At 73.7% G+C, this 55,445-nt stretch carries 53 protein-coding genes, 1 tRNA gene and 1 riboswitch (1 of these 55 running past the window's edge); of the genes, 19 read left to right on the top strand and 35 right to left on the bottom strand.

The genetic code is table 11. The features are described 5' to 3' along the window. On the bottom strand, positions 1-140 hold the beginning of the coding sequence (gene clpS / locus ACFUK0_RS17130; protein ID WP_380250839.1) for an ATP-dependent Clp protease adapter ClpS. 154 nt of this gene lie to the left of the window's left edge; the window shows 140 of its 294 coding nt (coding positions 1-140); the start codon lies at positions 138-140; the stop codon falls past the left edge of the window. Between the two features lie 264 nt (positions 141-404). On the opposite strand from clpS, the gene ACFUK0_RS17125 reads away from it, so the two are divergent. After that, the gene (locus ACFUK0_RS17125) at positions 405-1,718 is read left to right on the top strand and encodes a nicotinate phosphoribosyltransferase (protein ID WP_380250837.1); all 1,314 of its coding nucleotides are present in this window, start codon (positions 405-407) and stop codon (positions 1,716-1,718) included. 173 nt (positions 1,719-1,891) lie between these two features. Next, the gene (locus ACFUK0_RS17120; RefSeq protein ID WP_380250835.1) at positions 1,892-2,479 is read left to right on the top strand and encodes an isochorismatase family protein; all 588 of its coding nucleotides are present in this window, start codon (positions 1,892-1,894) and stop codon (positions 2,477-2,479) included. A 207-nt stretch (positions 2,480-2,686) separates the two neighbouring features. On the opposite strand, the gene ACFUK0_RS17115 is transcribed toward ACFUK0_RS17120, so the two are convergent. Then, entirely contained in the window at positions 2,687-3,715 is a 1,029-nt protein-coding gene (locus ACFUK0_RS17115) for a hypothetical protein (protein ID WP_380250833.1), read from the bottom strand. Positions 3,716-4,038: 323 nt separating this feature from the next. Between ACFUK0_RS17115 and ACFUK0_RS17110 the strand changes: the two genes are divergently transcribed. After that, positions 4,039-4,782 carry a hypothetical protein gene (locus ACFUK0_RS17110; RefSeq protein ID WP_380250831.1) on the top strand — a complete coding sequence of 248 codons (744 nt, stop codon included), beginning with the start codon at positions 4,039-4,041 and terminating at the stop codon, positions 4,780-4,782. Between the two features lie 53 nt (positions 4,783-4,835). Here the strand turns inward: ACFUK0_RS17110 and ACFUK0_RS17105 are convergent, their stop codons facing one another. Further along, positions 4,836-5,870, bottom strand: a complete 1,035-nt coding sequence (locus ACFUK0_RS17105) for a cation diffusion facilitator family transporter (protein WP_380250829.1) — start codon at positions 5,868-5,870, stop codon at positions 4,836-4,838. Between the two features lie 273 nt (positions 5,871-6,143). Here ACFUK0_RS17105 and ACFUK0_RS17100 point away from each other — a divergent pair, with 273 nt between their 5' ends. Both ACFUK0_RS17100 and ACFUK0_RS17095 read left to right on the top strand, forming a co-directional pair. Continuing rightward, positions 6,144-6,623, top strand: a complete 480-nt coding sequence (locus ACFUK0_RS17100) for an RNA polymerase sigma factor (protein WP_380250827.1) — start codon at positions 6,144-6,146, stop codon at positions 6,621-6,623. 103 nt (positions 6,624-6,726) lie between these two features. Further along, positions 6,727-7,854: a DUF2332 domain-containing protein gene (locus ACFUK0_RS17095; RefSeq protein WP_380250825.1), complete on the top strand. Its 1,128-nt coding sequence runs from the start codon at positions 6,727-6,729 to the stop codon at positions 7,852-7,854. A gap of 458 nt (positions 7,855-8,312) precedes the next feature. Here ACFUK0_RS17095 and ACFUK0_RS17090 read toward each other — a convergent pair whose 3' ends face one another. Together ACFUK0_RS17090 and ACFUK0_RS17085 are read right to left on the bottom strand one after the other, a co-directional pair. Beyond that, positions 8,313-8,945, bottom strand: a complete 633-nt coding sequence (locus tag ACFUK0_RS17090) for a DinB family protein (RefSeq protein ID WP_380250823.1) — start codon at positions 8,943-8,945, stop codon at positions 8,313-8,315. Between the two features lie 89 nt (positions 8,946-9,034). After that, positions 9,035-9,472, bottom strand: coding sequence for a winged helix-turn-helix transcriptional regulator (locus ACFUK0_RS17085; RefSeq protein WP_380250821.1), 438 nt, complete (start codon positions 9,470-9,472; stop codon positions 9,035-9,037). Positions 9,473-9,652: 180 nt separating this feature from the next. On the opposite strand from ACFUK0_RS17085, the gene ACFUK0_RS17080 reads away from it, so the two are divergent. The 4 genes from ACFUK0_RS17080 (at position 9,653) to ACFUK0_RS17065 (ending at position 12,877) form a co-directional block, all read left to right on the top strand. Then, a complete protein-coding gene (locus ACFUK0_RS17080) occupies positions 9,653-10,312 on the top strand; it encodes an NAD(P)-dependent oxidoreductase (protein WP_380250819.1) in 660 nt (219 codons plus the stop codon). Positions 10,313-10,349: 37 nt separating this feature from the next. Beyond that, a complete protein-coding gene (locus tag ACFUK0_RS17075; RefSeq protein ID WP_380250817.1) occupies positions 10,350-10,601 on the top strand; it encodes a hypothetical protein in 252 nt (83 codons plus the stop codon). Positions 10,602-10,630: 29 nt separating this feature from the next. Then, the gene (locus ACFUK0_RS17070) at positions 10,631-11,119 is read left to right on the top strand and encodes a GNAT family N-acetyltransferase (RefSeq protein WP_380250815.1); all 489 of its coding nucleotides are present in this window, start codon (positions 10,631-10,633) and stop codon (positions 11,117-11,119) included. Positions 11,120-11,371: 252 nt separating this feature from the next. After that, positions 11,372-12,877 (top strand): glycoside hydrolase family 6 protein, encoded by a 1,506-nt coding sequence (locus ACFUK0_RS17065; RefSeq protein ID WP_380250813.1) that lies wholly within the window; start codon positions 11,372-11,374, stop codon positions 12,875-12,877. A gap of 85 nt (positions 12,878-12,962) precedes the next feature. On the opposite strand, the gene ACFUK0_RS17060 is transcribed toward ACFUK0_RS17065, so the two are convergent. The 6 genes from ACFUK0_RS17060 to ACFUK0_RS17035 all read right to left on the bottom strand — a co-directional run bounded on the left by ACFUK0_RS17060 (position 12,963) and on the right by ACFUK0_RS17035 (position 18,184). After that, positions 12,963-13,394 carry an HIT family protein gene (locus ACFUK0_RS17060; RefSeq protein ID WP_380250811.1) on the bottom strand — a complete coding sequence of 144 codons (432 nt, stop codon included), beginning with the start codon at positions 13,392-13,394 and terminating at the stop codon, positions 12,963-12,965. A 49-nt stretch (positions 13,395-13,443) separates the two neighbouring features. Further along, the gene (locus ACFUK0_RS17055; protein ID WP_380250809.1) at positions 13,444-13,662 is read right to left on the bottom strand and encodes a hypothetical protein; all 219 of its coding nucleotides are present in this window, start codon (positions 13,660-13,662) and stop codon (positions 13,444-13,446) included. Positions 13,663-13,749: 87 nt separating this feature from the next. Further along, positions 13,750-15,180 carry a type VII secretion-associated serine protease mycosin gene (gene mycP, locus ACFUK0_RS17050; RefSeq protein ID WP_380250807.1) on the bottom strand — a complete coding sequence of 477 codons (1,431 nt, stop codon included), beginning with the start codon at positions 15,178-15,180 and terminating at the stop codon, positions 13,750-13,752. A gap of 102 nt (positions 15,181-15,282) precedes the next feature. Next, entirely contained in the window at positions 15,283-16,734 is a 1,452-nt protein-coding gene (locus ACFUK0_RS17045; RefSeq protein WP_380250805.1) for a WXG100 family type VII secretion target, read from the bottom strand. Between the two features lie 70 nt (positions 16,735-16,804). Beyond that, complete coding sequence (locus tag ACFUK0_RS17040) at positions 16,805-17,302, bottom strand: hypothetical protein (protein ID WP_380250803.1); 498 nt, start codon at positions 17,300-17,302, stop codon at positions 16,805-16,807. A 186-nt stretch (positions 17,303-17,488) separates the two neighbouring features. After that, positions 17,489-18,184, bottom strand: coding sequence for an endonuclease V (locus ACFUK0_RS17035; RefSeq protein WP_380250801.1), 696 nt, complete (start codon positions 18,182-18,184; stop codon positions 17,489-17,491). Positions 18,185-18,446: 262 nt separating this feature from the next. Here ACFUK0_RS17035 and ACFUK0_RS17030 point away from each other — a divergent pair, with 262 nt between their 5' ends. After that, positions 18,447-18,722 (top strand): hypothetical protein, encoded by a 276-nt coding sequence (locus tag ACFUK0_RS17030; protein ID WP_380250799.1) that lies wholly within the window; start codon positions 18,447-18,449, stop codon positions 18,720-18,722. 89 nt (positions 18,723-18,811) lie between these two features. On the opposite strand, the gene ACFUK0_RS17025 is transcribed toward ACFUK0_RS17030, so the two are convergent. Both ACFUK0_RS17025 and ACFUK0_RS17020 read right to left on the bottom strand, forming a co-directional pair. Beyond that, the gene (locus ACFUK0_RS17025) at positions 18,812-19,570 is read right to left on the bottom strand and encodes an RDD family protein (protein ID WP_380250797.1); all 759 of its coding nucleotides are present in this window, start codon (positions 19,568-19,570) and stop codon (positions 18,812-18,814) included. An 83-nt stretch (positions 19,571-19,653) separates the two neighbouring features. After that, complete coding sequence (locus tag ACFUK0_RS17020) at positions 19,654-21,336, bottom strand: RDD family protein (protein WP_380250795.1); 1,683 nt, start codon at positions 21,334-21,336, stop codon at positions 19,654-19,656. A 368-nt stretch (positions 21,337-21,704) separates the two neighbouring features. On the opposite strand from ACFUK0_RS17020, the gene ACFUK0_RS17015 reads away from it, so the two are divergent. After that, the gene (locus ACFUK0_RS17015) at positions 21,705-22,148 is read left to right on the top strand and encodes an SsgA family sporulation/cell division regulator (RefSeq protein ID WP_380250793.1); all 444 of its coding nucleotides are present in this window, start codon (positions 21,705-21,707) and stop codon (positions 22,146-22,148) included. A 146-nt stretch (positions 22,149-22,294) separates the two neighbouring features. On the opposite strand, the gene ACFUK0_RS17010 is transcribed toward ACFUK0_RS17015, so the two are convergent. The 4 genes from ACFUK0_RS17010 to ACFUK0_RS16995 form a co-directional block, all read right to left on the bottom strand. Then, positions 22,295-23,725, bottom strand: a complete 1,431-nt coding sequence (locus tag ACFUK0_RS17010; RefSeq protein ID WP_380250791.1) for a glycosyltransferase 87 family protein — start codon at positions 23,723-23,725, stop codon at positions 22,295-22,297. A gap of 204 nt (positions 23,726-23,929) precedes the next feature. Continuing rightward, on the bottom strand, positions 23,930-25,525 hold the full coding sequence (locus tag ACFUK0_RS17005) for a cellulose binding domain-containing protein (RefSeq protein ID WP_380250789.1): 1,596 nt from the start codon (positions 25,523-25,525) through the stop codon (positions 23,930-23,932). Positions 25,526-25,770: 245 nt separating this feature from the next. Continuing rightward, on the bottom strand, positions 25,771-27,264 hold the full coding sequence (locus ACFUK0_RS17000; RefSeq protein WP_380250855.1) for a sensor histidine kinase: 1,494 nt from the start codon (positions 27,262-27,264) through the stop codon (positions 25,771-25,773). Positions 27,265-27,344: 80 nt separating this feature from the next. Next, the gene (locus ACFUK0_RS16995; RefSeq protein ID WP_380250787.1) at positions 27,345-28,064 is read right to left on the bottom strand and encodes a response regulator transcription factor; all 720 of its coding nucleotides are present in this window, start codon (positions 28,062-28,064) and stop codon (positions 27,345-27,347) included. Positions 28,065-28,232: 168 nt separating this feature from the next. On the opposite strand from ACFUK0_RS16995, the gene ACFUK0_RS16990 reads away from it, so the two are divergent. After that, entirely contained in the window at positions 28,233-28,781 is a 549-nt protein-coding gene (locus ACFUK0_RS16990; protein ID WP_380250785.1) for a hypothetical protein, read from the top strand. Between the two features lie 12 nt (positions 28,782-28,793). On the opposite strand, the gene ACFUK0_RS16985 is transcribed toward ACFUK0_RS16990, so the two are convergent. Beyond that, a complete protein-coding gene (locus ACFUK0_RS16985) occupies positions 28,794-29,411 on the bottom strand; it encodes a VOC family protein (RefSeq protein WP_380250783.1) in 618 nt (205 codons plus the stop codon). A gap of 197 nt (positions 29,412-29,608) precedes the next feature. On the opposite strand from ACFUK0_RS16985, the gene ACFUK0_RS16980 reads away from it, so the two are divergent. Then, positions 29,609-30,100 carry an Lrp/AsnC family transcriptional regulator gene (locus ACFUK0_RS16980; protein WP_380250781.1) on the top strand — a complete coding sequence of 164 codons (492 nt, stop codon included), beginning with the start codon at positions 29,609-29,611 and terminating at the stop codon, positions 30,098-30,100. 227 nt (positions 30,101-30,327) lie between these two features. Further along, positions 30,328-31,107 carry an IclR family transcriptional regulator gene (locus ACFUK0_RS16975; protein WP_380250779.1) on the top strand — a complete coding sequence of 260 codons (780 nt, stop codon included), beginning with the start codon at positions 30,328-30,330 and terminating at the stop codon, positions 31,105-31,107. Positions 31,108-31,231: 124 nt separating this feature from the next. On the opposite strand, the gene ACFUK0_RS16970 is transcribed toward ACFUK0_RS16975, so the two are convergent. From ACFUK0_RS16970 to ACFUK0_RS16955, 4 genes are all read right to left on the bottom strand, one after another. After that, positions 31,232-32,008 carry a S16 family serine protease gene (locus tag ACFUK0_RS16970; protein WP_380250853.1) on the bottom strand — a complete coding sequence of 259 codons (777 nt, stop codon included), beginning with the start codon at positions 32,006-32,008 and terminating at the stop codon, positions 31,232-31,234. A gap of 88 nt (positions 32,009-32,096) precedes the next feature. Beyond that, positions 32,097-32,747, bottom strand: a complete 651-nt coding sequence (locus ACFUK0_RS16965; RefSeq protein ID WP_073923031.1) for an IclR family transcriptional regulator — start codon at positions 32,745-32,747, stop codon at positions 32,097-32,099. Positions 32,748-33,207: 460 nt separating this feature from the next. After that, positions 33,208-33,891, bottom strand: coding sequence for a response regulator (locus ACFUK0_RS16960; protein ID WP_380250777.1), 684 nt, complete (start codon positions 33,889-33,891; stop codon positions 33,208-33,210). Between the two features lie 212 nt (positions 33,892-34,103). Then, positions 34,104-35,003 carry a sensor histidine kinase gene (locus ACFUK0_RS16955; protein ID WP_380250775.1) on the bottom strand — a complete coding sequence of 300 codons (900 nt, stop codon included), beginning with the start codon at positions 35,001-35,003 and terminating at the stop codon, positions 34,104-34,106. Between the two features lie 169 nt (positions 35,004-35,172). Between ACFUK0_RS16955 and ACFUK0_RS16950 the strand changes: the two genes are divergently transcribed. After that, positions 35,173-35,613 carry an SsgA family sporulation/cell division regulator gene (locus ACFUK0_RS16950; protein WP_380250773.1) on the top strand — a complete coding sequence of 147 codons (441 nt, stop codon included), beginning with the start codon at positions 35,173-35,175 and terminating at the stop codon, positions 35,611-35,613. Between the two features lie 9 nt (positions 35,614-35,622). On the opposite strand, the gene ACFUK0_RS16945 is transcribed toward ACFUK0_RS16950, so the two are convergent. The 3 genes from ACFUK0_RS16945 to ACFUK0_RS16935 all read right to left on the bottom strand — a co-directional run bounded on the left by ACFUK0_RS16945 (position 35,623) and on the right by ACFUK0_RS16935 (position 38,240). Then, entirely contained in the window at positions 35,623-37,464 is a 1,842-nt protein-coding gene (locus ACFUK0_RS16945; RefSeq protein WP_380250851.1) for a DEAD/DEAH box helicase, read from the bottom strand. Positions 37,465-37,623: 159 nt separating this feature from the next. Continuing rightward, positions 37,624-38,010, bottom strand: coding sequence for a type II toxin-antitoxin system death-on-curing family toxin (locus ACFUK0_RS16940; RefSeq protein WP_380250849.1), 387 nt, complete (start codon positions 38,008-38,010; stop codon positions 37,624-37,626). 26 nt (positions 38,011-38,036) lie between these two features. Beyond that, positions 38,037-38,240, bottom strand: a complete 204-nt coding sequence (locus tag ACFUK0_RS16935; protein ID WP_380250771.1) for an Arc family DNA-binding protein — start codon at positions 38,238-38,240, stop codon at positions 38,037-38,039. A 181-nt stretch (positions 38,241-38,421) separates the two neighbouring features. Here ACFUK0_RS16935 and ACFUK0_RS16930 point away from each other — a divergent pair, with 181 nt between their 5' ends. Further along, positions 38,422-38,883 (top strand): SsgA family sporulation/cell division regulator, encoded by a 462-nt coding sequence (locus ACFUK0_RS16930; RefSeq protein WP_380250769.1) that lies wholly within the window; start codon positions 38,422-38,424, stop codon positions 38,881-38,883. Positions 38,884-39,008: 125 nt separating this feature from the next. On the opposite strand, the gene ACFUK0_RS16925 is transcribed toward ACFUK0_RS16930, so the two are convergent. Both ACFUK0_RS16925 and ACFUK0_RS16920 read right to left on the bottom strand, forming a co-directional pair. Then, entirely contained in the window at positions 39,009-39,644 is a 636-nt protein-coding gene (locus ACFUK0_RS16925; protein ID WP_380250767.1) for a class F sortase, read from the bottom strand. A gap of 193 nt (positions 39,645-39,837) precedes the next feature. Then, complete coding sequence (locus ACFUK0_RS16920) at positions 39,838-42,360, bottom strand: phosphatidylglycerol lysyltransferase domain-containing protein (protein ID WP_380250765.1); 2,523 nt, start codon at positions 42,358-42,360, stop codon at positions 39,838-39,840. Positions 42,361-42,654: 294 nt separating this feature from the next. Between ACFUK0_RS16920 and ACFUK0_RS16915 the strand changes: the two genes are divergently transcribed. Further along, positions 42,655-43,941, top strand: coding sequence for a hypothetical protein (locus ACFUK0_RS16915; RefSeq protein ID WP_380250763.1), 1,287 nt, complete (start codon positions 42,655-42,657; stop codon positions 43,939-43,941). 4 nt (positions 43,942-43,945) lie between these two features. Here ACFUK0_RS16915 and ACFUK0_RS16910 read toward each other — a convergent pair whose 3' ends face one another. Together ACFUK0_RS16910 and ACFUK0_RS16905 are read right to left on the bottom strand one after the other, a co-directional pair. After that, on the bottom strand, positions 43,946-45,391 hold the full coding sequence (locus ACFUK0_RS16910; RefSeq protein ID WP_380250761.1) for an MFS transporter: 1,446 nt from the start codon (positions 45,389-45,391) through the stop codon (positions 43,946-43,948). A 97-nt stretch (positions 45,392-45,488) separates the two neighbouring features. Then, on the bottom strand, positions 45,489-45,803 hold the full coding sequence (locus ACFUK0_RS16905) for a DMT family transporter (RefSeq protein WP_380250759.1): 315 nt from the start codon (positions 45,801-45,803) through the stop codon (positions 45,489-45,491). Positions 45,804-45,849: 46 nt separating this feature from the next. Then, a riboswitch (guanidine-III (ykkC-III) riboswitch) is annotated at positions 45,850-45,909 on the bottom strand. Positions 45,910-46,159: 250 nt separating this feature from the next. On the opposite strand from ACFUK0_RS16905, the gene ACFUK0_RS16900 reads away from it, so the two are divergent. After that, positions 46,160-46,234: transfer RNA gene (locus tag ACFUK0_RS16900), tRNA-Cys, on the top strand. A 113-nt stretch (positions 46,235-46,347) separates the two neighbouring features. Here ACFUK0_RS16900 and ACFUK0_RS16895 read toward each other — a convergent pair. The 6 genes from ACFUK0_RS16895 to ACFUK0_RS16870 form a co-directional block, all read right to left on the bottom strand. Further along, the gene (locus ACFUK0_RS16895) at positions 46,348-48,690 is read right to left on the bottom strand and encodes a xanthine dehydrogenase family protein molybdopterin-binding subunit (protein WP_380250757.1); all 2,343 of its coding nucleotides are present in this window, start codon (positions 48,688-48,690) and stop codon (positions 46,348-46,350) included. Beyond that, on the bottom strand, positions 48,687-49,979 hold the full coding sequence (locus ACFUK0_RS16890; protein ID WP_380250755.1) for a 2Fe-2S iron-sulfur cluster-binding protein: 1,293 nt from the start codon (positions 49,977-49,979) through the stop codon (positions 48,687-48,689). The genes ACFUK0_RS16895 and ACFUK0_RS16890 overlap by 4 nt, the downstream gene beginning before the upstream one ends. Further along, entirely contained in the window at positions 49,976-50,842 is an 867-nt protein-coding gene (locus ACFUK0_RS16885; protein ID WP_380250847.1) for an FAD binding domain-containing protein, read from the bottom strand. Before ACFUK0_RS16885 ends, ACFUK0_RS16890 begins: the two co-directional genes overlap by 4 nt. A 277-nt stretch (positions 50,843-51,119) precedes the next feature. Further along, complete coding sequence (locus ACFUK0_RS16880; RefSeq protein WP_380250753.1) at positions 51,120-52,736, bottom strand: beta-N-acetylhexosaminidase; 1,617 nt, start codon at positions 52,734-52,736, stop codon at positions 51,120-51,122. 74 nt (positions 52,737-52,810) lie between these two features. Further along, positions 52,811-53,098, bottom strand: a complete 288-nt coding sequence (locus tag ACFUK0_RS16875; RefSeq protein WP_380250751.1) for a DUF3039 domain-containing protein — start codon at positions 53,096-53,098, stop codon at positions 52,811-52,813. 74 nt (positions 53,099-53,172) lie between these two features. After that, a complete protein-coding gene (locus tag ACFUK0_RS16870) occupies positions 53,173-53,757 on the bottom strand; it encodes a YqgE/AlgH family protein (protein WP_380250749.1) in 585 nt (194 codons plus the stop codon). A gap of 292 nt (positions 53,758-54,049) precedes the next feature. Here ACFUK0_RS16870 and murA point away from each other — a divergent pair, with 292 nt between their 5' ends. Further along, entirely contained in the window at positions 54,050-55,405 is a 1,356-nt protein-coding gene (murA, locus tag ACFUK0_RS16865; protein WP_380250747.1) for a UDP-N-acetylglucosamine 1-carboxyvinyltransferase, read from the top strand. Positions 55,406-55,445: the final 40 nt, after the last annotated feature.

Below are 55,445 nucleotides of genomic sequence, written 5' to 3'. Positions count from 1 at the left end.
TAGGCCTGGAAGACGTACTGGACGTAGCTCATCAGGTTGACCGGGTCGTTGTGGACGATCGTCACCCACGGTGTGTCCGGCTCCGCCACCGGCAGGCCTTCGACCTCCGGGCGCTCGATCTCGACGGGCGCGACACTCACCGCTGGTTCTCCTCCTGGTACGCGTTCCGGATGCTCCCTCGTCTCCCCATGCTGCCATCCGGGGGACCCGTGGGCGATTCCGCCCCGCGATCCTCACAGATCGGCGCAGAAGCCGCAGAACGTGGGTAAACACCTGAATCCGCCCCGCCGGAGACCTCGCGCGGACACCCGTGCGGACGCCGTCCGGACCGCCCGCGAGAACACCCGAAGAACACCGGAAGAGAAATCGTCACTTTGACGCTAAGTGGTAGTAGCATCATCCTCATGGACGCCACTTCTCGCGCGGCCGGCTCGACCGCGCTGCTCACCGACCGCTATGAGCTCACCATGCTGCAGGCCGCCCTGCGCAGCGGAGCAGCCCACCGCCGCTCCGTGTTCGAGGTGTTCACCCGCCGCCTGCCGAACGGCCGGCGCTACGGCGTCACGGCGGGCACCGGCCGGGTGCTGGACGCGGTGGAGAACTTCCGCTTCACCACCCCGCAGCTCGACTGGCTGTCCGCCCAGGGCGTGGTCGACGAGGAGACCCTGGAGTTCCTGGCCGGCTACCGGTTCCGCGGCGACATCCACGGGTACCCGGAGGGCGAGGTCTACTTCCCCGGCTCGCCGGTGCTCACCGTCGAGGGCAGCTTCGCCGAGGCGGTGATCCTGGAGACCCTGATCCTGTCGATCCTCAACTTCGACTCCGCCATCGCCGCCGCCGCCTCCCGGATGACCTCCGCCGCGGGCACCCGCCCGTGCATCGAGATGGGCGCCCGCCGCGCCCACGAGAGCGCCGCCGTGGCCGCCGCCCGCGCGGCCTACGTGGCCGGGTTCTCCGCCACCTCGGACCTGGAGGCCGGCTTCACCTACGGCATCCCCACCACCGGCACCGCCGCGCACGCCTTCACCCTGCTGCACGACAGCGAGCGCGACGCCTTCACCGCACAGATCGCCTCGATGGGCCGCGGCACCACGCTGCTGGTCGACACGTACGACCTCCAGGAGGCCGTCCGCACCGCCGTGGAGGTGGCCGGCCCCGAGCTCGGCGCCGTCCGGATCGACTCCGGCGACCTGACGCTGCTCGCCCACCGGGTCCGCCGTCAGCTGGACGACCTGGGCGCGCACAAGACCAAGATCATCGTCACCTCGGACCTCGACGAGTACGCCATCGCCGCGCTGGCCGCCGCCCCGGTCGACGGCTACGGCGTCGGCACCAGCCTGGTCACCGGCAGCGGCCACCCGACCTGCGCGATGGTCTACAAGCTCGTGGCCCGGGAGAGCACCCCCGGCGGCCCGCTGATCCCGGTGGCCAAGCGGTCCGCCGGGGCCAAGAGCAGCGTCGGCGGCCGCAAGTGGGCGGCCCGCCGGCCGGACGCCGACGGCGTCGCCGAGGCCGAGGTCGTCGGCACCGGCCCCGTCCCCGAGGAGCTGGCCGGGCACCTGCTCCAGGTGCCGCTCGTCGTGGCCGGCGAGAGCGTCGGGCGCGAGCCGCTGGCCGCCGCCCGGGAGCGCCACATCCGGTCCCGGGCCGCGCTGCCGCTGTCCGCCACCCAGCTCTCCAAGGGCGAGCCGGTGCTGACGACCGAACGGACGGCCTGACGACGCCCGGGAGGCGGCGCGGAGCCACGGCGTCCGCGCCCACAGCACTTCCGCCCGCGCACGTCTCTCCCTAGAGTTGCCACCAGCCGGCCACACGGCAGCGGCACTGCCCCACTCCGGCCGCCACCACCTCCATCACCTCTCCACTTCTTTCACCACCGAGGAAGCAAGCCATGCACCGGGCACTGATCGTCGTCGACGTGCAGAACGACTTCTGCGAGGGCGGCAGCCTGGCCGTCGCCGGGGGCGCCGAAGTGGCCGCCGCGATCACCGACCTGATCGCCGAGTCCGCCCCCGCCTACCACCACATCGTGGCCACCAGGGACCACCACATCGACCCGGGCGAGCACTTCTCCGCCGAACCGGACTACGTCACCAGCTGGCCCGTGCACTGCGTGGCCGGCACCGAGGGCGTCGGCTTCCACCCCAACTTCGCCCCCTCCGTCACCTCCGGCGCCATCGAGGCGGTCTTCGACAAGGGCGCCTACTCGGCGGCCTACAGCGGGTTCGAGGGCTTCGACGAGAACAACCGGGGCGCGACGGAGTGGCTGCGCGAGCGCCAGGTCACCGAGGTGGACGTGGTGGGTATCGCCACCGACCACTGCGTCCGGGCGACCGCGCTGGACGCCGTGCGCGCGGGCTTCGCCACCCGCGTCCTGCTGGACCTGACGGCCGGCGTCTCCCCGCAGACCACGGCGGCGGCGCTGGAGGAGCTCCGGGCGGCCGGGGTCACCCTCGTCGGCTCGCCGGTCGTCGGATAGCCGGACGGCGGGTAGCCGGCTGTCGGGTAGCCGGTGATCGGACGGACGGTGGGTAGCCGGCTGTCGGGCGGACGGCGGGTAACCGGTGATCGGACGGCCGGTAGCCGGCCGTCGGGCGGACGGTGATCGGGCGGACGGCGGACGGGCGGTGGCCGGCGATCGGACAGCCGGCCGTCGGGCGGCCGACCGCCGGGGCCGGGGCCGCGCTCACCGCTCGGTGGCGACCAGCTCCACCAGGTCCGTCCCGCCCAGGGCGAGGGCCTCGCGCAGTTCGGCACCGACCGTCTCGGGTTCGGCCGCGAGGCGCCGGCCCGAGAGCTGCACCACCCGGACACCCACGTACTCCAGCCGGTGCCTGCCCCCGCGCGCCCAGGCCGACTCCCCGGCGCTGACGCAGCGCAGCTCGGCGTCGACCTCCACCGCGACCCCGGCCTGCGGCCAGTACAGGTCCGGCACGGCGATGTAGGTGCCGCCGCGCATCCGCAGCTCGGGGCCGGCCAACGGGGCGGGCAGCTGCAGTTCACCGAGCAGCAGGCCGAGCCGTTCGATCGTCGACTCGCGCTCGGCGGCGAGCAGTTCGTCCAGTGCGGCCCGGATCAGGAGGTCGCCGAGCAGGTCGGCCTCGATCAGCTCGGCGAGCAGCTCCGCCACCGTGCAGCGGCCCTGCGGCAGGGCGACCGCCTCCCGCAGGACGGCGCGGACCAGGTGCGGACCGGCCGCGCCCACCGCGAACTCCCCCGCGTCCGTCCACTCCCGCAGCGCGTCGGCCACCGCCCGGGCGACCGGGGCGCAGGCCAGGCCGTGCACCGAGTGCGACTCCAACTCCCGCGCCGTGCGGCGGATCCGCACCTCGCCCGCGTCCTTCAGCCGACGCTGGCGGGGCACCAGCACCTCGACGCCGGTGAGGGCGGGCAGCCGGGGCACCGCGGCGAAGCCGTAGAGGGCGAGGGCCGCCGCGCCGGTGATCACCGCGCCGTCCCGCTGCCCCTCCTCGCGGCCGTTCTGCGCGGCGTAGAGCAGTGCGGCCCAGATCCGCTGCTCGGGCGTCGGTTCGCCCTCCTGCAGCAGGTAGACCCTGGGCAGCAGGCGCTGCCAGGGGCCACCGGGGCGGCAGTGGTCACTGACCACCCGGGTCGGTACACCCCGCGCCCGCAACTGGCCGGCGGTGATGACATTCTGCTGACGCTTCGCCAGCTCCTCCAGGGACGGGGGCGGCGATGGAATCCGGTAGCTCATGCCGACACCATCCCCAACGCCCGGACCGGACATCGGCTGCCTGACGCACTGTTACGCAACCGTCGCAAGACCGGAACCGTCTCGCGCTAAAGTCCTCATATCATCACCCGTTCGGCGTAATACGCGACCCCACGGTTGACCTGCTGGGCGAGCCCGTACGCCCCCGCCCGGCGCTGCCCGAGGCCGCCCCGGCGGGACGCCCGCGCGCGGGGCGCCCTGGTCCGGACCAACGACCGGGGCGTCTGACCCTGAGTGACCAGGACCATACGCCGAAGCCCCCCGCGGGAGTCACTCCCGTCCACACGATTGCCTACCCTTGCTTCATGTCACGTGACGACACCACCGGCCTTCGCGCGGCGCTGCTGCGCCTCGGCCGCCTGCCCGGATACGTCCGCCGGCCCGACCTCGCCCGCCGCACCGGCGAGCAGGGTCATACGTACAAAAAGGGCTGGGAGGTCCGCTTCACCGCCCGCACCGAGGAGGAGATAGCCGAGATCCGCGACCTCGTCGTCGCGGCCGGCTTCGCCCCCGCCCGGCCGTTCTTCAAGGGCCACCAGCTCATCCAGCCGGTGTACGGCATGGCCGTCGTGCAGGCGTACCTCGCCGCCCGGCAGAGCGCCGAGGAGAACGCCGCCAAGGCCGGCGGACCCACCAGGGGCGCCGCGGTCGGCCCGGCCGCCGTCCGCACCGACGTGCACCGGACGTCCACCCGCACCGAGCTCCGCCCGGACGGCGCCGGCCCGGCAGGACACGAGCAGGACCGCCGGGCCACAGCCGCCGGCGCCGCGGTGGCCGCCGCCGCGAGCGCCGCGACGGCCGCGGCGCGGGCCCGGCGGCAGGCGGTGGAGGGGTTCCCCGCCCAGGCCGAACGGTCCACCGCGGCCGACCGGTTGGACCGCACGGCGCAGGCCGCCCAGGCCGCGCGCGCCGTCGCACAGTCCGTCGCGCGGGGCGTCTCGCAATCCGCCGCACAGGGCGTCTCGCACGCCCTCCCGCAACCCGTCTCGCCGGGCGCCGGACGGCCCGCCGGGAGTCAGGGCGAGCAGCTGCCCGCCCGCTCCTCGTAGCCACGGGCCGGGCGCCGGGCACGGCCGGCCCGCACCCCCTGGGAGCCGGGCGCTCAGGCGGGGGCGTGGTCGATGTGCACCGTGGCACCCAGCAGGCGCGGCACCGACCGGATCAGCGCCTGCTCGGCCGCGACGGCGACCCGGTGCGCGGCCACCACGGACAGCGTCCCGTCCACCACCACGTCCGCCTCGGCCCGCAGGGTGTGGCCGATCCAGCGCATCCGCAGCGCGCCGACGTCCCGCACACCGTCCACCGCCCGCAGCCCGCGCTCGGCCGCGTCCACGAGTCCCGGATCCACGGCGTCCATCAGCCGCCGGCCGACGTCGCGCACCGAGCCGCGCAGGACGGCCAGGATCGCCACCGTGATCAGCAATCCCACCAGCGGATCGGCCCAGGTCAGCCCCAGCCCGCCACCGGCCGCGCCGAGCAGGACGGCGAGCGAGGCCAGCCCGTCCGTCCGGGCGTGCACGCCGTCCGCCACGAGGGCCGCCGAGCCGATCCGGCGGCCGGTCCGGATCCGGTAGCGGGCCACCCACTCGTTCCCCAGGCAGCCGGCCAGCGCGGCGCCCGCGACCGCCCAGAGATGGCCCACCGGCTGCGGGTGGAGCAGGCGGTCCAGGGCGGTCACCGCGGCGAAGACCGCGGAGGCCGCGACGGCCAGCACGATCGCCACCCCCGCCAGGTCCTCCGCGCGCCCGTAGCCGTACGTGTAGCGCCGGTTGGCGGCGCGCCGGCCGAGCAGGAAGGCGATGCCCAGCGGCACGGCGGTGAGCGCGTCCGCGAGATTGTGGACGGTGTCGCCGAGCAGCGCGACCGAGCCGGACAGCAGCACGATCGCCCCCTGCGCGGCGGCCGTGACGGCGAGCACCACCAGTGAGACCCAGAGGGTGCGCAGCCCGTCCGCCGAGGCCTCCAGGGCGGCGTCGACCTTGTCCGCCGCCTGGTGCGAGTGCGGGCGCAGCAGGTGGCCCAGCCGGTGCCGGAGTCGGCCCTGACCCTGGACATGGCCGTGGCTGTTTCCCTGACCGTGGACATGACCATTCGGGTGCGGGTGGGTGTGTTCGTGAGGGTGCGCGTGGACCTCCATACGGCCTAAGGTGGCACACCAACTCCCTTGCAGCCACTGCCGTTGTACGGGCTCCGACCAGGTGCGACACGCTCGCAACTACGCCTCCTGCGCCGCTGTGCCGCGGTGCTCCCCCGCCGCTCCCCCGCCCGGGCGGACGGCATCCGTCCGGGATCGGCTCGGTCACATTCCGGGATTTCAATCCGATTGGTTACCCTGTGCACTGGCCGCTTCCCGTAGAGTGAGCGCGGACGAACCCCCCGCGCCCGACATCTCCCGTGCCGAGAGGCAGAGTTGACAACCCGTCACACCAGCCTTTTCGAGCCGCCGCCCGACCGGGACGGCCTGCGTGCCATGCCCGTGGAGTACGCGGCCTTCTGCGAGCTGCACCGCCCGCGCTACCTGAGCTACGCCCGGGTGTGGCTGCCCGACGCCGAGGAGGCCGCCGCCAGCGTCCAGGAGGCGCTCTGCGAGGTGGCGACGCACTGGCGCGAGCTGCTGGTCAGCTCCAACCCTACGGCGGAGGCCTGGCACATCCTGCGCACCACCGTCTCCGCCCGGCTGCACACCGGCCCGGCCACGCCCGGCCCGCGCACCGCAGGCCCGGTGCCGTCCGACTCACGGCCGGCCGGCCCGCAGGACGAGGACCTGGCGATCCTCCACTACGTGGTCGGCCTCGCCGCGCCGGAGATCGCGGACGTCGTGGGGTCGGACACCGCCAACGTGGCCGGCCGGCTGCGCCGAGCGGTGCTGCACGACCCCGCCGAGTGGTGACCACCGTCACCGCGTGTGCTCCGGATGACGGGCCGCGCGACCGGGGATGATCACGTCCAGGCCCCTCGGAGATCCCGTCGGCAGCCGTAGCCCGGAGGTCGCCGTGACCCGTGAATCGTCCCCCGAACCGGCCCGCGAGCCCTCCCGCGGCCACCTGGCCGCCCAGATCCGGGAGCAGGCCGACGCCTGCGGGCGGCTCGGCTCACCGCTCTACGAGGCTCTGCTGCACCGCGCCGCCGAGGACGTCACAGCGGGCGGCCCGTGCGCCGGGGCGCTGGCCGGGTACGAGGACGCGGCCGGCCCGGACGCGATCGCCCTGCGGTTGCTCGGCGGCGTGCACGCGCTGGTGCTGACCGGCCGCGCGCCCGCGCTCGCGGTGTACTACCCGAGCGCGGGCGGCGCCTTCACGCCGGCGGATGCCGGGGCCGCCTGGCCTGCCTTCCGCTCCACCGTCGCCGCGAACCTCCCCTGGGTGCGGGACTGGCTGACCCGGCCCCCGCAGACCAACGAGGTCGGACGCGCCAACCTGCTGATCACCGGCCTGCTCCGGGTGCTCCCGGCCGGGCCGCTCCCGGTCCGACTGTTCGAACTCGGCTCCAGCGCCGGACTCAACCTGCTGGCCGACCGGTTCCGCTGCACCGCCGGCGCCTTCGCCCACGGCCCCGCCGACTCCCCCGTCCAGCTCCGAGGCGCCTGGCAGGACGCTCCGCCCGGCTGGCTGCCGCCGGCCGCCGCCGCCCACCCCGCGCTCGACTTCGCCGAACGCCACGGTTGCGACCTCACCCCGATCGACCCCGCCTCCCCCGACGGCGCCCTCGCCCTGCGCGCCTACGTCTGGCCCGACCAGAGCGCCCGCACCGCCCGCCTGGCCGGCGCCCTGGAACTGGCCGCCAAGCACCCGGTGGACGTCCGGGCCGTCGGCGCGGCCGAGTTCCTCCGCGCGGTCACCGTGCAGCCCGGCGCACTGACCGTGGTCTGGCACTCGATCATGCGCCAGTACGTCCCCAAGGACGAATGGCGCGCCGTCGAGGGCGAGTTGGCCCGCCTGGCAGGCGCGAGCAGTCCCACTGCCCCCTTCGCGTACATCGCCTTCGAGCCGCGCAGGTACGGCTCGGAGCACCGCTTCGTACTGACCGTCCGGCCGGGCGACGGGCCGGAGGAGGTACTCGCCGAGGCCGTCCCGCACGGCCTGCCCGCACGCCCCTTCGGCCCGGGGCCCGGGGAGGGCTAGCCCCGAGACCGCACGGGTTCACCGGGTTGCCGAGGGCCTATCGGGGCCGGCTCGGTGGTCGGCATCGGACAGCGGTCCGGCCTTCGTGACGACTCCGGTCCACCAGTCCGGCTGATCGGTGGGCTGCCACGAGACCTCCAGCTCTCGGTGGGTCAGCTCCTCGGCCCTGAGGTGGAGGGCAGCCTGCGCTGTCTCGGGCTCGCACGAGGGCTCGGGGTGATCGAGACCACCGTCGGCGACGCCACGGGGTGCCTCGAAGTACACGGCGAACCGCCACCGGTCCGGCGTGCGGTAAAGGACGAGCGTCTTCGGAGTCCCGATCGTGCGCCGGTACGGCTGCCTCGTGCTTCCCATGGAGGAAGTATCGGCAATCGCTCGGCCGCCCCGGCGCGGGCCCTTCTCCCGGCGGATACGGGCTCGTTCGGGGCAGGCCAGAGCGATCTCGTGCGGTCGGAGCGCTAACGAACGGACCCGGCCGGGGTGCCGGTGACGTCGTGCAGGTGGTGCAGCGGGTCGTGGATCAGGTAGCGGGCGAAGGACTCGACCGTGAACCGGGCACCGTCGCTGCGGGTGCCGGTGCGCTGCCACTGCTCGCCGGAGACCCGGTCGAACCGGACCGCGACGACCTCGGCGGCCTCGACCAGATCGGCCGCGACCGTCTTCGGGTCCTGCTCGCCGTAGTGCTCGGCGAGGGCCGTCTCGTCCTGGTCCCAGTTGGCGAAGAGCGGGCCGTCCTGGCCGAGCATCAGGTCCACCCGGACGGCACAGATCCGGAAGACGTCCCGCACGTGGCAGGCGTACTCCAGTGCCGACCAGACGCCGGGGCGGGGCCGACAGCGAAGTTCCGCATCGTCGCCCGCGAGGACGGCCACCCACGCCGCGGCGTTCGCCCGCGCCAGTCCGGCCACGTCCTCGCGGACGACGGCCGGGGTGTCGAGCCCGCAGTCGGGGCAGGCGCGCTCCAGCACCCAGGTCCAGTCCTTGGTGTCCGGCGTGATGGCCAGGTCGGCGCCGGCCGCGTGGCCGGCGATGGTCACGTGGTCGGCGATGGTCGCTCGGTCGCGGGTGACGGCGTCGTCTGCAGTGGTCATGCGTCCAGGATGGCCGCAGGTCAGGGCCGTCACCAGCGGCGTTCCCGCCACCGTCCGCCGAAATGCCGCCAGCCCCCGAGGCGCCCGGCTCAGCCTGTCGGCCGCGCCGCTTCGGCTCGGGCTTCGGCTTCGGCTTGGGCCTCTGCCTCGGCCTGCGCCTCGTAGGAGGCACGCGCTTCCAGCAGGTGGGCGAGGTGCTCGCGGGTCCAGGCGCAGGTCGCGTCCATCGGCCCGAGCAGCGAACGGCCGAGCGGCGTCAGCCCGTACTCGACGCGCGGCGGGTGCTCGGCGTATTCGGTGCGGCTCACCGCGCCGTCGCGTTCCATCGCGCGCAGCGTCTCGACGAGCACCTTGGGCGTGATCCCGCGCAGGGGCACCTTCAGCTCGGTGAACCGGCGCGGGCCGCCCTCCAGGCAACGCATGACCTTCCAGGACCACTTCCGGCCGCCCAGTACGGGGACCGTCGCGACCGGGCAGGACGGGTCGAAGAAGTCCGGGGTCAGCGGTTCGATCGCGCTCTGCGTCATACCGACGACGGTAGTCCACCGGCCGGTGGGGGCGCCGCAACCGTCGACCGGATCCCTCAGTCGGTTCCGTCGGCCGGATCCGACGGCCGATATCGTTGAAGTAACCGGCACCACCCGGTCTACCGTCTCGGCAACGGCGGTCGACAGCAGCCCCGTTCGTATCGAGAAGGCAGGGCCAACATGAGCAGCACCAGCAGCCGGACCGCCGCCGACGTCGTGGTCTTCGGTGCCGGCGGGCAGGTCGGACGGGCCGTCGTCGCGGAGGCCAGCGAACGCGGCCTGACCGTCACGGCGGCCGTCCGGGACGAGACCCGCCACGCGGACCTCACCGCCGAGGGCGTGACCCTCGTACGCTGCGACGTGACCGATGCCGACGCCGTGGCGGCCGTCGCCGCCGGGCACCGGCTCGCGGTGAACTCCGTCTACACCCCGGGCGTCCCCTCGCAGGAGTTCTACCTCGCCGCGACCACCGCCCTCGCCGACGGACTCGGACGGGCCGCCACCGGCCGCCTGGTCAGCGTGGGTCTCGCCACCACCCTGGAGACCGCACCTGGCGTCCGGATCCTCGACGATCCCGAATTCCCGGAGGCCCACCGGACGTTCTCGCTCGGCCACGCCGTCGCCCTGGACATCCTGCGCGCCACGGGCCCCGCCCTGGACTGGGTGGTCGTCACCCCGCCCCTCGACCTCGACCGGGCGGCACCACGCACCGGCCGCTACCGGTCCGGCGGCCCCCAGGTGCTCGGCGCCCGGATCGCCCAGGCCGACCTGGCCGTCGCCGTCGTCGACGAACTCACCGAGCCCCGCCACCACCGCGAGCAGATCGCGGTGGCGGAGTAGGGCGGCAACGGCACCGGATCCTTGTCGGCACCGGAGCGTGAAGGACGAGCAGTCCTTCGCCGACAAGACCGGCCACCCTGCCTACTGGACGGGCGAGCAGGCAGTCGCGATCCGCGCGGAGGGCGCACTGCCGGCCCGGCGGGCGCAGGCACGGGAGTTCCCGTTCGACGACCCGGTGGTGCGACTTCCGCCCGCCCGCCGCGTGGCAGACACCGCCTCTGCCGTGACCAGCCGCCTTCCCGTGCCGCGGTACGGGTGCTGTCGGCATCCGGTAGAAATCCGCTGGTGAACGGGGTGCACGGCGGCCATCCTGGACGGATGCTCATTCGCGAAGCCACACAGGCCGACTGGCCGGCCATCTGGTCGTTCCTGCGCACCATCGTCGCCGCCGGGGACACCTTCACCTGGGACCGCGACATCAGCGAGGAACGCGCTCGCGCCATGTGGCTGAAGGAGGCGCCCGGCCGCACCGTCGTCGCCGTCGACGAGGACGGCACCGTGCTGGGCAGTGCCGAGACCCACCCCAACCAGGGTGGCCCCGGGGCGCATGTCGCCAACGCCGGCTTCATGGTCGATCCCCGCTTCACCGGCCGGGGCGTGGCCCGGGCACTGGCCGCCCACGTGCTCGACCGGGCGCGGGCCGACGGCTACCGGGCGATGCAGTTCAACGCGGTGGTGGAGACCAACTCCCGGGCGGTGGCGCTCTGGCAGTCGCTGGGCTTCGAAGTGCTCGCGACGGTGCCGGAGGCGTTCCTGCACTCCGAGAAGGGGTACGTCGGATTGTTGGTCATGTACCGGAAGCTCTGAAGACGGGAGCGGTTGAGGGAGGGAGGGGCGGTGAGGGAGGGAGCGGCGGCGGGGTGGTACGTGCCGTGAATTGCGGGAGCGCTCCCACGTCATGCCGACCTGCACTGCAGGAGATCGGGAAAACTCCTAGTGCGTCAGGGATTACGCCGGAGCCCGCCCTTGGCTACGCTCTACCCCGATCGCGGGAGCGCTCCCACGTTCATCCCCACCGTCCTGGCTTCTCTCCCACCCGAGAGCACGCGGAGAACACCCATGAGCACCCACGAGCCCGTCCGGCGCGCCTCCTCCCCCAGCGGCCGCGCCACCGAAGAGCCCCCGGCGAGCGCCCGGCGCGGCCGCACCGCCCTGCTGGCACTGGCCGCCGGCGCGGCTGCCGGAGCGATGCTGCTGGCCACCCAGACCGGTGCCGGGGCCGCGGTCCAGGGCAGCCTGGCCGGCAGCACCCAGTTCTACAAGGACCCGGCCTCCCAGGTCGTGAAGTGGGTCGCCGCCAACCCGAACGACTCCCGTACCCAGGTGATCTCCAAGCGGGTGGCCAGCCAGCCGCAGGGCATCTGGTTCGCCAACTACCGCCCCGACACCGTCACCTCGGACGTTCGGGCGATCACGACGGCGGCCGCCGGGGCCGGCCAGGTGCCGGTACTGGTGGTGTACGAGATCCCGAACCGCGACTGCGGCGGCGCCTCCGCGGGCGGCGCCCCGGACCTCGCCTCGTACGACGCCTGGGTGACCAAGTTCGCGGCCGGCCTCGGCAGCGGCCCCTCGCTCATCGTCCTGGAGCCGGACTCGATCGCCCTCACCACCTGCCTGTCGGCCCAGCAGCAGACCGACCGCTTCGCCTCCCTCTCGCGGGCCGGCGCCACCATCCACGCCGCCGCGCCGAACGCGAAGGTCTACCTGGACGGCGGCCACTCCACCTGGAACAGCGCCGCCACGCAGGCCGACCGCCTGCGCAGCGCCGGCATCCTGGCCAACGCCAACGGCTTCTTCACCAACGTCTCCAACTTCAACACCACCGGCGGCGAGGTCGGTTACAGCAAGTCGGTGCTGTCCGCCCTGGGCAACCCCGGCAACCTGCACGCCGTCATCGACACCAGCCGCAACGGCAACGGTCCGGCGGGCGGCGGCGCCTGGTGCGACCCGGCCGGCCGCTCGATCGGCAACTACCCGACCGCCGCCACCGGCGACGCCGCGATCGACGCCTACCTCTGGGTGAAGCCGCCGGGCGAGGCCGACGGCTGCGCCGCCGCCGCGGGCACCTTCTCCCCGGACGTCGCCTACCAGCTCGCCGCCAACGCGTCGGACCCGAGCACCCCGCCGACGGCCACCCCCACGGTGACGCCCACCGTCACGCCCACGGCCACCGTGACGCCGACCACCACCCCGACCGCGACCGCCACCCCGACCGCCACGGCGACGTCCCAGCCGCCGACCGGCACCTCCGCCTGCTCGGTCGCCTACCGGGCCAACTCCTGGACCGGTGGCTTCACCGCCGACGTCACGGTCAAGAACACGGGCACGGCCCCGATCAGCGGCTGGACGCTCAAGTGGACCTACGGCGGCGACCAGAAGGTCACCGGCTTCTGGAACGCCAAGATCACCCAGTCGGGAGCAGCGGTCACGGCCACCGACCTCGGCTACAACGGCAGCCTCGCCGCGGGCGCCTCGACCGGCTTCGGCTTCCAGGGCAGCTACAGCGCCGCCAACCCCGTCCCCACCACCTTCACCCTGAACGGGGCTGCCTGCAGCGCCGTCTGACACATCATCACTGGATGCCGCCGACCGGAGATGTTCCGGTCGGCGGCATCGGTGTGCCGGCTGCCCCTGGGAGCCTCGATCCCCCTCAGAGGAACCCGGCGACACGCAGGGACAGTTCATCCATCTGCTCGTCACCGACCGGGTGCTCCGCCCCCAGCAGCCCGAAGACGCGGGGCCCGCGAAGCTCCGACGGATGGTCCGCGGAACGAGGCACGATGTGGAAGTGGACGTGCTCGAAGCTCGCCTGCTCCGCGAACTGCGCGACGTACGTCTTCTCGCACCCCGTGGCGGCGGCCAGCGCACGGGACAGCCTCACCTGCCAGCTCCCGAGCGAGGCCGCCTCGGCGTCCGTCAACCCGGCGACAGTGGTGACGTGCCGCCGGGGCATCAGCACGAGCCAGCCGGGATGAGCCGTCCTGATCGCATGCGCCACCCGCCAGTGCTCGTCGACGGCGATCCGCTCACGCGGTGGGAGACCGGCCAGGCCGGCCTCCCGGTCACAGCTGTAACAGTCCATCCGGCCACGATAGTTGGCCGGGGCGACGTCGCCGGCGGAGCAACCCGGCTCAGCCCCCGTTCCCCTTCACGGTGCAGACCGCGTCGATCGACGTCGGGGCCGGGGACGAGGGAAGCGCCCACTTGAGCAGACTCGCGCAGATCGCCGCCTCCTGCGGATTCTTCGGCCCCGACGCCTCGGCAGCGTGCGCGGGCCCGGCCAGCAGGCCTGCTGCCACGGCCACGAGGATGGCGACGGCGGAGGTACGGAACTGCTGCTTCCTCAACATGACGGGGTCCTTCCGGTAGTCAACGGATGACCATGACTACCGGAAGGACCCCGGAACACTGCGCCTATTCGCCTGTCCGTGGGCGCGTCAGCGGAACGGATTCCCTCCCGGGGGACCCTGCGGGGGCTGCGGGGCCTGCGACGCCGGCGGGTAGCCGTACGGGGACTGCTGCTGCGGAGCGGCCCCGTACGGGGACTGGCCGTACTGCGGCTGGCCGTACTGCGGGTTCTGCGGCTGCCCGTACGGCTGCTGCGGCGGTCCCGGCGGCAGGTGGCCGCCAGCACCCGGCGGCGGCGGAGGCGGCCCGCCGCTGCCGTTCTTCCGGCTCCGGACGACCAGGAACACGATCAGGACGATCACGAGCAGCCCCAGCGCACCGGCCAGCACGTACACGTAGACCGGCACCCCGGAGCTGTCCGTCTTACCGAGCCCGTCGCCGACCACCTTGGCCCCCGGCTGCTTGCCGTCGCCCGTGGGCACGGGCTCGGGTGAGGACGGCGGATGCGGCTCGGTCCGGGTCAGGAGCGGATTGCCCTTCGGCCCGTTGTCCACCTCGGGGTTCGCGGCCAGCGCCTTGGACGGCGACGCGATCCCGTTGCCGTAGTGGTCATCGGGCACCGGCGTACCGTCGGGCGGCGCGACCGCACTCTTGATGATCCGGTTGATCACCTGGCCGGCGGAGAGACTCGGGTACTTGGACCGGACGAGGGCGGCGATGGCGGAGACGTAGGCGGTGGCGTCGGAGGTGCCGTCCGCCGTGCGATAGGCCGAGGTGGACTTGCTGCCCGCGGAGTAGATGCCGACCCCGGGTGCGACGACCGTCGTCTCCGGGCCGGGGCTCGACTTCGCCCAGATCTTGCCGTCCTGATCCACTGCGCCTACGGCGATCACGCCGGGGAAGGCCGCGGGATAGGTCACGCTGGTCTCGTGGTTACCGGCGTTGCCCGTACCGCCCACAAGGACGACGTCCTTGCTCAGCGCATAGTTGACCGCATCGCGGGTCTCGCTGTCCCCTGCGCCGCTGAAGGACATGTTGATCACCTTGGCTCCGTGATCAACTGCGAACCGAATGGCCAGCGGAATCGCGTCGCCCTCAGCAGCGCGACTGTTGTCGACCCCGGAGAGCGGGACCCGCGCCGGAAGGATCTTCGCCTTCGGTGCAAGACCCATCACGCCCGCCTGGTCACCATGGCCATGGCCTGCGATCAGACTGGCCATGCCGGTGCCGTGCCCATCCTTGTCGACGCGGCCTTCACCGGCCTCGCCTGTCCGATCGAAGCCGGGGAGCACCTGTCCGGTCAGATCCTGATGGTCGGCAGCAACCCCGGTATCAATGACCGCCACGATCACGCCTTCGCCCTGGCTGACCGGCCAGACCTTGGTCTCCGCGTCGTACTTCACCAGAGCCCACTGACCGTCACGAATGGTGTCGGCGGTGGCCGGGCCTGCGGCCATGCCCCACAGCAGGGTTCCTGCAGCGAGCACGGCCGCGCCGCGCACCGGTCGGCTGGTCGTCAAGCCTGGTCACCCCACTCAGCGAAGCGGTCGTCCCGCAGATCGAGACCTGCGGGACGACCGGTCAGATCGGACCGTCCACCCGTCCTTCGGGCAGACGGGAATTCATTCCACCACGTTCGGATTACTGGGCTGGCCCGACACCCAGGTCTCCTCGTCCTCGACGAGGTAGTCGGGACGCCGGCCGCCGTTCTCCTTGTCCTTCTTACGGCGTGCGTCGCCGGCCGGGATGCCCTGCCCCTGCGCGCCCTTGCCGTGGCCGCCCTGGCCCTGTTCGCCCTGGGCACGGGAACGTGCACCCAAGCCGGACCCACCCTCGGTGAAGGACGACTTGCGGCCGGTGCCCGTAGTGCCGTGCCCGGCCTCACCGGCCACGCCACCGGCCTGCCGGGCCAGACTCCCTCCGGTGCGGCCACCCGCACCGGAGCGGCCGCCGGAACCCAGGCCGCCACCCTCGCCCATGCCGCCGGACCCGAAGGCGCTGCCACTGCGGGGGGCATTTGAGCCCGAACCCGCGCGGCCGATCCCGCTGCCCGCAGCACCGGACCTGTTCTGACCGCTGCTCAGGCCACCTGTCCCACCGGTGACGACTCCACTCTTGGAGCCATAGCCGGCACCACCGATCCCGTTGTGGCCGAGCCCACCGGAGATCCCTCCTGAACCCGTAGTGCCCGTTCCGGAAGCGTTGCCTCCGCCCCCGGAACCAATGTGGCCGTTTCCGGATCCTGTGGGCGGGGACGTCAGAATGGCACCGTCGATGCCGGTCCCCGGGCCGAAGCTGATCGGTGCGGGAGCCTTGGCCACGGGATGCGCTGAGCCGCCCTTGATGGCCGGATCCGTGGGGGCAGGAGTCGCCGTCGTCCTGGGAGGCGTCGGAGTCGATGCAACGCTGCTGCCGACGGTCCGCGACGACACCCGTCCGCCGGCACCGCTTCCCGAACCGCCCGCGGAACCGACTGCCCCCAAGCCGGCTCCGGTGATCAGCGCACCGATGGCTGCGGCGCCCGTGGGATCGCCAGGAGCGGGGATGTCGTGCGAGTCGTCAACGGGCGGCCGCGGCGGCTTCAGTACGTCCTTCGCGACCCGGTACTTCATCGCCAGCGTCTGCATCACCGCAGCCGCCTGTGCCTTCTTCTCGTCCTTGACCGCGGTCTTGGTGTCCTCGTCGTCCCCGCCGAAGGCGGAGGAGGCGGTGTCGCCCACGGCGTCGGTGACCTGGTCCCAGAGGCCGGGCTCCTCCGGCATGGTCTTCTTGGCGAGGTCGATCGCCTCGGCCATGTGCTTCAGCGTCTCGGCGGCGTCGTGGGCGTAGGAGGCCGTGTTGTTGATGCTGTTGGAGAGCTTGGTCATCTTCGCGTAGAAGGCGTCGCTGGTGGAGCCCTCCCAGTCGAGGGCGGCCTCTCCGGATGCCGACCCGAGCGACGTGTGGATCGCCTTGAGGGTGTCGGCCGCCCGTCGCCAGGGGTCGCTGGCGGCCATGACCTCACCGGAGTTCATGTTCTGCACCATGTCCCGGAGCGTGCCGTGGCTGTAGTTGGTGAAGTTGGTGTAGCTCATGATCGGGCGCCTCCCGTCCCGCTCCCGCGGTGGATCCGAAGCTGAAGCTCAGTCATCAGGACGTCCACGCTCACCATCCCGGTTGCACGGGTGGGTTGGAGTGGCCGCCGGCCACCGGGCGGGGCCGGGCCGGGTTCGCCGTGTGGTTGCCGGCCTGGACACTGGTCTGCCCCACGCTCGCCGTGCTCGTGGCGGACGGGTTGGCGATCGACCAGCCGTCCGTGTCGAGCTTCAGCGTCTGGGCGGTGCCGTGTTCCTGCTCCTCGTAGTTGGCCGCGGTCAGTTCGGCCTTGCGGTGCGCGTCGTCGAGGGCTTCCTGCAGCTGGTTCATCACGTCGCGGAGGCCGTCCTGCATGACGCCGTACTGCGCGTGGAGATCCTTCGCCTCGGCGAAGCTGCCGAAGGCGCTCCCGCCGATGCTGCTCTGCCCGTGTGCCTTCGTGCCGTCCGCGTACTGCTGGAACTCCTCCAGCAGCCGGCGTACCTGCGTGGCGAAGGCCCGCAGGTTCTCAACCTCAACGCGGTACCCGCTCCCGGAGCCTCCGCTCGAACCTGTTCCCGTGCTCACGCCCTCGTACCTCCCCCGTACATCCCATACACCCTGTATGTCCTGTCAGCTTCCGGCCCGGGCTAACGGGCCCTCTGCAGGGCACCAGTCAAGCCCTAACCCTTATGTCTAACACATAGTGCCGACAGGCAGAACGGCCCCTCTGCCGCGGTTCGGCCCCGGCACCGTTGACCTGCGTGTCCACTCTCATTCGTGATGCGTCGTCTGAAGCTCGGTCAGGGCCCGGCGGCACAGCGAATCGGCGCGGCGGGTGGTCTCGGGCAGGCGGTAGTCGGGGCTGAGGGCGAGGGTGCTCCGGACGGCCTCGTCGAGCCCGATGCGGTGACCAGCCGAGACGAACACGGGCTTGACGCCGGCTCGGGTACGCAGGGCGCAGCCGACCTCCTCGCCGGACTTCGGATCCACCAGGGGTGTCCGGGCGCCGCGTTCGGGGGCCGGGGTGCCGTGGGTGAAGGTGAAGGGGGACTTCGCCACGCCGTAGGTGCGCAGTCCGGTGAGGACCCCGAGGTGGCTGGCCAGGCCGAGGCGGCGCGGGTGGGCGATGCCGTAGCCGTCGCAGACCACGAGGTCGGGGGTGCGGGTGAGCGCGGCCAGGGCGTCGAGTACGGCGGGGAGTTCGCGGAAGGCGAGCAGCCCGGAGACGTACGGGAAGGCGATCCGGCCGACCGCGGTGGCCTCCTCGACCACCTTCCGGGTGTCGTGGTCGAGGAGGACGGCGGCGGCGACCACGAGGTCGCGCTCGTCGTCGTAGGCGACGTCGACGCCCGCCACGAGCGCGCCGGGGCCCGGGGCGGGACCGTGCGGTTCGACGAGGGCCCGTAGGCGCTGCTGTTCGGCGATCGCCTCGGCTTCGGTGGTCGGCCAGTCGGCGGGAACGGGCACGTCTCTCCCTACGGTCCGGGTGCCGTCCGCGGTCGGACGGAGCTTGGTGATCACCGTACTCAGGTCGCGGACGACCGGGTGGTGAGCCTGTGCGCCCCCTGTGCCCCGCATATGCCGAGTTAGGGTGAACTTAGTGAACTCCCAAGCTGGGTAGGGATTATTCAGCTGCATCACGCCGCTTCACACACCGCTCCAGCGCACCACTCCAGCACACCGCGCCACCCTCCTCGCGATTCCCCCGACGTGCGAAGGACCGACCGCCATGCCGCGCCCCACAGTCGCTCAGATCTGCACCGGCACCCTCACCGTCGTCGTCGCCGCGCTGGCCCTCCTCATCGTCTCGGGGGCCACCGGCGTCCTGGAGATCGCGGTGCTGGTGGCCTTCGCACTGGCCCTCGGCACGCTCGCCACCGCCCTGTCGATGTCGGCCTCCCGTCGGAGGCAGGCACCGCACCCGGGCCCCGTCGTACCTGCCGCCGCGGGCGTGCCGGGTGTGCCGGGCGCCGCCGCCTCCCGGGAGTACGCGCGGCAACGGTAGCGACGGGAGACGCCCGGGGCGCCTCGGAACGACTGTGGGGGGACCGCCCGGACGGGCGGTCCCCCCACAGTCGTGGCGGGCGGCGACGCTCAGGCCGTGGAGACCACGACGGTCTTCGCGGCCTTGTCGTGGAGGCACTGCCGGTACGGCTTGTCGAAGACGCCGAAGAGGCCGTCGATGATCCACCACAGCGCGGCGCAACAGACGATCGCGGGGACGATGAAGACGGCGGCCCTGGTCCACGCGGCCGACCCGGTGGGCTTGTTGCCGTCGGCCAGCATGGCGACGCGCACCTTCATGGCCTTCTTGCCGAGGGTCTGGCCGTCCCGGCTGAGCATGATCCCCTCGTAGAAGAAGTAGAGGACGCAGGCGAGCCAGAACGCGCCGGTCGAGCCGGTGCGGTCGCCGAGGCTGGCGAAGGGCAGCACCAGCAGGATGGCGACGACCTGGACCAGGACGTAGTCGATCAGGCGCGCGAGGATGCGGTTCGGCCAGCTGCCGAGCGGCGGCATTCCGGGCACCGGGCCGGCGCCGGGCACGCCCTGGCCGCCCGGCCCGTAGGCGGGCCCGAAGCCTTGACCCGGCGGCGGGCCGGGCGGCGACTGGTCGTACGGGGCGCCCCCGTACGACCCGCCGTACGAGCCCGGGCGCTCGTACGGGTTGCCGGCGGGGGGCGGGGTAGGCGACTCGGCGGGGGTGCCGTACGGATCACTGGGCGGGGGCTGCGCCGGTGTGCCGTACGGGTCGGACGGCGCACCCGGCGTGCCGCCCGTCGGCGGGGGCTGCTTGCCGAACGAGGGCTTGCCGCCCTCCTCCGGGTCGGTGCCTGAGGGATCGTAGGTGCTCATGATCCGAGTAGAACATTACGGATAGTACAAACTTGGGATATTCAGTCCGTTTTAAACGTCATATGTCCACCCGTTGACCCGTGTCAGGCCTTCACGACCTTGGTCCGCGCCGCACGGTCCTGCCAGCCCCGCCGGGCCGTACGGTCCAGGAGCGGCCAGCAGAGGCCGACCACCAGCGCCGCCGCAAGCTGCCTGACGACCCATCGGACGAACGAGCGGCCGACCGTCGGGGGCCTGGACGGCTCCGGGCGTTCGGCCGCCGCCCGGGTGGCTGTCCTGCGCGCGGGGGCGCGGGGGGCGGGCCGGGCGTCGATGACGCGGATGCCCAGCAGGCGCTTCCCGAAGGTCTGGCCCGTACGGGCGGTCGGCAGCACCTCGTAGAGGAAGCCGGCCAGCAGCAGGATGCCCAACAGGGCGGCGGCCTTGCCGAGGACCACGCCGTCGACGAGCCAGACCTGCATCTGGCGTCCGGCCAGGTTGCTCACCATGGTGGCCCTGGCGAGCTTCGTCTCGATGTGCGCCGCCGCCGAGGAGCCGAGCGGCACGCCCGCCGCGACGGCGACGACCGCCATCACGACCGTGTCCACGACGCGCGCGGCCAGGCGGCGGCCGAGACCGGCGGCCGGCCGGGGCGCAGGCCTGCGCACCGTCGCCGGGCGGCCCGCGGCGGCGGAGGCGGTCGCCGGAGCACGTCCGGCGGCAGCGGCACGGGAGGGGGAGGGCGCCGGGATGGAGATGACGGTCGGCCGGGGCCGCCCGGGCGCCGGGACCGTACGCGTGACAACCGGCTGCGCAGCCGGCTCCGCCGCCGCCTCCGGAAGCAGGTCCGGAAGCACCTCCGGGAGCACCTCGGCCGGAGCGGCTTCGGTCTCCGCCGGGCCGACGACCTGCTCGACGACCTGCTCGGGGACCTCCTCGGGGACCTCCTCGGGGACCTCCTCGGGGACCTCCTCGGGCGCGTCCTCAGGGGCCCGCTCGGGGGCCTCGTCCTGGTCGGAACGCGGTTCGTCCGCGCCCGGGAGCACGCCCCAGGAGACCCAGCGGGGCGAGCCGCCCGTCTCCATCAGCCCCCGCTGCGCGCGGGGGTCGGCCTGCCAGCCGGAGGCGGCGGCAGCAGCCTGCCGATCGGGGCCCGGAAGCTCGTTCCCGACGGCCGCCGGCGGGTCCGCGAGCAGATCGGCGTACTGCTGCAGGGCGCTCCCCGGGGGCACCCCGAGCGACCCGGGGCTCGACAGCGGACGGGGCACGGGGCCGCTGCCGTGCGCGGGGAGCGGCGCGGAGAAGGGCGGCCCGCCCCACTGGGCCTGCACCGGAAGCTGTGCCTGGAGCTGTGCCCGCGCCTCGACGTCCGCGCGCCGCCGGAGTTCGAGTTCCGCCTGCGGCGCCATGCTGAAGGACGTCCCGGCGGAGGTCTGGTCGAAGTAGACCGGACCGGTCCCGGTCTCGGCGGCACCGCCCCCTCCTACCCCACCACCACCGCCGGCCGCTGCCGCCGTTCCGGCCCCGCTGCCCGGCGTCGGCGGCGGTACCGGCCTGGTCGGCGGCGGCACCGGTCGGGCGTCGGCCGGCCTGGCACCGGCCTGGCGGGTCACGAACCTCGGGGGCTCCAGCACCTCGCCCTCCGCCGGAGTGGGCCTGCTGGTGCCGGGCACCCAGGCCGAGCCGCCCCAGTAGCGCACGAAGCCGGGGATGGACGGGTCGGCGTAGTAGCCCGGCACAGGGCCGACGGTGGTGTCCGCGCCGCCGGCGAAGGGGTGGTCCGGCATGAGGTCTTCTTTCCTGGCAGGGCCGATGCGCCGGCTCGACGGGCGGCCGCGCCGGACGGCGGCTGGGCACGCCCCACCGACGGGCAGGCGGGTGGGCGGACAGTCGCCGGGCAGTCACAAAGGGTAGTGCCTCGGTGGCCCTCGGAGTGGAAGTTGGGCAATACCCGGACAGCCCGCCGCGCGGCCCGGTTCGCTCGTTCCCGTGCGGATACCGGCGCGAACGAGGGGGTACGCGCCCCACTGCCGCCCGTTCACCACTCCCTGTCGCGAATCCGCGGAAACCTGTGTAAGAGCCGGGGCGGGCCACGCTCTCACAGGTGGAAGGGCCCGGAAGCGGGCACGTACCGAAGGCAGAGAGGAACGCGATCATGGACTACCCGACGAGCGTGGTCGAGCACGAACTCGAACTGAACCTGGTGCTCTCCCCCGAGCACAGCGTCCCCGTCCCGGCCCGGCTGTCGTACGGCAGCCACGACCCGTTCGCCGTGCACATCACCTTTCACCTGGACACCGGCACGCCGGTGACCTGGGTGTTCGCCCGCGAGCTGCTGGTCGAGGGCACCTTCCGGCCGTGCGGCCAGGGGGACGTGCGGATCTGGCCGGCCCTCTCGCAGTCCGCCGCCCGGGGCGCGGCGGCCGGGCGGCGCAGCGTGCTCTGCATGGCGCTGAGCTCGCCCGCGGGGGACGCGCTGCTGGAGGCGCCGCTGCCGGTCGTGGCGGCCTGGCTGGAGCGGGCGCACCGGCTGGTGCCGCCGGGCAGCGAGCTGGCGGCGCTGGACATGGACGGCTCGCTCGCCGAGCTGCTGGCGTGAGCTGCCCTACGACCGGCCCTGGGACCGGCGCTACGACCAGCGCTACGAGCAGCCCTACGACCGGCGCAGAATACGGGGCAGGCCCCGCCGACGGCGCACTCCGCACGGCCCGCCCGGCCCGTACACGTACAGCCTGCGGGGAGGTGTCAGCGGGCCGCGGGGGCCTGCTGACGCTCGGCGCCGGCCCCGGTGCGGGCGGCAGTGGCGGTGGCAGTGGCGGCGGTGGCGGGCAGCCGGACCAGCGGCACTCCGGCGGCCGAGCGCCGGGCCCGGACGCGTAGCGCGGCGAGGACCAGGAAGCAGATCCCGGCCAGCGGATAGACCGCCGCCGGGAGCTGGCTGAGCGGGCTGAGGTGCTGGTCGAGGTCGCCCTTGTGCGGGACGAGCCACATGCCGAAGGAGCAGAACGCGACCAGTGTCGCGACGAACACCGGGCGCCAGCGCAGACGGCGGACGGCGGCCGGGCGCGAGGACTCGTGCGCCGCCTCGGCGGCCAGCAGGACGAGCATCGGCACGCACCACACCCAGTGGTGCGTCCAGCTGATCGGCGAGACGAGCACGGCGGTGACCGCGGCGCAGCAGACGCCCCAGGCCTCGGCCCGCGGCGTCCAGCGGGCGCTGCGGGAGGCCCAGGCGGCGACGGCCAGGCCGCCGACGGCGACCAGGCCCGCTGCCAGGGTGGCGAGCGTGCCGGGGTCGGCGGTGTGCAGCAGCCGGGCGACGGCGCCGCGGACGGACTGGTTGTCGACGATCTCGGTCTTGCCGACCCGGGTGGAGTCGAACATGTACTTCGTCCAGTAACCCCAGGTGGCGTCCGGCAGGAACGCCGCGCCGAGCAGGAACGTGCCGAGGAAGGCGAAGCCGGCCACGAAGGCCGCGCGCACCCGGCCCGTGACGAGCAGGTAGACGGCGAACAGGCCGGGCGTGAGCTTGACGCCCGCGGCGATGCCGATGGCGATGCCCTTGCTGAGGCGGGTGTCGGACCGGGTGAGGTCCCAGAGGATCAGGCAGGCCAGCACGAGGTTCACCTGGCCGTAGCGCAGCGTGGTGAAGACCGGCTCCAGCCAGACGCCGCCGCCCATCACCAGGATCACGCCGACCGGGCGCAGCTCGCGGCGCGGCCAGCCGACCAGCTTGAACGACAGGTGGGCGAGCAGTCCGAGCAGGGCCACGTTGCCGACGGTGATCGCGATCCGCAGGAAGCCGACGCCGAACCACGTGGTGGGGACGAACAGCATCGCGGCGAACGGCGGGTAGGTGGCGGGCAGTGCCCACTCCGTCACCCGGAATCCGTACAGGTCGCCGCCGTTCACGACGGCGTGGCCCTCGGCCCGGTAGACGATCATGTCGACCATGGACGTGCCGACGAAGTGGCGGACGATCGCGTAGGTGAGCAGCGAGACGAACGCCGCCGCGCTCACGGTCAGCAGCGGGCGCCTGGGCGCCCCGCGCAGGGCGCGGACGGGCGCCGTCAGCGCGGCGGTGAGCCGGGCGGACGGACCGGTGCCCGGCGGGGTGGCGGGATCCGGGCCCGGCCCGGCCTGGGCCGCCCTGCTCTCGTCCTGCACCGCTGTCACTGTCAGCTCCGTCCGCTGTTCGACCGACTAGCGAGGTTACCCGACCCGGGATCGGGGCCTCCCCGGCCGAGGACGGGGCCGCCGGGGCCGCCGGGCTGCGCGGGTGACGGCCGCCACGTACCCAAGGGATACGCGGCGAGCCGGCCGCGACTCCCCAGGAGGGTCGCGGCCGGCTCGGCGGCGGTGCGGCAGGCGCCGGCGGTGTCAGCCGGTGTAGGCGCCCAGGGTGCGGGTGAAGTCCAGGGGCTGCTGGACGATGCTGCTGCAGCTGGCGTCGGCGTACGCCTTGGCGCCGCCGTCGCAGGCCTTGTCACGGGTGCCGGACCACATGGCGAGCCAGGCCAGGTGCTTGGTGGCGGCGAAGTCGGCGAGCTGCTTGGCGTCGGCGACGGTGAAGATCTCGGTGGCGACGTCGTTGACGCCGATCATCGGGGTGACGGCGACCTTGGCCCAGGCGGCGCTGTCGTCGAGGCCGAGCACGCTCTTGACCTGGGCCTGCGTGGCGGTGGCCGCGGCGATGGCGTACTTGCCCATCTGGCCCTGCGGGTTCGGGGCGACGCCGTCGCCGAAGTCCATCGCCATGATGTTCACGGCGCCGATGGCGACGCCGTTCTTCTTGGCGTCCGCGACCAGGTTGATGCCCTCCTGGGTGAGGCCGGTCGGCAGCGCCGGGAGGGTGTAGGAGACGTCCAGGGCGGAGCCCTTGGCGGCGGCGTTGCGCTGCAGCTGCGCGATGGCCTGGGCGCGCCGGGTGTTGGCGGCGGCGTCGGCGATCGCGCCGCCCTCGACGTCGAAGTCGACCTTGGTCAGGCCGTACGCGTCGACGGTCTTCTGGTAGGCGGCGGTCAGGTCCGCGACCGAGCTGCAGGCGAGGGCGAGCTCGCTGCCGTTGGCGCCGCCGAAGGAGACCCGGACGTTGCCGCCGGCGGCGCGCAGTGCGCCGATCTGCGCGGCGACCGCGTCGGTGGCCAGGTCGCTGACGCCGCCCCACTTGGGGACGCAGCCGCCACCGGAGACCACGAAGGCGAGGTTGAAGTTCTTGACGCCGGTGGCCTTGGCGGTGGCGACCAGGTCGTACGCCGGCCAGAGCGAGGTGTCGATGTAGGGGGCGAAGCCCGCGCCGGTGACGGGGACGGCCGTCGGGGTCGCGGTGGGCGTGGCCGTCGCGGTGGGCGTCGCGGTGGGCGTCCTGGTCGGCGTGGCCGTCGCGGTCGGGCTGGGCTTGGCGGTGGCCGAGGCCGTCGCGGTCGGCACCGCGGTGGCGGTGGCCGAGGGCGAGGCCGAGGGCGAGGCGGACGCGGTGGGCGTCGTGGTCGGCCGGCCCGACGGGGTGGGCAGGGTGCCGTCGCCGGCCTTGCAGGAGACGTTGTTGATCAGGCAGTTGCCCGGCTCGTTCTGGGCCGCTCCGCTGCCCTGGATGACGAAGCCGACCAGCACGCTCTTGCCCGGGTCGAGGTGCTTGTTCCAGGACTCCGGCTTGACGGTGACGTGCTGGCCGGCGGCGGTGAAGCCGGCGTTCCAGAGCGAGCCGACGGTGGCGCCGGACGGCAGGTCGAAGGTCAGCGTCCAGTCGTCGATGGCCTTGCTGTCCGGGTTGGTCACCAGGTACTGGCCGGTGTAGCCGCCGTCCCAGACGCTGGTGCGGCTGTAGACGGCGCCGAGCGAGGCGGCACTGGCCGAGGACGCGAAGGCGACGACTCCGCCGGCGACGACGGCGGCGGCGACCGCCGAGGCGGCGATGACGGTGCCCTTGCGGCTGCGCCGGCGGTGGCCTGTACGGCTGGTGGGCTGAGTCGTCATGGTGGGGCGTACCTCCGCGAGGTGACCGAGGGGATCGGGGCCCGGGTCGCACGCACGAACACCTCACGAGGTGTCCGCGGGCCGGGCGACGCCGACGCTATCGGGCCGCGGGGGCCGGATCCGGGTCGCTCAGGGAGGGGAACAGTTCCCTTACGGTCGTCTTAAGGAACTGCTGCGGAAGGGCGGCGCCGGCGCGCGGCGGGACGGAGTGGCGCGGGCGCACCTGCGGACCCGGCTGCCCGGTCTCACTTCTGGAACAGCGAACTGCGGGCCCGGCGGCGGCTGGTGCGGGCGGGGGTGCCGTCCGGCCGGGTCTGCAGGCGGAGCCGGATCTCGGCGCCGCCGAGGACGGCGGAGCGGCCGAGCGCGAGGTCGCCGCCGGTGGCGACGGCGAGTTTGCGGACGATGTCCAGGCCCAGGCCGGTGGAGCCGTCGCCCCCGTGGCCCTGGCCGCGTTCGAGGGCGGCGTCGGGGTCGGCGAAGCCCGGTCCGCCGTCGCCGACCAGGACGATCACGGAGCTGTCGGTGGCGAGGACGTCGACCGAGAAGGCCGTCCCGACGACGGTGTGCCGGAAGACGTTGCCGAGCAGAGCGTCGACGGAGGCCGCGAGGTCACCGCGCTGGACGGGCACCGGGACGGCCGTTTCGGCGCCGGCGAGCTGCCAGCGGCGGCCCTCGTCCTCGGCCAGGGCCGACCAGAAGCCGACCCGCTCGCGGATCACCTCGGCGGCGTCGCAGCCGACCGTGACGGCGGGCGCGTCCTCGGGCGCGCGGCGGGCCGAGCGGATGATCTGGTCGACCTCGCGTTCCAGCTGCGAGACCGCGTGCCGGGTGGCGTCCGCGGCGTCGCCCTCGCCGAGCGAGGCGGCGTTGAGCCGGAGCACGGTGAGCGGGGTGCGCAGCCGGTGCGAGAGGTCGGCGGCGAGTTCCCGTTCGGCGGCCAGCAGGTGCACGACCCGGTCGGCCATCGTGTTGAAGGCCGTGGCGGCCTCGTGCAGTTCCGCCGGGCTGCCGTCGGCCTGCTTGCCGTCGAGCGGCACCCGGACGGCGAGGTTCCCGGCGCCGAGCGAGCGGGCGGCGGCGGCGAGCGAGCGGGCCGAGGTGACGATCCGGGCACCCATCCGGTCGGCGACCAGGACGGAGATGGCGACCAGGGCGAGGGCCACCAGGGAGAGGACCAGCCAGGCGGTGGAGACGCCCCGGGTGAGGTCGGCGTTGTCGACGTAGACCTCGACGACGGCGACCCGGGCGGTGTCGACGGCGACGGGCTGGAGCAGCGCGAAGCCGCCGGGCACGTGGACGGTGTAGGAGCGGCCCTGGTTGCCCGCGCTGGCGACGTCGGCGGCCAGCGCACGGGCGTCGCCGATGGTCGGACCGCCGGCGGTGGCGCCCGCGGCGACCGCAGCGGGCGGGGCACCCGTACCCGGGTCGGCGGCCGGGGCAGCGGCGGGGTCGGTGGCCGGGTCGGCGGCCTGCGCGGTCGTCGGGGTGACGGGTGCGGGCAGGTGGACGGCCATCCGGCCCTGGGCGCCGGCGTCGGTGCTGGCGACGGCGCGTGAGATGGCGCCCTCGTCGGTGGTGATGGCCAGGGCCGGGCCGAGCGCCGCGGCCTGCCGCTCGGCGGCCGTGAAGCCGCGGTCGCGGGCGGTCTGCTGGACCATCAGGCCGAGCGGGATGAGGAAGGCCAGCGCGACCATGGTGGTGCCGGCGACGGCGGCCTTGACCAGGGCCCAGCGCAGGGAGTGCCCGGGGCGCCGTGCGGGCGCGCCGGGCCCGCCCGGCGCCGCCGGGGTGTCCGGGGTCCGTCCGCTGCGGCGCCTCATGTCCGGTGCTCCGCGGGTATCGGTCCGGGAGCGTGGCCGGCCGCCTCCAGACGGACGCCGACGCCGCGCACGGTGTGCAGGTAGCGCGGGCTGGAGGCGGTCTCGCCGAGCTTGCGGCGCAGCCAGGAGAGGTGGACGTCGATGGTCTGGTCGCCGCCGTAGGTCTGCCGCCAGACCTCGGCGAGGATCTCCTTGCGGGGCACGACGACCCCGGGGCGGGCGGCGAGGAAGGCGAGCAGGTCGAACTCACGCCGGGTCAGGTCGAGGGTGCGGTCGTCGAGGACGGCCTCGCGGCGCTGGAGGTCGATGGCGAGGCCGCCGACCCGGAGGATCTTGGCGGCCGGCGCGGTGCTGCTGCCGAGGCGGCGCAGCACGGCGGCCATCCGGGCGGAGAGGTGTTCGCCGGAGAAGGGCTTCACCAGGTAGTCGTCGGCGCCGTCGTTGAGCAGCCGGACGATCTCGGCCTCGTCGTCCCTCGCGGTGGAGATGATCACCGGCACGTTGGTGAGGCCGCGGATCATCTTGAGCGCCTCGCTGCCGTCGAGATCGGGCAGGCCGAGATCGAGGATCACCAGGTCACAGCCGACCTGCGCCACTTCGCGCAGTGCTTCCAGGGCGGTGCCGACGCTGCGGACCGCGTGCCCCGAGTCGGACAGGTGCCGGATGAGGGCGGAGCGTACAAATGGGTCGTCCTCGACCACGAGCACTGTTGCCATGGGCCAGCACGGTACGCCATGGACGCCAAGTGGTCTGTACCTCGGGGTGGATCTCGGACGGATACCAGGTGCATCCCGATCGGGTCCGGAAGGGTTTGTGCAGGTTTCCTTTTTATAGTCAGGGGTGCTGAGCTGGTGGTCCTCCGGATACGGCAGGATGAGCGGGCGATGCGGAACGGACTGGTTCAACTCGGCGCCTGGGCGGCGGCCACCGGCGCGGCGGTGGCGCTGTCCTGGCTCGGCGTGCACGCGGTGCTGACGGGCGCGGCCTTCGAGCGGCCGAAGGCGCTGCCGCTGCCCTCGCCCGCGGCCGCCCGGGCGTCGGCGGAGAAGTCCGCCGTGGCGCTGCAGACGACGGCCGGGGCGCCGGCCACCACTCCCGCGAGCACGCCCACGCCCACGCCGACCCCTTCGCCCAGCCCGTCGCACGGCGCGACGACCCCGCGCCCCGCCTCCGCCTCGTCCTCGCCCTCGCCGCGCCGGGCGACGCCGTCCAGCACGGTGCACAGCTACCTGATGCCCGGTGGCCGGGTGGCCCTCGACCTGCAGCCCGCCAGCGCCGAACTGGTCTCCGCCACACCGGAGGCGGGGTGGCAGATGCAGGTCTGGCACGGGGACCGGTGGATGCGGATCGACTTCTCCCGCGAAGGCACCGTCAACTCGGTCTTCGTGACCTGGAACGACCACGAGCCGGACGTCCAGATCGTGGTTCCCTGAGGCTGCGTCGGTTCACCTGCGGCGCACGGCGCCTGCGGGCCACCGGCTGCCGACGGCGGCGTACCCGGGCAGGTAGGGCCCGGCGTAGCCGGAGCGGTCCACGAGCGTGTGCCGGATGCCGCCGGGCACGCCGATGACGGCGAGCCGCACCGTCCCGTGCCGGTCGTGCGCCTCGTACGGCTCGGCGTGCGGGAGGGCTCCCCGGTCGACGGCGTAGTCGTAGGCGTAGTGCAGGTCGGGCACGGCGATCGCCAGGTCGACGATGCCGTCGCCGTGGGCGGCGAGGTGGGCGGCCAGCATCCGGGCGTGTCCGCCGACCGGCCGGACGGGCGAGGTGAGGACGAATCTGCTGCCGGCGCCTTCGAGGACGTAGGAGACGGTCTCGTACTCGCCGGTCTCCGGGCCCGCGTAGGCGGTGCACCGCAGGTCGAGGGCGCTCGCGTAGCGGTGCGCGGCCCGTTCGGCGTCCCGTACCGCGAGGACGACCGCGTCGCTGCGGCCGCCCGGTACGGCCCCCGCGTCCCGGGCGGGGCCGGCGCCGGAGGGGCCGGGGCGCGGGCGGCCGGCCCGGCGGCGGGGACCGCCCGGGTGCGGGTGGACGGTGACGCGGGTCCCGGCGGTGTCGGTCATGGCGGGCCTTCCCGGTAGGCGTGCGGACCAGTGCGCGCCCCGCCGGGCGGGTGGGGGCCTGCCCCACGGGGTGTGGCTGGAGGGTGGCGCCCGGCCCGCCGATGCGCAACTGTTCCGATTCCTCCTGGTCAAGCTGTGCGGCGGGGCCGGACAATTGACCCCGCCGCTGTACAGAATGCCCATCGGACGGAGCCTCGATGTCCCCCGCCCACTCCCCCAACGACGCGATCGACGTGCTGGACGGAAAGCTGATCAGGCTGCTGGCCGAGGAGCCCCGGATCGGGGTCCTGGAGTGTTCGCGCCGGCTCCAGGTCGCCCGCGGCACCGTACAGGCCCGGCTGGACCGGCTGCAGGCCCGGGGGGTGATCGGCGGCTTCGGCCCGGAGGTGCACCCGGCCGCGCTCGGCTACCCCGTGACGGCGTTCGCCACGCTGGAGATCTCGCAGGGCCAGGGAGCGGACGTGCGGGCGCACCTGGCGGCCGTCCCGGAGGTGCTGGAGCTGCACACCATCACCGGGCACGGGGACATGATGGTCCGGATCGTGGCCCGCTCGAACGCCGACCTCCAGCGGGTGATCGACCGCGTCGTGGGCTTCGACGGGATCGTCCGCTCGGCCACGGCCATCGCGCTGGAGAATCCGGTGCCGTACCGCATCCTGCCGCTGGTGGACCAGGCCGCCGCCGAGTGAACGCGTGACACCCGCTCGCCACCGGGCTCGGTGACCTGACCTCAGAGGCGTTGCGAGTCGCTGCCGCTGACGCCGTGACAGGGCCGTCCGCACCCGACCCGCCCTCAATTCTCGGCATATGCCAGCGGCTCGTGCAGGAAAGATCCTTGCATGAACGTATCGTCACCTCCCCGGACAGCCCCGCCGGCCCTGCCCGCCGCCCCGCCGGCTGCTCGCGAGGCCACCCGATGAGCGCCCTCACGACCCCCGCGGCCGACACCGACGCCGCCCCGACCCTGATCACCTCCGCCCAGCGCGCCCTGCGCCTGCTGGAGGCCGCCGCCCGGTACCCGAAGGGCGCCACCGCCAAGCAGCTGGCCCGGGACACCGGGCTCGCCCTCGGCACCGCCTACCACCTGCTGCGGACCCTCGTCCACGACCGCTACCTCGAACGCCGCGAAGGCCGCTACCTGACCGGGCCCGCGGTCGCCGGACTCACCCGGGAGGAGAGTCCGGCCGCGGGCCGCCACCGGCTGGACCGCCTGCTCACCGTGCTCGCGAACGAGTTGTCGGCCGCCGTCTACTTCGCCCTGTACCGACAGGGCGAGGTGGAACTCGTGGCCACCGCCGCCGCACCCGGCTCGCCCGTGGTCGACCACCGCGACTTCCACCGCGGCGCCCACGCCCACTCCGCGGGCAAGACCCTGCTCGCCCTGATGTCCGCCGAGGAGCGCCGCTCCCACCTGGCCCGCTACCCGATGGTCGCGCTCACCCCGTACACCCTGCGGGAGCCCCAGCACCTGCCGCTGCTGCCCAGCCAGGGGCCGCAGCGGGCCACCCCGATCACGCAGTACCAGGAGTTCACGCTCGGCACGGCCGGCGCCGCCGTCCCGATCGTCGCGGGCAACGGCATCGCCGCCGTGTCGGTCACCCTGCCGATGACCCAGGCGCACCGGTTAGCGGCCATCGCCGCACAGCTCCGGACCAGGCTCAGCGACGACTTCGTCTCGGTGGCCTTCGGCCTCTGAGGCGACCCGCACCCACCCGCCGCTCCGAGGACCGCGGCCCGGCCGGGCGTACGGGGCTCCGCCCGGCCCTGTCCCGCCCGCAGTCGCCGCCGCTCCCCCGTCACCGGGCCCGCGGAGCACCGCCTCAGCAGGCCGGTACGCTCCCGCCGCTGCGCAGCGCGTCCAGCACCGACACCGACTCCGCGAGGGTGGAGACCGGGACGAGCCGCAGGCCCTTCGGGGTGTTCACCTTCGCGTCCGAGCACTCGCCCTTCGGCACCAGGAAGACGGTGGCGCCGTCCCGGGCCGCCGCCTGGGTCTTCAGCGGTACGCCGCCGACCGCGCCCACGTTGCCCTCGTCGTCGATGGTGCCGGTGCCCGCGATCGTCCGGCCGCCGGTGAGGCCGCCGGCCGTGCCGCCGCCGAGCCGGTCGACGATCCCGAGGGCGAGCATCTGCCCGGCGCTCGGGCCGCCGATGTCGTCGAGGTCGATCTTCACCTTCACCTGGTCGGGCGAGAGGTGGAGGTAGGACAGGGCCGCGAGGGTCGCGCTGTCCTGCGACTCGGTCATCTGCTGGGCCACCACCTGCTCCGACTTGACCGGGTCGCTCTTCGGGTACACCGTGTCGGTCGGCCGGACGGCCTTCTTCGGGTCGGCCCAGGCCCGCAGGGCGTCCCAGAGGCTGATCCGCTCGTCCTGGTTGGTCGCGGAGATGGTGACCATCCTGAGCTGCCCGTCGACCGGACGGACGGGGGCACCGGTGATCGTCAGGACGGGCCGGCCGTGGTACTCCCCGAGGGTGTCCGCCGTCACCCCGGGCAGGGTGAGCGTGTACGGCAGCGGGACGAACACCGCGACGGCGACCAGCGCGGCGACCAGCACGCCGCACAGCGTGAGCGCACGGGCCCGCGGCGTGGTCAGGGCCTGGGGCCGGCCGGCGGTCGGGGCGGAGGACAGCTTCTGCTCGGGCACACAGGCATCCAAACACACCCGGCCCGGCCCGCGGGCACTACCGCAGGGCGTCGGCCACCTCGGTGGCCGCTTCGACGACCCGCGGCCCGACCCGCTCGGGGACGAGCCCGTTGAGCATCACCACGCCGACACTGCCCTCGATGCCGCTCAGCCCGACCAGCGCCGCGGCCGCGCCACTGGCTCCGGACTGCTCCTCCGCGCGGGTGATGACGAAGCCGTCCTCGGGCCGCCGCTGGCCGGGGAAGCCGCGGGCCTCCAGGATCGCCCGCCCGGCCGCGCTCTCGCTCAGCGGGTGGCGCAGGCCCGTCCGGTACGCGACGTGGAAGTCCGTCCAGCTGGGCTCGACGACGGCCACCGCCAGGGCCTCGTTGCCGTCCACCAGGGTCAGGTGGGCGGTCGCGCCGAGATCCTCGGCGAGGCTGCGCAGGGCGGGCAGGGCGGCCTCGCGCAGCAGCGGGTGCACCCGGTGGGCGAGGCGCAGCACGCCGAGGCCGACCCGGGCCCGGCCGCCGATGTCGCGGCGGACGAGTCCGTGCTGCTCCAGGGTGGCGAGCAGCCGGTAGACGACGGTGCGGTTGACGGCGAGGCGGGCGGCCAGCTCGGTGACGGTCAGCCCCCGCTCGGAGTCGGCGAGGAGTTTGAGGACCCGTACTCCTCGGTCCAGGGTCTGGGAGGTCTCGGCAGTCACGACGCGCATTCCTTTCCGCGGCGGTCACCGGCGGCGGCGGGGCCGGGCCGGGTGGGGGTGTCGCGCGCAGGTTGGGTGGGCCGCGCCAGGGCCCGCCGCTCGTCGTCGTTGACGGGGAAGCGGCCCTGCGGGCGCCCGTCTCGCGGGGGATTGCCTGACGAGGGAGCGTGAAGGAAAGGTAGTGAAGGAGATGCTTGCTGGGGAAGTGCTTGTCCAAAATTCGGTCACGATCGGTTTGATCGATTCCGGCTTATCTGGACATACCTGGACAGAACACCAGGGGTTTGACGGGCATCAGTTCGATCACAGTCCGGAGTTCGGACACTCGGGCCCGGCCGGATTGCCCGGATCGGAGCCGATCACGGCCGATCGGAGCGGATCAGAACCGTTCCGGGCCGATCGGGGCGGATTGCGGCCGAACGTCCGGAGTGCGCCGCCGGCGCCACGGCCGGGCCGGGGTTCAGCGGGCCCGCAGCAGCCCCTCGCGGCGGGCGGCGGCCACCGCGGCTCCCCGGCTCTCCACCCCGAGCTTGGTGTAGATGTTGGTCAGGTGGCTCTTGGCGGTCGCCTCGCTGATGAACAGCTCGGTCGAGATCTGCCGGTTGGAGAGGCCGTCGGCGAGCAGGTGCAGCACCTCGACCTCGCGCGGCGACAGGACGGGGCCGCCGCCGCGCATCCGGCGCAGCAGGCCGTTGACCGCCCCGGGGCCGAGCACCGACTCCCCGCGGGCCGCCGCCCGGACGCCGGGGAGCAGCCCCTCGGCGGCGGTCTCCTTGCCGAGGAACCCGGTCGCCCCGGCGTCGATCGCGGCGAACACGTCCTGGTCGGTGCCGTACGCGCTGAGCACCAGGACGGCGGGCGCGGGCTCCAGCGCGACCAGGCTGCGGATCAGGTCGATGCCCTGGAAGAGGCCGGTGCCCAGGTGCATGTCCAGCAGGACGACGTCGGGGCGGTCCTCGTCGGGCAGTTCGGCCATCAGCCGCAGTGCCGTCTCCTCGCCCGCGGCCTCCGCGACCACCCGCAGGTCGGCCTGGCCGGACAGCATGGCCCGCACGCCGAGCCGGATGGCCGGGTGGTCGTCGACCACCATGACCGCGACCGGGCGGCCGGGCGCCGCGCCGCGTGACAGTGCCGCCTCACGCACGGCGCGGCCGCCGTCGCAGCCGTATGCAGCCCACCGCGGACGCACCGCGGACCATCCTGGCCATGACGCTCCCACTGAATGCGGACCGGTGAAGTCCGTCGAGATCCTGATCGGGGCGGCGGTCCGCGCCCCGGGCCCCCGACGTCGGTCGGGAAAACGCACCGCCGGGCCCGGGGACGTCCCGGCCCGGCGCGGCTGAAGGGTAGATCATGCTACCGGCGCGGTCGCAGCCCGGACCGGGGGGCCGGGCGGTCGCGGTGTCCGGGTGCCGCGCCGGGGCGGCGGCCGTCGGCCGGGCCGTGCGCGGGCCGGCGGTAGCGGAACTCGACCGCGATCGTGGTGCCCGCGCCGGCCGGGGAGTCGACCAGCAGGCGGCCGCCGAGCCGGCTGATCCGGCGGGCCAGGCCGGCCAGGCCGAGGCCGACGCCTTGTCCGCCTCCGGCGGGCGCGAGGCCGCAGCCGTCGTCGGTGACGGCGGCGCGGATCCGGTCGGCGCCGAAGTGCAGACGGATGGTCACCTCCGAGGCTCCGGAGTGCCGGATCGCGTTCGAGGTCGCCTCCTGGATCATCCGCAGCACGGCGCTCTCCACCGGCAGCGGGAGGCGCCGGGGCGTGCCCGTCGTGCTCAGCGACAGCTCGGGCAGCCGCCTGTCACCGCACCGGGACCACTGCTGCGGGGAGTCAGCCAGCAGCTCGGCCCCGGCCTCCAGGGTGCGCCGGGTCAGCGCGAAGAGCGTCCGGACGGCCGGTTCCAGGCCGTCCGCGCCGAGTTCGGAGTAGGCCGCCCCGTGGGTGAGGTCCTGCGACTGGCCCAGGCTCAGGACCGCGACGTCGTAGATGGCCCCGAGCCGCTCGCGGGCGGTGCCGGCGTCGCCGTCCCGCTCCAGTGCGAGTTCAGCGGCGCGTGCCAGCATCGTGATCGCGGCGAGGCCCTGCGCGACGGTGTCGTGGACGTCCCGGCCGACCTGCCCGCGCTCCTCCAGCCGGCCCTGCTCCCGGTAGGCCTCGGCGGCCGCCCGGGTCGCCCTGACGCGCCGCCAGGACCAGGTGAGGGCAAGGCCCGCCACGACCGCGGGCAGCACTGTTCCCAGGGGCGGACCCGTTCTGCTCACCGATCGCCCCTTTAGCATTGACCAGGCCCCTGTGTCTACCACCGTAATGCTTATTAATTTCTACCATAAGAGAGGAAATGAGTCCCCCACATAGGGCCGATGCAACCTTCTCGTGAAGCATGGAGTCTGATCGCGTAGAGCCCGACATACGAGATCGACAGGGGACAGTATGCGATTTCTCGACCAGTCAGACGAGAGGGAGCGGATCGACGCCCGCATTCCGATGGACCTCTCGTGCGGCCCCGGCCTGGAGGCGCGGCTCGACGTCGCGGTCGCCTTCCGCTCGGACGACCCGCTGGTCCTGCGGCTGACCTTCGACACGGCGGACGAGGCGCCGGTCACCTGGGCGGTCTCCCGCGAACTCCTGCTGGACGGGCTCACCGACCCGGTGGGCGAGGGCGACGTGCACGTCCGCCCGCACGACGCCGACCCGGACCTGCTGCGGATCGTCCTGCGCTCGCCGGGCGGCACCGCCGAGCTGCTCGCCCCGGCCCCGGCCCTGCACGCCGTCCTGCTGCGCTCCGACCGCCTGGTGCCGTTCGGCGAGGAGTTCTGCGCGCTCTCCCTGGAGCGGGAGCTCACGCTGCTCCTGCAGTCCACCGAGGGCTGACGGGCCGGGTCAGCGGGTGGCGGAGGCCCACTCCTTGATCTTGGCGATCCGGGCCTTCAGCTGGTTGGCCGTCGCCTGGGCGGTGAGCGGGCCGCCGCACTGCCGGCGCAGCTCGTTGTGGATCGCGCCGTGCGGCTGGTCGACCCGGTGGCGCCAGGCCGCGACCAGCGAGTTGAGCTCCTTGCGCAGCTCGCGCAGCTCCTGGTGGGTCACCACCGGGCGCTGGTCGGCGGGGAGTTCGAGCAGGTCGGCCTCCTCGGCCGGCTTCGCCCTGCTGCGCTGGATCTGCCGGTGCTGGCGCTTCTGCAGCAGCATCTGCACCTGGTCGGGTTCGAGCAGGCCGGGGATGCCGAGGTAGTCGTCCTCCTCCTCGCTGCCCGGATGCGCCTGCATGCCGAATTCCATGGCGTTGTAGAGCACCCGGTCGAAGACCGCGTCCGAGCCGATCGCCTCGTAGGAGAACTCGTCGCCACCGGCGCCGTCCGGGCCGTCGTTGGCCCGCTCGGCCTCGGCGAGCAGGCGGTCCTCCTCGTCGAAGAGGCCGTCGCCCTCCTTCTTCGGCCGGTCCAGCACGTGGTCGCGCTGGAGTTCCATCTCGTTCGCGAAGCCGAGCAGCATCGGGACGGACGGCAGGAAGACGGAGGCGGTCTCGCCGCGCTTGCGGGCGCGCACGAAGCGGCCGACCGCCTGGGCGAAGAACAGCGGGGTGGAGATCGAGGTGGCGTACACGCCGACGGCCAGCCGGGGCACGTCGACGCCTTCGGACACCATCCGGACGGCGACCATCCAGCGGGAGTCGCCGGCCGCGAAGTCGGAGATCCGCTGGGAGGCCTCGGTCTCGTCGGACAGCACCAGGGTGGCGCCCTGTCCGGTGATCTCGCGGATCATCTTGGCGTAGGCCCGGGCCGCGTTCTGGTCGGTGGCGATCACCAGGCCGCCGGCGTCCGGGATGGCCTTGCGCACTTCGGTGAGCCGCTTGTCGGCGGCCCGCAGCACGTTCGGGATCCACTCGCCCTGCGGGGCCAGCGCGGTGCGCCAGGCCTGGGCGATGAGGTCCTTGGTCATCGGCTCGCCGAGCCGGGCCTCCAGTTCGTCGCCGGACTTCGTGCGCCAGCGCATGTTGCCGCTGTACGAGAGGAAGATCACCGGGCGGACGACGTGGTCGGCGAGGGCGTGCCCGTAGCCGTAGGTGTAGTCGGCGACGGACTTGCGGATGCCGTCGCCGCCGGCCTCGTACTGGACGAACGGGATCGGGTTGGTGTCCGAGCGGAACGGCGTCCCGGTCAGCGCGAGGCGGCGGGCGGCCGGCTCGAAGGCCTCGAAGCAGCCCTCGCCCCAGGACTTCGAGTCGCCGGCGTGGTGGATCTCGTCCAGGATCACCAGCGTCTTGCGGGCCTCGGTGCGGTTGCGGTGCAGCATCGGGTTGACGCCCACGCCGGCGTACGTGATCACGATGCCGTGGTAGTCCTTCGACAGCGGGCCCGAGGAGTAGGCCGGGTCCAGCCTGATCCCTATCCGGGCGGCGGCCTCGGCCCACTGCTTCTTCAGGTGCTCGGTCGGCGCGACGACGGTGATCTGCTGCACCAGGTGGTTGTGCAGCAGGTACGAGGCGAGGGTGAGCGCGAAGGTGGTCTTGCCTGCGCCGGGGGTCGCGACCGCGAGGAAGTCGCGGGGCTGCTTCTCGATGTACCGGTCCAGCGCACCCTGCTGCCAGGCGCGCAGCTTGCCGGCCGTACCCCAGGGGGCGCGGCCGGGGAAGGCGGGCGACAGGTGGTGCGAGGCGGCCGGGGACACCGGCCCGACGGCCCGTGCGGGCACGTCCGGCTGGGTGGCGTCGGAGAAGAGGGGCATCGAGGAGGCGGCGGCAGTACTCACGGTCTCCGAGGGGGATCGTCGCAGGTCAGGGGCGGTGGAGCGGCCCCGTCCCGCTGTCGGGCGGCGGTCGGACAACCCGCCTAGCCTACCGGGCCGGGCGTCGCGGCGACGCCCGACACGGAGGCACCCCGGGGGTCAGGCCTGCCCCTCGTGGAGCGCTCGCAGGCGCCGGGCGATCTCCGCCGGCTCGGCGATCTCACCGGCCGCGACGCCCACCACCAGCAGGTATGCCTCGTCCTGGTCGACGCCGTCCATGGCGGCGCCGTTCAGGTCGAGGAAGACCACGGTGCTCATCCAGGCCGTCCGTTTGTTGCCGTCGACGAAGGGGTGGTTCGCGGCCAGCGAGTGCAGCAGCGAGGCGGCCTTCTCGAACAGCCCGGTGTACGCCTCGACCCCGAACATCTGCGATTCGGGGCGGTGCGCGGCCGAGGAGAGCAGCCCCAGGTCGCGCACCCCGACCTCCTGGCCCTGGCAGGCGTACTCGGCGAGTTCGAGGATCTCCAGGACGGTGAGGTACTTCACGGGCGCGGGCCTGCGGGGCTGCGCGCTCACTCGCCCAGCCGGCGGAGCAGGTCGGAGTGCCGGGCGGCGTACTTCGCGCCGAGCCTGCGCACCGCCTCGCGGTCGGTGCCCTCGTCGAGGTAGCGCTCGATCGCGCGCACGACGACCGCGTGCATGCTGCGGCCCTCCTCCTCGGCCCGCTCGCGCAGGGCCTCCTGCTGCTCCTCGGTCAGTCTCAGGTTCATTGCCATACCGCAACGGTACTGATTCTGGGGTCACGGTGGTACCGGTTTCTCGGCTGTACTGTGACTCAGGTCACTCCGGAAACCCGGTGAACCCGGGTAAGCACCGGCCGCTCACGGACTCTCTCGGGTGAGGCCTGCCGCCCCACCCGCCACAAGGGCCTCATGTCCACTCGGGAGGAATACCGCCGTGTCCACTGCCGCCACTGCCGTCGAGCAGGTCGTCCAGGCCCGCCTGATCATCTCCACCCAGCGCTCGGTGCCGATGCGGGTGACCCTCCGCTACCGCGTGGTGGACCCGCTGGCCGTCCGGATGGCCTTCCCCGCCGAGTACTCACTCGACGAGGTGCCCCCGGACGGAGCACCGGACGGGTCGGTGCAGGGGGCGGGCCACGAGGTCGAGTGGGTCTTCGCCCGGCAGCTGCTCGCCGCCGGGCTCGACGGGCCGGCCGGCATCGGCGACGTCCACATCCGCCCCGCGCTCGCCGCGCGCACCGTGGTCGAACTGCGCGCCGCCGAGGGCGTCGCCCTGCTCCAGTTCGACTGTCCCGAGCTGCGCCGCTTCCTGTGGCGCAGCTTCCTGGTGGTCGCGGAGGGCGAGGAGCACCAGTACCTCGACGCCGACCGGGCGCTCGCCGAACTGCTCGGCTGAGGCCGGCGGGCCGCAGGCGCACCCCGGACGGCGGACGCCACCGGGGCGCTTCGTCATGTCTCCGCGCGGTCATGCCTTCTTCGCTGCGACGGTGCGGTCATGCCTTCCTCGCTGCGACGGTGCGGTCATGCCTTCTTCGCTGCGACGGTGTCGGTCAGGAACGCGTACGCCACCACGTTGCCCCGGTAGCCGTCCGCCTGGCTGAAGCCGCCGCCGCAGGTGATCAGCCGCAGCTGCGCGTCGGCGGCCTGGCCGTAGACCCGCGCGTCGGGGAACCGCTGCTTGTCGTAGACCTCAATGGCGTAGATCTGGAAGCCCGCCGTGCTGCCGTCCCGGCGGGCGATCTCGACCCGGTCACCGCGGTGCAGGGCGCCGAGGCCGTAGAAGACGGCGGGTCCGCTGCGGGTGTCGACGTGACCGGCCAGGATGGCGGTGCCGCGCTGGCCCGGGGTGGCGGCGCCGCGGTACCAGCCGGCCAGGTTGCGGTCGTTCTCCGGGGGCGGCTCCAGGTGGCCCTCGGCGTCCAGGCCGAGACCGGTGACGGGCGCGTCCAGCTGGGCGGCGGGGATCCGGATCCGGGTCGGGGCGGACGGGCCGAGCGGGGGGACGACGGACACGGCGCCGAAGCCGGCCTGGGCCGCACCCGGGCTGGGCGGCAGCACGCTGCGGCCGCCGTCGTGCAGCAGCCAGGCGCCGAGGACGAGCGCCGTGCCGACCGCGAGCGTGCCCGGCCACGGGCTCCTGCCGTCCGTCCCGGCCACCCCTGCTCCCCTCGTCGGCCTTCCAGAGCCAGTCAGAGCCAGTGAACCGGCGCGGGCCGCCCGGCACATCCGCTCGCCGGCCCGACCCGGCACCCGAAGCAGTGGCGTCCCCGCAGGTCAGCGGCGGTACGAGGGCGGTTGCTCCGGTGCCTGCGGGCTGCTCCGAACGGGGCCGCCCGCCACCGGGCGCCGCTCAGTGGCGCGGCCTGCGCAGCCGGGGGCGGGTGACGAATCCCTCGGCCGCGGCGTTGGCGGCCACGATCGCGAACAGCTCGCCGGGCCGCTCGTACAGCAGGAAGCGCGGCCGCCACTGCGGCTGGTACTTGGCGTTCGCCCGGTAGAGCGACTCCAGCTGCCACCAGCGGGAGCAGAACCGCAGCACGCCGCGCCAGAGCCGCAGCACCGGCCCGGCACCGATCCGGCCGCCCTGTTCGAAGACCGAGCGGAACATCGCGAAGTTCAGCGAGACCCGGGCGACCGGCAGCTCGCCGCGGGCGGCGTGCAGCAGCAGTTCGGTGACCAGGAACTCCACCAGCCCGTTGCCGGAGTCCCGGTCGCGTCGCATCAGGTCGAGGGAGAGGCCGTCCGGGCCCCAGGGCACGAAGCTCAGCACGGCGCAGGTGCGGTCGTTCTCGTCCCGGCACTCCAGCAGCAGGCAGTCACCGTCCGCCGGGTCGCCGAGCCGCCCGAGCGCCATCGAGAAGCCGCGTTCGGTGCGCCCGTGGCGCCAGGCGTCGGCGAGGTGGACGAGTTCGGCCAGCTCGTCCGCGGGGATGTCCCGGTGCCGGCGCACCACCGCGCGGTGGCCCGCCTTGGCGACCCGGTGGTACGCCTGGCGCAGCGGGCGCATCGTCCGGCCGTCCAGCTCGAAGCCGGCCGTCTCCACGACGGCCTCGTCGCCGAACTCCAGGGCCTTCAGCCCGGCCCGCCGATAGGCGTTGCCGGCCTGTTCGCCGGCGCCGGTGACGGCCGGCACCCAGGCGTTGGCGCGGGCCGCCGCCCGCCACCGCTCGATCGCCTGCGGCCAGGCCTCGGGGTCGCCGACCGGGTCGCCGGAGGCCAGTGCCACCCCGAAGACCACCCGGTAGAGCACGGCGGCCTTGCCGGACGGCGACCAGCAGACGGACTTGTCGCGGCGCAGCGCGAAGTAGCCGAGCGAGTCCCGCCCGCCGTGCTGCTCCAGCAGGGCGCGCAGCCGCCGCTCGTCCTCGGGCCCGAGCCGTTCCTCGCCGCGCGGGGAGCGGAAGAAGACCCGCAGGACCAGCAGGAACAGCGCGGCCCCGAGGATGTTGAGGGTGAGGTCCAGCCAGCCGGCCACGTCGACGTCGGTGTACGTGACGAAGCCGGAGACGGTGAACAGCCGCAGCAGCACGAACCCGAAGCACGCGCCCCAGTCGGGCACCGCGCCCGTGTAGGTGAGCCGCACCAGCACGGCGCCGAGGCCGGTCAGCACCGCCGTGCCGCCCAGCAGCACGCCGAGGCCCAGCAGGACGTTGCCGCGCTCGCCGCGCACGTGGAAGACCGGCCGGCCGGCCAGCAGCGCGGCCAGCAGCCCGACGGTGAGCGCGGCGGAGACCCAGTTGAAGGGGTGGGCGCGGTGCTCGGGGCGGGCGGCCAGCGCGACCAGGAAGATCACCGCGTACAGGCCGGCCACCGTGGTGGCGACGATCCAGGCGGCCCGTTTGCGGCGCCGGAGCATCACGGCGAGCAGCCCGGCGAAGAGCGCGGCGGTGATGCCCGCGGTCATCAGGACCGGCGTGAAGAACTCGCCGGAGTTGACCCGCTGGACGCGGTCACGGAACGCCGCCACGGGCGCGGCCAGCAGGTTGAGCACCGCCGCCACCCGCAGGTACCACTCGGCGCCGAGGGCGCAGCGGGCCCGCCACGGCGCCGGCGGCCGGGGCGGGGCCGTGGGAGGGGGCGGGGCCGCCACGGGCTCGGGGGTGGTGACGGCGGCTCCGGCGGGGGCCTCGGCGGCCTTGTCGGGGGCGCCGGCCAGCACGTTGTACGCGGCGGTCTTGAAGGTGACGACCCGTTGGTGGATCCGGGCGTCCCGGCGCTCGGCCCGGGCGAGGCGCTTGGGCCGGCTGCGGTAGCGCCAGCGCGCCCAGGGGCTCTGCGGCCGGGCCAGCCGGATCGCGCCGACCAGCGGCAGCAGCGGGACCATCACACCGATCAGGCCCGTCCACAGCTTGCCCTTGAGCAGGCTGACCACGATCAGGGCCAGCAGCACGGCGGCCCCGACGAGCTGCCCCGCCGTCAGGTGCCGGCTGAACCCGCCGAGCGGCAGCTCCCCCACCAGCAGCAGGCCGATCAGGGCGACGGCCAGGATCACCGCGTCCACGGACTTGCGGCCCTGCTCCTTCCAGTACACGTCCTCCAGGTGCAGCACCAGCGCGAACTCGTCCAGGACGAGCCCGCAGCCGATGCCGAAGACCAGGCCGAGGACGTCCCACGGCGTCTCGCCGTTGCCCCGGACGGCGAACGACCCGACGCCCGCGATCACCATCAGGGTCTGGCCGAACACCACGTGGTGGATGTGCAGACCGCCCGGCTGCACGTTGCCGGGCCACCAGCTGGTGCCCCGCCGGATCATCCGGACGCTGAACCGGATGAACAGGAAGGAGCCGATCAGTCCGGCCAGCAGCAGGAAGAGCGGCTGCCGGCCGCTGTCGACGATCCGCTCCCGGTACGCGTCGAGCACCGACTGCCACATGGGTACGGGGACCTCCCCCTGCGTCGGGCCGGCGGCTCGGAGACGGGTGCGGCACGGCGATTCCTCCCATCTGACGCCATTTCAGAGCGCCTCGCGAGCCGGGCCGGGGCCCGGCTGCTCCGATCGGGGGATCCACCCTCCCGCACCCCCGGGATGGCCCCCGAACGCCCGCCCCGCCTGCTCAGGAGCGGCCCGACGGCATGCCATGCTGTGGCCTCATCGGCCGCTTCAAAGGCCTATCACCCACTTTTCGGACCGGACGACGTCCGTAGTTCCCCAACGAACGGAGTGACCGTGGACGCTCTCTCCCGCCGGACCCTGCTGGCCGCCGGAGCCGCGACCGCCGCCACCCTCGCGGCCGGCTGCGCCGCGAGCGGCGACGGCGGGCGGGCGGCGGCCCCCGTACCCGTCACCGGCACTCCGGCGGCGGCGCACTCCGACAGCCCGGAGGCCGTCCCGAAGCAGCCGCCCGCCACCGTGATCGGCGACGGCTCCACCTCGGACACCGGCCCGCAGCCGAACCAGCCGAGGGCCGAGCAGCTGAAGCCGGGCGAGCGTCCGCCGCAGTTCGTGGTGTTCTCCTGGGACGGCGCCGGGGAGCTGGACAACGGCCTGTTCAGCCGGTTCCGCAAGCTGGCCCGGACGCACAAGGCCTCGATGACGTTCTTCCTGTCCGGCATCTACCTGGTGCCGGAGAGCAAGAAGACCCTCTACCACCCGCCGCAGCACAGCATCGGCGCCTCCGACATCGGCTACCTGAGCGACCAGCACATCCACGACACGATCGAGCAGGTCGGCGCGGCGTGGCTGGAGGGGCACGAGATCGGCACCCACTTCAACGGGCACTTCTGCGGCGCCAACGGCGGCGGCAAGTGGTCCCCCGAGGAATGGGACAGCGAGATCGAGCAGGCCATGGGCTTCGTCATGAACTGGCGGACCAACACCGGGTTCACCGACCTGCCGGCCCTCCCCTTCGACTACCGCAAGGAGCTCATCGGCGGCCGCACCCCCTGCCTGGAGGGCCAGCGCGGGCTGCTGCCGACGGCCGCCAAGCGCGGCTGGAAGTACGACAGCAGCGGCCCCGGCGGGCTCCAGGTCTGGCCGCAGAAGTTCCAGGGCGGTGCCCTGTGGGACTTCCCGCTGCAGTCCGTGCCGTTCCCCGGGCACAGCTTCCAGGTGCTGTCGATGGACTACAACATCATGTACAACCAGTCCGGCAGCAACACCAAGGGCGACGCGGGCATGTACCCGGCCTGGCAGACCCAGGCCAGGGACGCCTACCTGGCCGGCTTCGAGCGGGCGTACAGCACCAACCGGGCGCCGCTCTACATCGGCAACCACTTCGAGCAGTGGAACGGCGGCATCTACATGAACGCCGTCGAGGAGGTGCTCACCACCATCGCCGCCCGGCCGGACGTCCGGCTGGTGTCGTTCCGCCAGCTCGTCGAGTGGCTGGAGGTGCAGGACCCGGCGGTGCTGCGCAAGCTCCAGGGCCTCGGCCCCGGCCAGGCCCCGGCCGGCGGCTGGGAGACCCTGCTCGGCACCCCGGCCGCCCCGCCGGCCGTGCCCGCCGCGGGCTGAGCGCTCAGGCCCCGGTGCGGGGGCGGGTGCGGCCCGAGATCAGCGCGCCGAGCAGCGCCACCCCGGTCATCGTCAGCAGGATCGCCGCGAAGGCACCGGCCGGAGCGGTGCCGCCGTCACGGGCGGCGGCCAGGGAGCCGCCGCCCAGGGCCGAGAACAGCACCCCGGCCAGGCCCGTCAGCAGGACGTTGCCCAGCGCGTCGCTCATCTGCAGGGACGCCGAGTTCCCGCCCGCGTCCTCCGGGGTGGAGAGCTTCATCATCAGCACGCTGACGCTGGCCACCGCCAGCCCCATCCCGATGCCGCCGACCGCCCAGGCCGCCGCCGCGGCCCAGGTCGGCACCGCCGGGAGCAGCACCAGGGCCGCCCCCGCGATCGCCACCGCCGTCAGCACGAAGCCCGCCCGGATCATCGCCTCGCGGTACTTCTCCGCCCCCGGCCGGCCCTGCAGCCAGGAGCCCAGCGCCCAGGACAGGCCGCCGCTGGTCAGCGTGAGACCGGCCAGCGTCGGCGACAGGCCCCGCTGGGTCACCATCATCAGCGGGATGAACGCCTCGGCCGCGAAGAACGCACCCGCCGCGACGCCGCGCAGCAGGATCACCGTCGGCAGCCCGCGGGCGGCCAGCAGGGTGCCGGCCGGCAGCAGCCGGACCACGGCCGGGACCAGCAGCGCGGCGCCCGCCGCACCCGGCAGCAGCCCCAGCAGGTCCAGCCGCTGACCCGCGTACTGCAGCAGGCCCGCGCCGAGCGCCGCCATCGCGGCCAGCGCGATCCGGCGGCGGTCGAACGGCTCGCCGGTGGCGCCCGACCGCTCCCTCTCCGAGCGGCGCAGCGCCGGGCCCATCACTGCCAGCGGCAGCAGGATCAGCGCGGGAACGGCCAGGAACACCCAGCGCCAGCCCACGTGCTGGGTCACCGCGCCGGACACCACCGGCCCGATGATCGAGGGCAGCACCCAGGCGGAGGAGAACGCCGCGAACACGGCGGGCCGCAGCCGCTCCGGGTAGGCCCGGCCGACCACCACGTACAGCGCGACGATCACCAGTCCGCCGCCCAGCCCCTGGATCGCCCGGCCGGCCACGAACAGCCACATGCCCGGCGCCGCACCGGCCACCACCAGGCCCGCACCGAACACGGCGATGCCGGTGAACAGCGGCCCCATCGGGCCGCGCCGGTCGCACCACTGGCCGGAGACCACCAGTGCGAACAGGGTGGTGGTGAAGTAGCCGGAGAAGGCGAACGCGTACAGTGCGAGGCCGTCGAGCTCGCGGGCCGCCACCGGCATGGCGGTGTTCACGGCGGTCGCCTCGAAGGCCAGCAGCAGGACCACCGAGACGATGCCCAGGGTCAGTGCCCGGTAGCGGCCGGAGAGCACGCCGCCGGGGTCGTCCTGGGCGGAGGGGCGCTGGTCGGGGGCCGGGTCGACCGAGGTGGCGGAGGCTGTGGTCATACCGGCCATCGTAAGGCCCCACTACCGGGGTGACCCCTGACCTACGACTGGTGATCTTGTCCGTCATCAGTCCTAGGACCGGCGGCCCGGCGCGGCGTCAGTGCAGCACCTTCAGGCCCACCACGCCGGCGACGATCAGCAGCAGGCAGGCGAGCCGGGCCGTCGTCACGGCGTCGCCGAGCACCGCCATGCCGTACACGGCCGTACCCACCGCCCCGACGCCCACCCACACCGCGTAGCCCGTACCGATCGGGATCGTGCGCATCGCGTACGCCAGGCCGCCCATGCTGAACAGCAGGGCGACGGCGAAGACGACGGTGGGGACGGGCCGGGTGAAGCTCCGGGACGAACCGAGGGCGACCGCCCAGACGGTTTCCAGCACACCGGAGACGAGGAGAACGAGCCAGGCCATGACGGAACCGGTCCTTCGCAGTCAGCAGCGGCCGGGTTGCCGCTGTGCTGCGCCGTCTTGTCGTTCCGGGTACGACGCGCTCGTCCGGGGCGATCACTCGCCTGCCTCCGACCGTAACACGCGGTCCCGCGGAACCCGCCACACGGAATTTACATTGCATATTGACGCACCCCACCCCGGTCCGCATAAGATGAATTCACCGAACAGCGCGACGACAGGAGTTGGACATGAACAGGAAGACGGTGGCCCTCGCAGCGCCCCGCACCTGTGCCGCTCCCCGGTGTTGTCGCAGCTGTCCCTGCGCCTGAGCGCAGTTCTCCTCCCCCGACGACGGGCTGAGCCCTCGTCACCCCCACGGCCGTGTGCCCGAGTGGTTTAGGGAACCGCCTGCAAAGCGGTTTACACGGGTTCGATTCCCGTCATGGCCTCCACACAGAATTGCCGGTCGGCATATTAAACGCCGACCGGCAATTCGTCGTGCAATTCAGCAGATATTCAGCCCGCCGATATCCCCGGGGCCCCGGGGCCCGGGGCACCGGCCGGGTCAGGCGCTGACGGCGTCCTCGGGACGGATCGGGAGGCGGCCGACCGGCAGGCCGGTGGCGGCGCGGACGGCGGCGGCGACGGCGGCGGGGGCGACCACGGCGGGTGCCGCGCTGACGGCCTTGGCGCCGAAGGTGGCGACCACGTCGCGCTCCTCCAGGAGGGCCGCGATCCGCACCTCGGGGGTGTCCAGGGCGGTGGGCAGCCGGTAGCCGGTGAGGGACGGGTTGACCAGCACGCCGCCCTCGGTGCGCAGGTCCTCCAGCAGGGCGAGGCCCACGCCCTGGGCGACACCGGCCTCGATCCGGTCCTCGATCTGGCGGGGGTTGAGGGCGCGGCCGACGTCCTGGGCCACGGTGACGTCCACGACCCGGACGGCGCCGAGTTCGATGTCGACGTCGACCACGGCCCGCATCGCGCAGAACGCGATCGAGACGAAGGCGTCGCCCTGGCCCGCCTCGTCCAGCGGCTCGGTGGGGTGCGGGCGGCACTGGGCGGTGGCCCAGAGCTCCTTGCCCTCCAGGGCCTCGCCGACCGGCATGCCGAGCACGCCGTCGTACGAGGTGATCTTGCCGTCGGCGATCGAGAGCAGTTCGACCGACATGCCGAAGTTGGCGGCGATCGGCTGGAGCAGCTGGTGGCGGACCATCAGCGCGGCCCGCTCGACGGCGCCCCCGGAGACCCAGGTGTGCCGGCCGCGGGCGGACGGCCCGGCGATCGACTGGTCGCTGTCCACCGGCGCGATGTAGACCTCGCTGACGCCCAGCACGCTCTGGACGATCTGCCGGGCGAGGGTGGCGAAGCCCTGGCCGGAGTCGACGGCCGCGCAGATGACGGTGGCGTGGTCGCCGCTGACCCGGACGGTCGCGGTGGAGACCTCGTCCTCGCCCTCGGCGCCGAGCATGTGCACCATGCCGACGGCGTAGCCGATGCCGCGCCGCACGGACGCCGGGTCACCCGCGCCGCCGGGCCCGCCGGGCAGCAGCCAGTCGGCGTCGGGGTCGTCGACCGGCAGCACGGGCAGCGGCTCGGAGGCGACGGCGTCGAGCAGGGCGGCGACCGGGGCCGGGCAGGTGACGGCCTGTCCGGTCGGCATCGGGTCGCCGGTGGAGAGCGCGTTGCGGCGGCGGACCTCGACCGGGTCGAGGCCGAGCCGGACGGCCAGCTGGTCGAGCTGGGACTCGTACGCGAAGCAGGTCTGCAGGGCGCCCTCGCCGCGCATCCGGCCGGCCGGCGGGTTGTTGGTGCGCACCGCCCAGGCGTCGACGAAGACGTTCGGGCAGACGTAGGGGCCGACCGAGAACGCGGTGGCGGCGGCCAGCGCCTCGGCGGAGACGTCCGCGTAGGCCCCGCCGTCCAGCAGGATCTGCGCCTCCACCTTGACCAGGCGGCCCTCGGTGTCGGCGTGGTGCCGGTAGCGCAGCAGGGCGGGGTGGCGGGTGGTGTGGGTGTGGAAGGACTCCTCGCGGGTGAGGGTCATCTTCACGGGGCGGCCGGTGCGCAGCGCGAGCAGGGCGAGGGTGACCTGGAAGGAGAGGTCCTCGCGGTCGGCGGTGGCTCCGGGCACGCCGGTGACGACCAGGCGGACCCGGTCGGGCTCCAGGCCGAGGCAGGCGGCGGTGCGGTCGCGGTCGCCGTGCGGGTCGGTGGAGGACAGGTGCAGTTCGACGCCGCCGTCCGGGCGGGGCACGGCCAGGCCGGCCTCGGCGCCGAGCGGGGCCGGGTCCTGCCGGCCGACCTGGTAGAGGCCCTCGACGATGATCTCGCCGACCGCCTCCGGGTCGCCGGTGCGCAGCGGCAGGTGCCGGAACAGGTTGCCGTCGGGGTGCAGCGGGACGGCGGTGAAGGACTGCTCGGGGTCGGTGACGGGCTCCAGCAGCTCGTACTCGACGACGATCGCGGCGGCGGCCAGCCGCGCGGTGTCGGGGTGTTCGGCGGCGACGGCGGCGACCGGCTCGCCGTGGTGGCGGACCAGGCCGGCGGCGAAGATCGGCCGGTCGGCGACGATCGGGCCGTGCGGGGCGCCGTCCTGGCTGCCGTCCGGCCCGGGCGGCAGGTCGTCGGCGGTGACGACGGCCCGCACACCGGGCAGGGCCAGCGCGGCGGAGGTGTCGACCGAGACGATCCGGGCGTGCGGGTGGGGGGAGCGCAGCACGGCGCCCCAGAGCAGGCCCTCGGCCCACAGGTCGGAGGCGTACGGGTAGATGCCGAGCGCCTTGGGGAGGGCGTCGGTGCGCAGCGGGGAGCTGCCCAGCCCGAACGGCTCCGGGGGTTCGCTCTCGGCGCCGTCGGTCCGGGCGCCGTCCGCCTGGGGCACTGCCGCGATGTCGCTGGGCGAGGTCATGCGTGGTCGTCCTCGGGGAGCATCATGCCGTGGGCGGGGGTGGCGCCGTACGGGACGTCCGCGCGGGCGCCGTCGGTCGGGACGCCGTGCGGGGGCGTGGGGACGTACGGGGTGCCCTGCGCGGGGGTGCCGTCGTAGCCGGGGCCGTCGAAGGCGGTGCCGTGGGCGGGGGTGCTCTCGTAGACGGGGCCGTCGTACGGGGAGTGCTCGAAGTCGGCGCTGTCGTACTCGCCGCTGCGGTAGGCCTGGCCCGGGTAGTGCGCGCCCTGCTGGTGGCCCTGCTGGTGGCCCTGCGGATGACCCTGCTGGTGGGGCAGCTGGTAGTTGACGCCGTCGAACTGGCCGGCCGGCACGTACGTCCCCTGCGGGGGGGTGCCCTGGTAGGGGCCGGCGGCGTAACCGGGCTGCTCGTGCTGGTGCTGCTGGGCCTGGTGCTGGGCCTGGTGCTGCGGCTGGTAGTACTGCGGCTCGGCCACCTGCTGCGCCGGGATCGCCTGGACGGGCGGCAGCACCGCCGTGTCGTAGACGCTGCTGTCGTACCCGGAGGTGTGAGCGGCGGCGGGCGCGGCCGGGGGCTGCGGGACGTGCTCGACCCAGGCCTCGGAGTCCGCGTAGACCGGCAGCTCGCCGGCCAGCGGCACGTCGGCGGCGGACTGCAGGCCGACGGCGGCCGGCGGCGCGGGCTGCTCGGCGGCGGGCACGGGTGCGGCGGCGGGCGCGTCCGGCTGCGGGGCGGGCTCCTGCTCGGCCTCGACCGCGCGCGCCTCGGCGACGCTCTGGACGGCGGCCAGCACACCGCGGTAGCCGGTGCAGCGGCAGAGGTTGCCGCAGAGCGCCTGACGGGCCTCGACCTCGCTCGGCCGGTGGTTGCGCTGGAGCAGGTCGTGGACGGCCATCGCCATGCCCGGCGTGCAGTAGCCGCACTGCACCGCACCGGACTCGGCCAGCGCCTGCTGGACGTCACTGGCGGCGCCGCCGGCCGACAGGCCCTCGACGGTGTTGATCTCGCTGTCGGCGGCCAGCGCGGCGGGCACCAGGCAGCCGGCCACCAGCTGGCCGTCCACCTGCACCGAGCAGGCACCGCACTCGCCCTGCTCGCAGCCGTCCTTGGCGCCGGCCAGGCCGAGCCGCTCGCGCAGCACGTAGAGCAGGCTCTCGCCGATCCAGGCGTCGGTGACGGGGCGTTCGAAGCCGTTGACCCGCAGCGTGTACGAGGCGCAGGGGCGCAGCTCGGCGCTGACCGGCGGGGACGGGTCGAACGGGCCGGTGTCGATGGAGTCTGTCGTCACTTCAGCGCCCTTCCCAGTGCGCGGCGGGCCAGCACCGATACGGTACGCCGCAACCGGACGGCGGCGGCGGTCGGCCCCTCGGTGACGGCCTCCCAGGGCCCTTCCGCGGCGTAGCTGTCGGGGACGCAGGCGGTGGCCACGTACTCGCCGAAGGCGGCCGTCGCGGCGGGGTCGATCTCGCGCGAGCCCTCCCAGTCGATGCAGCTGGCGACCCAGGTCTCGGCCTCCAGCGGGCGCAGCGGCACGGGGGCGACGGCGCCGACGGCGCAGCGCACGGCGCGCCGGGCCGGGTCGAGCACGACGGCGACGGAGGCGGTGGCGCGGGCGGGGCCGCTGCGGCCGGTGGCCTTGAGGAAGACCTGCGGGGCGTGCAGCAGCGGGACGCGGACCCAGGTCAGCAGTTCGCCCGGGCGCAGCGGGTCGAGCCCGGTCAGCAGGTGGCTGACCGGGACTTCCCGGGTGGCGCCGGGCCGGGCCAGGGTGGCGGTGGCTTCGAGCGCGGCGAGCACCGGGAGGGTGTCGCCGGCCGGGGCGGCGGTGGCGATGTTGCCGCCGAGCGTGCCGACGTTGCGCACCTGCGGGGGGCCGGCGGTGCGGGCTGCGTCGGCGAGGGCCGGGATGAGGGCGGCGAAGTCGGGGCGGTCCATCCGGGCGTGGGTGAGGCCGGCGCCGAGGACGGCGGTGCCGCCGTCCTCGTAGCGCCAGCCGCGCAGCTCGGTGATCCGGCCCAGGCCGATCAGGGCGGCGGGGCGCAGCCGTCCGGCGTTGACGGCCTCCATGAGGTCGGTGGCGCCGGCCACCGGTACTGCGGCCGGGGTGGCGGCAAGCGCTTCGACGGCCTCGTCGAGGGAGGCCGGCAGCATGATCGTCCGGTTCACCTTGGTCCCACCGTGCTCCACTTGCTCATCGACGACCTGCCCCCGTACGGCAGCACGGCCTGGCCCGTAGGGTACGGGCGATCGGGCAGGGTTGGGCAACTCTGGCACACAATGCTCGATGATCATTTCTGGGGCTGCGGGCAGGGTTGCCCGTTTGGGGCCGAAACCGGTCGGTATCGGCTCCGGAGCGGTACGAACCGGAGCCGATTGTTCACCTTTTCTTGACGCGCGACGACCGGCCCGGAGTTCCCGGGGCGGCGGGTCAGACCTGCGGCGGAGCACCGTCGATCGGCCGGCCGGCCACCCCGGGGCGGCGCTGCCACGGGTGCGGGCCCGCGGCCGGGCGGTACTCGACGCCGAGCGCGTCCAGGCGCGCCAGGTGCTGCTCCATCCGCTGCTCGAAGCCGGCGTAGTCGCGGGCGGCCGGGTCGGCCGGCAGCGCGGACCAGGCGACCTCGGCGAACGCCGCCAGCCGGGGGAAGGCCCGGTAGTCGATGTCGCGGGCGTCGTCCATGAACTCGGTCCAGATGTTCGCCTGGGTGCCGATCACGTGCCGGGCGGCCTCCGCGTCGAGCTGCGGGGGGACGGGCTCGAAGCGGTAGACGTCCTCCAGCGAGCGGACGAACCCGACCGGGATCGGCTCGTCCTCGCCGGGCGCCTGCCGGTGGTCCAGGTACACGTGCTGCTCGGGGCACATCACCACGTCGTGGCCGGCCTGCGCGGCGGCCACCCCGCCGGCGTAGCCGCGCCAGGACGAGACGGCCGCCCCGGGGGCGAGCCCGCCCTCCAGGATCTCGTCCCAGCCGATCAGCCGGCGCCCGCGCGCGGCCAGCCAGCCGTCGAAGTGCCGGATGAACCAGCTCTGCAGCTCGTCCTCGTCGGCCAGCCCGAGCTCCTTGATCCGGGCCTGCGCCGCGGCACTGGCCCGCCACTGCGCCTTGGGGCACTCGTCGCCGCCGAGGTGGACGAACTCGGACGGGAAGATCTCCAGGACCTCCTCCAGCACGTTCTCCAGGAAGCGCAGGGTGGCGTCCGAGACGTTGAAGACGTTCTCGCACACCCCCCAGTCCGTCCAGACGCCGAGCGCGGCGGTGTCCACCACGTCGGTGTTGCCCAGCTCGGGGTAGGCGGTGATGGCGGCCTGGGCGTGGCCGGGCAGTTCGATCTCGGGGACGACGGTGATCTGCCGCTCCCCCGCGTACGCGACGATCTCGCGCAGGTCGTCCTGGGTGTAGAAGCCGCCGTGCGGGCGGTCGTCGCGGCGCTGCCCGGCGCGGTAGCCGACCATCGAGCGCTCGCGCCAGGCGCCGGCGCTCGTGAGCCTCGGGTACTGCTTGATCTCGACCCGCCAGCCCTGGTCGTCGGTCAGGTGCAGGTGCAGGACGTTGAGCTTGTGGACGGCCATCAGGTCCAGGAAGCGCAGCACGTCCGACTTGGGCAGGAAGTGCCGGCAGACGTCCAGCAGGACGCCGCGCCAGCCGAAGCGCGGGGCGTCCTCGATGTCACCGCCGGGCAGCACCCAGCCGGTGCGGCGCAGCGGGGCGCGGCGGTAGGCGTCGGGGCCGAGCAGCTGGCGCAGGGTCTGCGCGCCCCAGAGCGCCCCGGCGGGGCCGCCGGCCGTGATCACGGCGCGCCCGGGGCGCACGCTGATCCGGTACGCCTCGGCGGCGAGGCTGTCGTCGACCGTCAGCTCGACGCCGGCGGGCTCGCCCGGCCGGGCGGGGCCCAGCGGCAGGCCGGTGGCGGCGGACAGCGTGCTGCGCAGCCACTGCCCGGCGGACTCCAGGCCGGCCGCGGCGGCCAGCGTGGTGTCGTGGTCGAGGGGGAAGTCCTGGTCCGCGAGGCGGAGAGAACCCAGCGGGGCGGGGATGAGGTCCATGCCGCCATCCTGCCCCGCCGAACCGCGAATGGCATAGACCATTCGCGGGATCGGTTCGTCTTGATCCGCGCAGGTCAGCCCTTGTCCTTGTCCCCGCCCTTGCCGTCCTGCGGCTGGCCGATGCCGTCGTAGATCTCCTTGCACATCGGACAGACCGGGTACTTCTTCGGGTCGCGGCCCGGAACCCAGACCTTGCCGCACAGGGCCACCACGGGAGATCCGGAGAGTGCGCTCTCCATGATCTTGTCCTTCTGGACGTAGTGCGCGAAGCGCTCGTGGTCGCCGTCCCCGTGCGACACCTGCGGGACGGGCTCGACCAGGGTTCCGGTGCCGAGGCCGCGCTCGGGCTCAAGAGTGCTCATAGGTGCCAAGTCTATGGGCGCACCGGGAACCCGGGCCAGTGGCCCGCGCGGCGGCCGCCCGCCCGGCGCCGCTCTCAGTTCAGCGTCGGATCGTCCGGGTATGTCGCCAGCAGGGCCAGCGGCCCGCGCTGGCGGCGCAGCACCGAGCGCCACAGCCGCTCCGGTTCGGGGCTGGAGATGTCGCCGGGCTCGCAGTCGACCACGTACCAGGCACCCTCCGCCACCTCCTTCTCCAGCTGGCCGGGCGACCAGCCGGCGTACCCGGCGAAGATCCGCAGGCCCCCCAGCTCCCCCGCCAGCACCTCCGGCGGCGCCTCCAGGTCGACCAGCCCGATCGCCCCGTGCACCCGCCGCCAGCCGAGCGGTTCGCCCTGGCCCGGCTCGCCCGGCGCCACCGCCAGCCCCATCGCCGCGTCCAGCGCGACCGGGCCGCCCTGGAAGACGACGGCGGGCAGGCCGACCATCGCGCCCCAGCCGTCCAGCACCGCGCCCACCTCTATCGGCGTCGGATGGTTCAGGACCACGCCCAGCGCCCCCTCGGCGTCGTGGTCGAGGAGCAGCACCACCGCCCGCGCGAAATTGGGGTCGGTGAGCACGGGAGTCGCGACGAGCAGGCGGCCGCCGTACGACCCGTCGGTGTGCGAGTGAGCCCCGGTCATGCCTCACATCGTCTCGCAGGACGCCCCGCGGGGACACCGCAACACGAAAGCCGCCCCGGCCGGTGCACCACCCGTACGGCCCTGCGGGAGAGCGCGACACCACCCGGAGAGAGCACCATCACAGAGGAGGAGACGGGAACCAACCGGACGCCTACTACCATCTACTGATGGTGGGCGCCCTTTTCACGGCGCAGACCCCCTCGCCCGGGCCCCACAGCCGCCCGTACGACCCACCACGCCATGCTCTTCCGAGAGCCGGCACCGACCTCTGGCACCCCGGATTGCGAGAACGATGACCGACGACGTCCTGCTGGTTCACGGCGGAAACCCGCTCGAAGGCGAGATCCGGGTCCGCGGTGCGAAGAACCTGGTGCCCAAGGCCATGGTCGCCGCCCTGCTCGGGCAGGGCCCCAGCAGACTGCGCAACGTCCCGGACATCCGTGACGTCAAGGTCGTGCGCGGCCTGCTCCAGCTGCACGGCGTCACGGTGCGCACCGGCGACGAGGAGGGCGAGCTGATCCTCGACCCCTCGCACGTGGAGAGCGCCAACGTCGCCGACATCGACGCGCACGCCGGGTCCTCGCGCATCCCGATCCTGTTCTGCGGCCCGCTGCTGCACCGGATCGGCCACGCCTTCATCCCCGGCCTCGGCGGCTGCGACATCGGCGGCCGGCCGGTCGACTTCCACTTCGAGGTGCTGCGCCAGTTCGGCGCCACCATCGAGAAGCACCCGCAGGGCACCTACCTGGTCGCGGCGCAGCGCCTGCGCGGCACCAAGATCGAGCTGCCCTACCCGTCGGTGGGCGCGACCGAGCAGGTGCTGCTCACCGCCGTCCTCGCCGAGGGCGTCACCGAACTGCGCAACGCGGCCATCGAGCCGGAGATCGTCGACCTCATCTGCGTGCTGCAGAAGATGGGCGCGATCATCTCGCTCGGCACCGACCGCACCATCCTGATCACCGGCGTGGACGAGCTCGGCGGCTACAACCACCGCGCCCTGCCGGACCGCCTGGAGGCCGCCTCGTGGGCCTGCGCGGCGCTGGCCACCAAGGGCGACATCTACGTCCGCGGCGCCGACCAGATCCCGATGATGACCTTCCTCAACACCTTCCGGAAGGTCGGCGGCGCCTTCGAGGTCGACGACGACGGCATCCGCTTCTGGCACCCGGGCGGCGAGCTGAAGGCCATCGCGCTGGAGACGGACGTGCACCCCGGCTTCCAGACCGACTGGCAGCAGCCGCTGGTCGTCGCGCTGACCCAGGCCAGCGGCCTGTCCATCGTGCACGAGACGGTGTACGAGTCCCGGCTCGGCTTCACCAGCGCGCTGAACCAGATGGGCGCGCACATCCAGCTGTACCGCGAGTGCCTGGGCTCCACGCCGTGCCGCTTCGGCGCGCGCAACTTCCAGCACTCGGCCGTGGTCTCCGGCCCGTCGAAGCTGATCGGCGGCGAGCTGGTCATCCCCGACCTGCGCGGCGGCTTCTCGTACCTGATCGCGGCGCTGGCGGCCGAGGGCACCTCGACCGTGCACGGCATCGACCTGATCAACCGCGGCTACGAGAACTTCATGGACAAGCTCCGTGACCTCGGCGCCCACGTCGAGCTGCCCAGCGAGGAGCCGGCCACCGAGGAGCTGGTGACGGCCTGACCGCCCCCGTACGAGGCCGATGGCCGGGTTCCCCTCGGGG

The sequence above is a fragment of the Kitasatospora sp. NPDC057223 genome (assembly GCF_042669755.1).
GTDB lineage: Bacteria > Actinomycetota > Actinomycetes > Streptomycetales > Streptomycetaceae > Kitasatospora.
Note: the sequence above shows the minus strand (reverse complement) of the source record. Positions and strands in the feature narration are given on the sequence as shown.

What these genes read in the sequence shown, in the direction of transcription:
- ACFUK0_RS17125 (WP_380250837.1), top strand. Translation starts at nt 405, where the DNA reads ATGGACGCCACTTCTCGCGCGGCCGGCTCGACCGCGCTGCTCACCGAC.
- ACFUK0_RS17120 (WP_380250835.1), top strand. Translation starts at nt 1,892, where the DNA reads ATGCACCGGGCACTGATCGTCGTCGACGTGCAGAACGACTTCTGCGAG.
- ACFUK0_RS17115 (WP_380250833.1), bottom strand. Translation starts at nt 3,715, where the DNA reads ATGAGCTACCGGATTCCATCGCCGCCCCCGTCCCTGGAGGAGCTGGCG.
- ACFUK0_RS17110 (WP_380250831.1), top strand. Translation starts at nt 4,039, where the DNA reads ATGTCACGTGACGACACCACCGGCCTTCGCGCGGCGCTGCTGCGCCTC.
- ACFUK0_RS17105 (WP_380250829.1), bottom strand. Translation starts at nt 5,870, where the DNA reads ATGGAGGTCCACGCGCACCCTCACGAACACACCCACCCGCACCCGAAT.
- ACFUK0_RS17090 (WP_380250823.1), bottom strand. Translation starts at nt 8,945, where the DNA reads ATGACCACTGCAGACGACGCCGTCACCCGCGACCGAGCGACCATCGCC.
- ACFUK0_RS17085 (WP_380250821.1), bottom strand. Translation starts at nt 9,472, where the DNA reads ATGACGCAGAGCGCGATCGAACCGCTGACCCCGGACTTCTTCGACCCG.
- ACFUK0_RS17080 (WP_380250819.1), top strand. Translation starts at nt 9,653, where the DNA reads ATGAGCAGCACCAGCAGCCGGACCGCCGCCGACGTCGTGGTCTTCGGT.
- ACFUK0_RS17070 (WP_380250815.1), top strand. Translation starts at nt 10,631, where the DNA reads ATGCTCATTCGCGAAGCCACACAGGCCGACTGGCCGGCCATCTGGTCG.
- ACFUK0_RS17065 (WP_380250813.1), top strand. Translation starts at nt 11,372, where the DNA reads ATGAGCACCCACGAGCCCGTCCGGCGCGCCTCCTCCCCCAGCGGCCGC.
- ACFUK0_RS17060 (WP_380250811.1), bottom strand. Translation starts at nt 13,394, where the DNA reads ATGGACTGTTACAGCTGTGACCGGGAGGCCGGCCTGGCCGGTCTCCCA.
- ACFUK0_RS17055 (WP_380250809.1), bottom strand. Translation starts at nt 13,662, where the DNA reads ATGTTGAGGAAGCAGCAGTTCCGTACCTCCGCCGTCGCCATCCTCGTG.
- ACFUK0_RS17045 (WP_380250805.1), bottom strand. Translation starts at nt 16,734, where the DNA reads ATGAGCTACACCAACTTCACCAACTACAGCCACGGCACGCTCCGGGAC.
- ACFUK0_RS17030 (WP_380250799.1), top strand. Translation starts at nt 18,447, where the DNA reads ATGCCGCGCCCCACAGTCGCTCAGATCTGCACCGGCACCCTCACCGTC.
- ACFUK0_RS17025 (WP_380250797.1), bottom strand. Translation starts at nt 19,570, where the DNA reads ATGAGCACCTACGATCCCTCAGGCACCGACCCGGAGGAGGGCGGCAAG.
- ACFUK0_RS17020 (WP_380250795.1), bottom strand. Translation starts at nt 21,336, where the DNA reads ATGCCGGACCACCCCTTCGCCGGCGGCGCGGACACCACCGTCGGCCCT.
- ACFUK0_RS17015 (WP_380250793.1), top strand. Translation starts at nt 21,705, where the DNA reads ATGGACTACCCGACGAGCGTGGTCGAGCACGAACTCGAACTGAACCTG.
- ACFUK0_RS17005 (WP_380250789.1), bottom strand. Translation starts at nt 25,525, where the DNA reads ATGACGACTCAGCCCACCAGCCGTACAGGCCACCGCCGGCGCAGCCGC.
- ACFUK0_RS16995 (WP_380250787.1), bottom strand. Translation starts at nt 28,064, where the DNA reads ATGGCAACAGTGCTCGTGGTCGAGGACGACCCATTTGTACGCTCCGCC.
- ACFUK0_RS16990 (WP_380250785.1), top strand. Translation starts at nt 28,233, where the DNA reads ATGCGGAACGGACTGGTTCAACTCGGCGCCTGGGCGGCGGCCACCGGC.
- ACFUK0_RS16985 (WP_380250783.1), bottom strand. Translation starts at nt 29,411, where the DNA reads ATGACCGACACCGCCGGGACCCGCGTCACCGTCCACCCGCACCCGGGC.
- ACFUK0_RS16980 (WP_380250781.1), top strand. Translation starts at nt 29,609, where the DNA reads ATGTCCCCCGCCCACTCCCCCAACGACGCGATCGACGTGCTGGACGGA.
- ACFUK0_RS16975 (WP_380250779.1), top strand. Translation starts at nt 30,328, where the DNA reads ATGAGCGCCCTCACGACCCCCGCGGCCGACACCGACGCCGCCCCGACC.
- ACFUK0_RS16950 (WP_380250773.1), top strand. Translation starts at nt 35,173, where the DNA reads ATGCGATTTCTCGACCAGTCAGACGAGAGGGAGCGGATCGACGCCCGC.
- ACFUK0_RS16945 (WP_380250851.1), bottom strand. Translation starts at nt 37,464, where the DNA reads ATGCCCCTCTTCTCCGACGCCACCCAGCCGGACGTGCCCGCACGGGCC.
- ACFUK0_RS16935 (WP_380250771.1), bottom strand. Translation starts at nt 38,240, where the DNA reads ATGGCAATGAACCTGAGACTGACCGAGGAGCAGCAGGAGGCCCTGCGC.
- ACFUK0_RS16920 (WP_380250765.1), bottom strand. Translation starts at nt 42,360, where the DNA reads ATGTGGCAGTCGGTGCTCGACGCGTACCGGGAGCGGATCGTCGACAGC.
- ACFUK0_RS16910 (WP_380250761.1), bottom strand. Translation starts at nt 45,391, where the DNA reads ATGACCACAGCCTCCGCCACCTCGGTCGACCCGGCCCCCGACCAGCGC.
- ACFUK0_RS16905 (WP_380250759.1), bottom strand. Translation starts at nt 45,803, where the DNA reads ATGGCCTGGCTCGTTCTCCTCGTCTCCGGTGTGCTGGAAACCGTCTGG.
- ACFUK0_RS16895 (WP_380250757.1), bottom strand. Translation starts at nt 48,690, where the DNA reads ATGACCTCGCCCAGCGACATCGCGGCAGTGCCCCAGGCGGACGGCGCC.
- ACFUK0_RS16885 (WP_380250847.1), bottom strand. Translation starts at nt 50,842, where the DNA reads ATGCTGCCGGCCTCCCTCGACGAGGCCGTCGAAGCGCTTGCCGCCACC.
- ACFUK0_RS16880 (WP_380250753.1), bottom strand. Translation starts at nt 52,736, where the DNA reads ATGGACCTCATCCCCGCCCCGCTGGGTTCTCTCCGCCTCGCGGACCAG.
- ACFUK0_RS16875 (WP_380250751.1), bottom strand. Translation starts at nt 53,098, where the DNA reads ATGAGCACTCTTGAGCCCGAGCGCGGCCTCGGCACCGGAACCCTGGTC.
- ACFUK0_RS16870 (WP_380250749.1), bottom strand. Translation starts at nt 53,757, where the DNA reads ATGACCGGGGCTCACTCGCACACCGACGGGTCGTACGGCGGCCGCCTG.
- murA (WP_380250747.1), top strand. Translation starts at nt 54,050, where the DNA reads ATGACCGACGACGTCCTGCTGGTTCACGGCGGAAACCCGCTCGAAGGC.